This is a genomic window from Nannocystis exedens (genome assembly GCF_002343915.1).
In the GTDB taxonomy this organism is placed as follows: Bacteria; Myxococcota_A; Polyangia; order Nannocystales; family Nannocystaceae; genus Nannocystis; species Nannocystis exedens.
The window spans coordinates 8318263-8375933 of record NZ_NETK01000001.1 but is presented as its reverse complement, the minus strand read 5'-3'; the positions used below and the strand labels follow the sequence as shown (position 1 = coordinate 8375933).

Genomic DNA, 57671 nt, shown 5'->3' with positions numbered 1-57671 from the left:
CCTCGGGGAGGTGCCCCTCCCGGACGACGATCCCCTCGCGGGCTGCGTCGCGTGGGACGCGGAGCGCCGCAAGATGACGGTCACCTTCAAAGGCCACGAGGTCCCGCGGGGGCTCTGCGCCCGGCTGGTCGAGCGCATCCTCGAACGCGCGCCGGCCACGATCCAGATGATCTGCGACTTGGCCAGCCCCGGCGCCGCGTTCACGGCGGCGCTCGCCGGCAAGGCGCTGCCCTCGGTGACGAGCCTCATCTTCGACACCCACTTCCAGACCCTGACGCGCCAGCGCGAGAACGCGATCGGCGACCTCGCCCACGTCCTCGCCGCGCTCCCGAACATCGAGCGCGTCTTCGCGAGCGGCGCCCTCGCGCTCAGCCCCACCCGGCACGACAAGCTCCGCGAGCTCTACCTGCTCGGCGACCCGCTCAAGCCCGCCCTGGTGAAGGCGCTCGGGGCCTCGACCTTCCCGGCCCTCGAGACCCTCGCCCTCGACCTCTGCTCCGACGACGGCCCGGGCCCCGACCGCGCGACCGTGGCCGCCCTCCGTTCCCTCACCGCGCCGGCGCTCCGCACCGTGCACGTGAGCGACATCGAGGACGTGCGGTCCTTCCTAGCGGCCCTGGCGGCAAAGCCGCTGCCCGCCTCGTGGTCGTCTCTCTGCCTGCGCGGCACCCTCGACGACGAGGACGAGCTGCTCGCCTCGCTGGAGCGGCTCGCGCCCGCGCTCCAGCGGCTCGAGGAGCTCGGCCTGTCCATGTCCCACTCCCTGTCCCAGGACGCCGAGCCGCGGGCGCAGAAGCTCGTCCGGGCCGTGGTGGACTCGGGCAAGATGCCGGAGCTGTGCCTGCCCGAGGTCTACCTCGATTGGTGATCGGCGCGCCGGCGCCGGAACCGGTATCGACGCCGTCCCGCGGCTCGCGCTGGGCTGCGCGGAGCGTGCGGCAGCGAGGCGTTTCGCCGATCGCGCGGATGCTTGTTCGCGCTCATCCCGGCTGGTTCACGCGGCATGAACCGCCCGGGACGGCGTCGACGGCGATGGGGACGTACTCTTATTTTTTTAAAAACTTTCTGACGGGTCCGAGCCCGGCCGGAGATGGGCAGGCATGCACTCGATGCGCCGTCCCTCCACCAGTTCTCGTATCCCCACCCCCAGACATTCGCGGGCTCGACTCGGAGCTCTCGGCTGCTGTCTCTTCGCGCTCGTCGGGTGTGACGAGGGCAGCGTCACCAGCACCGGCGACGAAGAAACCGAAAGCGCTGCCGGCCCCCTCGATGCGGGCTGGGACGACACGACCGACTCCGACGTCGAGGCCGACGCGGGACTCGATACGACCGGGGCCACCGGGGACGGGCCGGGCACGGACGCGTCGGATGGCGACCACGCGCTCGATGTGCCCCACGGCGGCGACTACCGCACGCTCGATGCGACCTACGGGGCGGGTTGCGAAGAGTGCGTCTCGTGTCTTTTGGAGTGCGATTGGGCCCGAATTTCGTGCGAGGAAAACGCTGACTATTGGCGATGGATGAGCGAAAGGGACTGCTGGTACGCCTACGGCTGGGTCTGCTGGTACGTCGAGCCGGGGAACGACCAGGACGGTGCTTGCACGAATTACAACAGCTGCATGATCTCGGCGTCTCTGCAGCATTAATGGGACGACTGGAATTGTGCGAGCACCCAGGACTATTGCCGAGATTATGGTTGCATGAACACTTGCTCCTGCAGATAGGGGCCCTACGATGAGGGACAGCCCGAGCTTTCGTCGCGGCTCCACGACCAGAGCCGCCTTCGGGAGGGACGATCACGTCCGCTCGCGGGCGTGACCGTCCTGTCACCACGGCGCCGTTCACCAGCTCGTTGGGCGTCAGCAGACGGTGCTGGCGCTCACGCACGCTCGCGGGCCCATCCCGCGATCACCCGTTGCTGGCCCTCGTCGTCGAGCGTTGCGTAGGGTTCGTCGGCCTGCGCCAGCAGCGGAGCCAGGCCCTCGCGCGCCCCCGATGGTCCCGCGCGCGCACGAGGCCGAAGCTGTGCAAGCCCGAGCCGCCGATGTGACGTCCTTTGTTTTGCCGAGGCCCTCCGGTCTCCCTCGTCGGCGCCGGGCCGACCTGGCGCTACGCTCCCGGACAGACGATCGTCAACATGCCGGTGCGGGGCTCGAACTTGGTCTGGTTCGTGGCTACCTCGTCGTCGAGGAGGAACTCGCCCGAGTCGCAGTTCGGGACCTCGACGGTGAAGCGGACCATCGGGAGCTGACAGCGCCGTCGCTCGGGGTACGCGAGGTCGGAGTGCGACACCTCGAACATCCCTCGCGTCAGCATCACCTCGGGCCGCTCGGTGAAGCAGTGGCTCTCGGGCCCATCGACGCAGATCTCGATCTCCGCGGCTTCGAACGCCTCTGCGAGCGCCTCCGAATCCAGCGGCACCCCGGACTCGTCGACGAGCTCCACCGTCAGGTAGAAAAGGCGACTCATGTCGCACTCGGAGCCGCAGCCGGACGCCTGCGTCAGCGCGGCGAGGACGAGACCGAGGTATGCCCCGCACCGCCTCGCAGAGCCGTCGCGCGAGCCACGGCCCGCGGCCTCCTTCATCGACCCCTCGCCCTCGCGCGCCGCGTGGCCGGCGCGGCCGAGGCGCAGAGAGACCGGCCCGAGCGCCGGCCGGCGGCCGAAGCGGGTGGAGAAGTCGCGGAGGGACGTGAAGAAAGCGCCGTGCATGAAATCGCCTCGGTCGGTGGAGTCGCCGCAGCCGCCGGAAAAATTGCGGCGCGCGGTCCGTTCATCCCTTTAAAAGAATTTCGCCCCAGCGGTCCGATTCGGCGACCTCGCGCAGCACGCGGTTGCGCTCGACCAGGAAGTTGCGCATGTAGCGAGTGAGGACCAGGGCGTCGGCGAGTCGACCGAGCGGGCCGAGCGGGGACGTGAAGTCGAAGCGGTCGCGCATGATCGTGCCCTCGCCGTCGGCCTCGAAGAAGTGGTCGTGGTCGAAGCGGGCGAACGCGCCGCGGACCATCGAATCGCGGAAGCGACGCGGGCGCTCGAACAGCGTGATCTTGCTGGTCAGCAGCTGCGTCACCCCGAAGTGACGGGCGCGCCAGGTGACCTCGTCGCCCGGGCCCAGGAGGCCGCGGACGACCCCGGCGACCGCGCGCTCGCCGGTCTCGGCCGCGCCCGCGAGGTGGACGTCCACGCTGCGGGCCAGGTCGAAGCAGCGCTCGAGGGGCGCGCCGATGGACGTGACGAGCTCGATGATCGGCATCGGGTCTGCTCGAGAACGACTCATTCGTGCCGCGGCCGCCGGCGAGGGCAGTGCCCGGCGAGGGCGACGATCGGAGAGCTTCGGCGCAGGGGGTCCACCAGCGCGGAAGGGCATGTGTCGGGAACCGTCACGGGCGGAGTGCTCGGCTCGGACGGGATACCACGGCCATCGGCCCGTGACACCGGCTCGGCGGTAGGTCCCGGCCCGTGGATCGGGTGCAGACCCCCAAGTCGACCGTGCTCCTCTCGACCTCGACTGCTGGCGGTCGGGGGGTCTGCGGCCGTGGGGACCGGGAGGTCGCCGGCGTCGCGCCGTGGCAAACCGCCGACGCTTGCGGCCGTTCGCTGCAGCCGGGGCAGTCGGTGCCGCGCGACGAGCATGTCCCAAGCAGTATGTCCTTGGCTTCAGCTTCCGACCCTTTCGGACAGTCAGCGCAATGGCATATGCGCGTTTTCGCGCGCGCCTGCGTGTGTCTGGAGCCATCCTGAAGTGACCGGCACTCATCGAGTGCCGGTGGCCAGCGATCGGGTGATCCGTCGGCCGCTCCGACGACGCTACCGCAACCGCTCGAGAGTTGCGGAAAGCTGTATTCTTTCTCCCGCTCGCGCTAGCTTTCATAGTGGAGTTGCGATGATGCGTTTGGTGTTGCCGCTCGGCGGCTGTCTCCTCCTCGCTGCATGTCCGTCCGATCCTGTTGCCGACCCGACCGACGGCGGCACCACGACGACGGCGAGCACGACCACCCCCTCGCCCGGCACCGACACGACCGGGGACGTTCCCGGCACCAGCGGGGAGACGCCCACCACGGCCGGTGAAGAGCCCACCACGACCGGCACCTCGACGAGCAGCGGCGGCGAGGAAGAGGTCTTCGAGCCTGCCCCGGGCGGTCTGCGGCGGCTGCAGCGGCACCACTACGTCGGCTCGATCCGCTACCTGTTCGGCGACGCGGCCGCGGGGGCAGCCGCCCCGCCGGAGGACTACTCGCTGCACGGCTTCGACGCGATCGGTGCGGCCGAGCTGTCGCTGCAGGAGAGTGCGATCGAGCAGCTCGAGGCGTCCGCGCGGGCGATCGCCGTCGCCGCGGTCGCCGATCGCAGCACCCTCGGCGGCCACGTCCCGTGCGTCCTCGAGGGCGATCCGGGCGATAGCTGTTACGACGCCGTCGCGGCCGACCTCGGGCGCCTCGCCTGGCGCCGCCCGCTGACCGCGGAGGAGGTCGCCCCGCTGGTCGCCATCGCCAAGGAGGCGCGCGCCTGGGGCGGCGGCGACTTCGCGACCGGCCTGCAATACGAGCTGATGGCGCTGCTGCAGTCGCCCTACTTCATTTACCTCGTCGAGGTCGGCGAGCCCGACCCCGACGATCCGGCCGTGCGCCGGCTGACCCCGACCGAGCTCGCCGCGCGGATGTCGTTCTTCTTGCTCGGGCGGACCCCTGACGCCGCGCTGCTGGCCACCGCCGAGGCCGGCGAGCTCGTCACCGACGACGACGTGCGCGCCGTCGCCGAGGCGATGCTCGCCCGCCCCGAGGCGCGCGCGACCCTGTCGACCTTCTACTCCGAGCTGTTCCAGCTGCGCGACCTGGCGACGCTGAACAAGAACAACGAGCTGTTCCCGCAGTTCACCACCGAGCTCGCCTACGCGATGACGTACGAGACGCTGCGGCTGATCGACGACATCGTGTGGCAGCAGGACGCCGACTTCCGGACCCTGCTCGACGCCGACTACACCTTCGTCAATCCGGCGCTGGCCTCCCTCTACGGCCTGCCGCCGCCGCCGGGGCAGGGCTTTGCGAAGGTCGCGCTGTCGGCCGAGCAGGGCCGCGCCGGTCTCTTGGGACAGGCGAGCTTCCTCGCCCGCTTCGCCCACCCGGCCGAGACCTCGCCGACGCGGCGGGGCCAGTTCATCCGCGCCAAGCTGCTGTGCGAGGCCGTCCCGCCGCCGCCGCCCGGCGTCGACGCCAGCCTGCCGCCCGAGGACCCGGACAAGCCGCAGACGATGAAGCAGAAGCTGCTCCAGCACATGGAGGACCCGAGCTGCAACGGCTGCCACAGCCTGCTCGACCCCCTCGGCTTCGCGCTCGAGAACTACGACCCGATCGGCGCCTTCCGGACGCTCGACGACGGCCTCGTGATCGACCCGAGCGCCAGCACGGCCGACCTCGGTCCCTTCGCGTCCGCCCGCGACCTCGCCGCGCTGCTCTTCGACGACCCACGCGTCACCGCCTGCGTGATCAAGAACTTCGTCCGCGGCTCGCTCGGCCACATCGAGCGCCTCGGCGAGATCGGCGTGCTCGACGACCTCGAGGCCGACTTCGTCGCCAACGACCACCGCCTGCAGCACCTGCTCGTCGAGCTGACCGCCAGCCCCGTGTTCCGCGCCGTCGGTGCCCCCAAGTGAGGCTCTCATGTTCAACCGTCGCACCATCCCCCGTCGCACCTTCCTCCGCGGCCTCCTCGGCGGCTCCACGGCCGTCGTCGGCCTCCCCCTGCTCGAGGCGATGCTCGACAGCCACGGCGAGGCGCTCGCCGACGGCGCCCCGCTGCCGACCCGGTTCGTCACCTGGTTCTTCGGCAACGGCGTGATCCTCCCGCGCTTCGAGCCGACCGCGACCGGCCCGAACTACCCGCTGAGCGAGCAGCTCGAGCCGCTCGCTGGCGTGCGCGACTACGTCACCGTCCTGACCGGCCTGCGCAACCGCTGCGAGCAGACCGTCACCCACCACGAGGGCATGACGGTCTTCAACGGCTACACGATGACCGAGCTCGCCGGCCTGTTCTCCAAGGCCGGCGGCCCGACGATCGACCAGCTGATCGCGGCGAAGATCGGCCAGGACACCCCGATCGCCTCGATCCACCTCGGCGTCTCCAAGCACCTCAGCGTGATGGACTCCGGCACCACGATGCACGCCCTCTCGCACAAGGGCCCCAACGAGCCGCAGTACCCGCAGTTCAACCCGCAGCAGGCGTGGACCGACCTGTTCGGCGCGTTCGCCCCGACCGCCGACGACCGCGTGCTGCGGACCAGCATCCTCGACGCCGTCCGCGACCAGACCGCCGCGCTGCGCACCAAGCTCGGCAAGCTCGACAACGAGCGCCTCGACGCCCACCTCGACGGCGTGAGCGCGCTCGAGAAGAAGATCGAGGCCACCGCGCCGCTGTGCGCCCTGCCCGAGAAGCCGACCGAGACCAACACCGACATCAACGGCGTCGAGCCGATCACGGCCGTCAACGCCGTCATGAGCGACCTGCTCGTGTACGCCTTCCAGTGCGACATCACCCGCGTCGCCAGCATGCTGTTCCACGGCGGCGCCGCCGAGACCGTCTTCTCGGAGATCGGCCTCTGGAGCGGCCACCACAACAACTCCCACAACCCGAACTCCGAGGAGCTGCACACCGGCATCGTCCACATCATGGGGCGCTTCGCGGACATGCTGGAGAAGTTCAAGGCCTCGATCGACATCGACGGCAAGAACTTGCTCGACACCTCGATCATCTACTGCAGCAGCGACTGCGCCGAGGGCTGGACCCACTCGATCCAGCGCCAGCCGATCATCCTCGCCGGCCACGGCCGCAACAAGCTCGTGTACCCCGGCATCCACGTGCAGGCCGCCCCCTACCCGATGAGCGACGGCAACACCTCCGACGTCCTGCTGACCTGCCTCCAGGCGTTCGACAAGACCGCGACCTCGATCGGCGCCGGCGCCCCGATGTCGACCACGCCGATGGAAGCGATCAAGGGCACGATGTTCTGACGCCCGGGCGCGAGGACGACAGCCGCCGCGAGCGGCCGATCCGCGCGATCACTCCGCGTACGCGCACCGAGAGCTCGTCACCCCGCCGGGCGGCCCGTGCCCGCTCGGCCTGGCTGGCGAGCTTTTTTCAGGCGCGCTGAACCCGGCCGCTGCGGGCGCGGGCTCAGTTGCACGTGCCGCAGGCAAGCGTCTCGACCTCGGCGACGCACAGCTCGTCCCACGACACGTTGCAGCAGAAGGAATCCTGCGCACACACACACTCGGCGATCGCCGCGTCCTCGCACGACGGCGTCACGTGCGGCTCGCAGCAGGCCCCCTCGCCCTGCCCGCCGCACATCCCACAGCCGAACGCCTCGACCGCGGCCACGCACTGGTCGTCCCACGCCGTCGTGCAGCACGCGTCGTTCTGCGCGCACACACACTCGGCGATCGCCGCGTCCTCGCACGACGGCGTCGCGTGGGCCTCGCAGCACGCGCCCTCGCCCGGCCCCGCGCACATCCCACAGCCGAACGCCTCGACCGCGGCCACGCACGCCTCGTCCCACGCCGTCGTGCAGCACGCGTCGTTCTGCGCGCACACACACTCGGCGATCGCCGCGTCCTCGCACGACGGCGTCGCGTGGGCCTCGCAGCACGCGCCCTCGCCCGGCCCCTCGCACATCCCACAGCCGAACGCCTCGACCGCGGCCACGCACGCCTCGTCCCAGATCCCCGCGCAGCAGAACGCGTCCTGCGCGCACACGCACTCGGCGATCGCCGCGTCCTCGCACGACGGCGTGTCGTGCGGCTCGCAGCAGGCCCCCTCGCCCTGACCGCCGCACATCCCGCAGCCGAGCGGCTCGACCAGCGCCGCGCAGGCGTCGCTCCACTGCTCCTGACAGCAGCTCGGCGCGACGTCGCAGACGCACGCCTGCACCTCGGCGTCGACGCACCCCGGGCCCTCGCCCGGCAGGCAACAGTCGCCGGGCTCGGCCTGGCAAACGCCGCAGCCGAGCAGCTCGACCTTCTCGACGCAGGTGATGTCCCACTGCTGGGCGCAGCAGAACGGATCTTGCGCGCACACGCAGGTCTCGACCTCCGGCTCGCTGCAGCCGGGCCCGTTTTGGGCCATGCAGCAGGCCCCTTGCTCGACCTCGCAGATCCCACAACCGGCCTGGTCGACGAGCGCCACGCACGCCTCGGTCCACGCGTCGGCGCAGCACTCCGGCGCCAGGGTGCACACGCAGCTCTCGACCCCGGCGTCGACGCATCCGCCGCTCCGGTGCGCCTCGCAGCACTCGCCCTTCGGCGGCTCCTCGCAGACGCCGCAGCCGAGCGTGTCGATCGCCGCGACGCACTCGGCCCCCCACACGCCCGAGCAACAGTCCGGCTGTTGCGCGCACACGCAGGTCTCGATCGCGTCGTCGGTACAGCCGGGCCCGACACCGACCTCGCAGCACTCGGCCTCGGGCGGCGGCGGGCACGAGCCGCACCCGAGCGCGGTGACCAGCGCGACGCACTCGCTCGTCCACGGCCCCTCACAACACGAAGCATCGACCGTGCACACGCACGCCGAGATCGCCGGGTCGGCGCACAGCGTCGGCTCGCAGCAGACCGCCGGCGGCTCGCCGGTGGTCGACTCGCCGGTCGACCCCGAGCTCGTCTCACCGGTCGTCTCCGTCGTCGACGCGGTCGTCGCCGTCGTCGCCGGATCGGTCGTCGACGTCGTCGACCCGAGCGTCGTCGTCGGAGCGGTCGAGGTCGGCTCGCCGGTGCTCGTGCCGGGGTCCGAGGTCGTCGTCGTCGTGCCGGGCTCGGTCGTCGCCGAACCTGACGAACTGCTCGACGGACTCAGGCTGTCGGTCGACGCGACATCGTCGGAGCAGGCGAACAACAGCGGCGAGGACGCGACGAGCGCGAGGGTGAGCGAGGCGAGGCTGCGCAAGCGAACGGCTCCTTAAGGCGGAGGCGCCGCTCGTTTGCACCGCAACACCACGACGGACAAGACGGCACCTTGAACAACCTATACACGAGGAACGCCCCGCCGTTCCGCACCTCGATCCACTTTCGCATCTCCGTACTCGCCCCGGCGCAGAAGCCGAGCCCCGGGACCCACATGGACTCACATGCCGATCCCAGGCGCTCCGCGACTCGGCCCGTCGGCACGGCGTCCGGTTCAAACTGCCGTGCGGCCGCCGGCCGTCGGTTCGGCCGGCCACGTCCGTTGCTCGGGTATCGGCCGTCGACGCCGGAGCGCGAGCGGCGAGGCCCGTCGCACCACCCGCTCGCGGTCGAGGAGCGGCCTCCCCCGCCGCGGCTCGCAGGCATTAAAAAAGATGTCCTTTCAGACATGTCCTCATGTCCGAGAAACAAGCTCCTCGATGGGCGCCACGCCGGGTTGAAGCCGTACATTGCGGGGAGTGCGAATGCTCCGCGGATCCCCCGAGCCGCGCTTCCGCTCGAGGACATGTCCCGCAGGACATCTCGTTTGTGGACGCACGAGCGGCCGTGCGCCGGGCTGGAGCGTGCACTGTGGGAGCGTGGATGTCGGCGCCCGCGCTTCGTATCGGAGACATGTCCCGCAGGACATCTCTTCGTGGGACGCACGAGCGAGCCCGTGAGCGCCGGGCTGGACCCGCGCATTTCGTGCAGGAAGTGCGACGGCTCGCGGATCGGTCGCGCCCGCGGACGGCCGGCGCTTGCGGCGCTCGACGAGCCGGCAGTCGAGCCCTGGTCGTCGCTTGTCCGCCGTGTACGGGGCGTTGATCGGCACGCTGTTTCGCATACGGAATCGGCGCTGCCGACATTGCGTCCATCTGAATCGGCATCGGCCAGTGCGTGTCTGCGGTCGTCTGCCGGCGTCCACGGCCTGGTGCCCGGAACCTTGAAAAACAGCAGGGGCGACCTCGCGATTCGCGGCACAACGGGTGCCCCCGCGAGGCCACGACGTGCCGTCCACGGCCTCCCGCGTCCCCCGTCCCGGCTCGCTCGCGCCTCCGACACGACCCCTCGATCGCCGGAGCCCGCTGTTCCGGACGCGCTCACGGCCGCAGACGCCGCCTGCCCCTGTTGCGCCGAGGGCGAAGGGTGATAAATAGCTTTTGGCTTTCGCCGGAATCGGAGTTCGTCCATGAGCCGATACAACATCGCGGTCCTCGTCGGCAGCCTGCGCCGGGATTCTCACAATCGCAGGCTGGCGACCGCCATCGCCCGGCTCGCTCCCGGCGAGTTCACCTTCAAGCAGCTCGAGATCGGCGACTTGCCGCTCTACAACCAGGACGACGACGCCGATCAGCCTGCCCCGGCGAAGCGGCTCAAGGCGGAGATTCAGGCCGCGAGCGGCCTCTTGTTCGTCACCCCGGAGTACAACCGCTCGATCCCCGGCGTGCTGAAGAACGCGATCGACCACGCCTCCCGGCCGTACGGGCAGAGCGCCTTCGCCGGCAAGCCGGCCGGGGTGCTCGGCGTTTCGGTCGGGGCCATCGGCACGGCCGTCGCCCAGCAGCACCTCCGCGGGATCCTCGCCTACCTCGACATGCCGACCCTCGGCCAGCCGGAGGCGTTCATCCAGGCCAAAGAGGGCCTGTTCGACGAATCCGGCGACATCGGCCCGGACAGCCGCAAGTTCTTGCAGGGGTGGATGGACAGGTACGTCGCCTGGATCCGCCGGCACGCGGCGTGAGTCCTTCGCCACGGCGCGCCGGCGCGCCCTACAGACGATCGCCGGCGAGCGCTTCTCGTCGACGCAATCCCCCGAGCTCCGTGGCCTGGAGGAGACCGCGGCGTCCCCGTCCGAATCGTCGGAGCGCGCCGCTGCGCTGAAAGCGGGGCGTCGACGCCCGTCATGGCTCCGCTGCCCTGAAGGACGACGGCCTCGATGCGCGAGCGTCCCACAGGACGTCGACGCCCGTCATGGCTCCGCAGTCCTGAAGGACGACGGCTCGACGCGCGAGCGGTTCACGCGTCGAGCCACGCCCTGCTGCGCCCGCGTCGACCGCAGGGGCCGGGCTTCGCTTTTCCGGGGCGCTTCACGAGCCGCGCGTCGCGGGCGTCGGCGTGGCGGTCAGCGGGAGCCGCGGGAGCCGGACGTCGCACGCGGTCGTCGCCGACGTGTCGGGCAGGCAGACCGTCTTGCCGAGCAGGGTAAACCAGGTCGGCTTCGGCTGGGGCGGGGGCGTCCGCAGATCGGGCAGGCGGACGTGGCACGTCGTGCCCTCCTCGACCGCCCCGAAGCACAGGTTGAAGCCCATCAGCGGCACGACGGACCCCTTCTGGGCCGGCGCGGGCGGCTGCGTCGATTCACTCGCACGAGCCTCGCTGGGGAGCACGAGAAGACTTCCAGCGAGCGCGACTGTGGCCAGTTGCTTCAGCATAGAATCCTCCGAACGGGTGATGTCCGATGATTGCAGACGGCGACCGGCGGGGGACCTCGGGGCCCGCCCCGTCCGCGCGCCGGCTCTCGGTCGGGGCAGTTAATCACGCCACTCGCCCTGTCAAGCGCCCCCTCGGCCGCGCGCGACGGGGCCGCGGGCCCGCCGGCGCGAGCTCCGCAAGCCGTGGGCGTCCGCGCGCCTCCGGCGGCAATGCATGGACTTGACCGCCGGACGAATGGGCGTAGTGTACGGGCGCGGCGCGCACGGCCTGCGGCCGACCGCCGCCATTCAAGACATCGATCAATCTCGACACAAAGGTATCGCGCCATGTCAAGACGACGGGTTCGACTTTTGCGATGGGTATGGGTCGGTCTGCCAGCGCTCGCCCTCGCCTGCGGCAGCGCGCGGGGGACCGTGCAGTCCGACGACGCCCCGGCGTCGGCGGAGCAGGCCGACGAAGAGGCGACCGGCGCGTGCGCCCAGGTGCCGGCGCTGAACACGACGCCGCCGATCACCGGGGTCACCGACCTCGAGCACGCCTTCGAGCGCGCCGCCGAGGCGATCGCCCCCTCGGTCGTCTCGATCGCCTCGGTGCGGAAGTTCAAGCGGCCGCAGCTGCAGGTCGTCCCGTTCGGGGGCCTCGACGGGCTGTTCGCGCCGCACCGGTTCGCGCCTCCGCCCGCGGAGCTCAAGCAGAGGGGGCTCGGCAGCGGGGTGATCGTCAGCGGGGAGGGGTACATCCTCACCAACAACCATGTCATCGAGGGGGCCGACGAGCTCGAGGTCGAGCTCCACGACGACCGCAAGCTCCCCGCCGAGGTCGTCGGCGCCGACCCGCACACCGACATCGCCGTGATCCGGGTCCGCGCCGACGGGCTCAAGCCGGCCAGCTTCGGCGACTCGGACGCGCTCAAGGTCGGCCAGTGGGTGCTCGCCGCCGGCAACCCGTTCGGCCTGTCCCGGACGATCAGCGCCGGCATCGTCAGCGCGGTCGGCCGGACCTCCATGGGCATCACCGACTACGAGCAGTTCATCCAGACCGACGCCGCGATCAACCCCGGCAACTCCGGCGGGCCGCTGATCGACCTGCAGGGGCGCGTCATCGGCATCAACACCGCCATCGCCTCGCGCACCGGCGGCAGCGACGGCGTCGGCTTCGCCGTCCCCGTCAACATGGCCAAGCAGGTGATGGAGCAGCTCATCACCGGCGGCAAGGTCGTGCGCGGCTGGCTGGGCCTGATGATCGGGCCGCTGACGCCGGAGATGGCCGAGTCGTTCGGCTACACCGGCAAGGGCGGCATCCTCGTCGAGGACGTCGCGGCGGACGGGCCGGCGAAGCAGGCCGGCCTGAAGCACGGCGACATCATCCTCGAGCGCGACGGCCAGCCGGTCACCGACGTCGCCCGCTTCCGCAACGGCATCGCCCAGGCCGCGCCGGGGACCCGCATCGAGCTGAAGATCTGGCGCGATCGGAGAGCGCAGACGATCGCCGCGACCCTCGGCTCGTTGCCCGACCCGGGCACGCCCGCCGCGGGCGCGCCGTGGTCCGGCTTCGGCCTCCGGCTCGGCGACCTCGGCGACGCGCTGCGCCGCCGCTTCGACCTCGAGGCCGAGCGCGGCGCCGTGATCGTCGAGGTCGAGCCGGGCTCGGCGGCCGAGGCCGCGGGCCTACGACCGGGCGACGTGATCGAGCAGGTCGGCGACGCCGACGTGAAGACGGCCGCCGAGGCCCGTGACAAGCTGGCGGCGACCGACCGCGACGCCGCCGTGCGGCTCCGCGTCCGCCGCGGCGATCACGGCCAGTTCTTCATGCTCCGCCGGCGCGACCGATGAGCCCTGACGCAGGCCGCGCCGCCCTCGCGCTCCCCCGCCGCCATTCGCCGGCGAGCCGCGCTCGACGCTCGTTCGCCGGGCGCCGACCTCACTCGCGCTTGCCCTTCGGCCGCTGCACCGGCACCAGCCGCTCGCCCACGCACGACCCGCGCAGCCGCGGCAGGAACAGCCCCGGCCCGCCGCGCAGCAGCGCCTGCGCGACCGCCTCGGCCTCGTCCGCGCGGTGTTCGGCGCACAGCGCCAGCACGCGCAGCACCTCGCGCTCGTCCGCCAGCAGGCCGTGCGCGAAGCGGCGGCCGTGCTCGTCCAGGCGGGCGAGCGCCGCCGCCGTCGCCCCGCGCTGCAGCGCCGCCTGGGCCGCCTCGAGCAGGCGTCGCTCGGCAGCAAGGTCGGGACCCGTTTCGCCGCTCGTCTCGGCCTCGCTGCTGTTCGCCGTCCCGCCGCTCGCCGCCCCGCCCGCGCTGCGCCGCCCCGCCTGCTTCGCCGGCGGCGGCCCTGTCGGCGCGCTCGCCTCGACCGTCGTGGGCGCCTCCGGAATCGCGACCTCGACCGCCGGGGCCGGCTCGCGCGGCGCCTCCCTCTGCTCCACCGCCGCCTCCGCGGGCGCGCTCGGTCCGGGCCGCGTCAGCCAGCGGCCGCCGGCGAGCGCCGCCCCGACCACCACCACCGCCGCGATCGCCTTGAGGCTCGTCGCCGCCGCGGCCTTGCCCGCGAGCGCCTGCGTCGCGTTCGCCAGCGCCGCCGGATCGGGCACCTCGGCCCCGCCGTCGTCGGGCCCCGCGGGCGGCGGCGCCTGCAGGCGCTGCCACACGCGCGCGAGCGCCTGCTCGTCGGGCGCGGCGCGGCGAGCCCCGCGGATCAAGCGCTGGATGTCCTCTTGTTCCTGGCTCATCGAACATCCCTCCCGAGCAGCCGCCGACGCGCGTGCGCTCTGGCGAACGCCCGCTTCGCCTCGCGCAGCCGCGAATACACGGTGTTGACGTTGACCTCGAGGATCGCCGCGATCTGGGGCGCCGACAGCTCCTCGACCTCGTGGAGCACGAACACCTCGCGCTTGTCCTCGTCGAGCTCGGCCAGCAGCGCGTCGAGCATGCGGAGCGCCTCGGCGTCGAGCAGCGCCTGGTCGGGCCCGCGGTCGCGGCTCGGCCAGTCCTCGGCTGGCGGCTCGAAGCTGTGGCGGCGCGCCCGGTCGCGGAACTTGCGGGCGATCCGGACCGCGATCGCGTACAGCCAGGTCCGGATCGCCGCGCGGTGCTCGAACTCCGGCAGCCGCCGCTGCACCACGATGAACAGCTCGTGCAGCGCGTCCTCCACCGCCGCCGGCTGGACCCCCAGGCGGCCCAGCGCGCGCCACAGCTCGCGCGCGTGCGCGCGGTACAGCGCCGCCACGGCCTCGCGGTTCGGCGCACCCGGGGCGGGCGGCGCGGCGGACAGCGGGCGGGCGGCGGGCATCGACGCTTCGTCCTGCGGGCGCGGCCGATCCGTCAATTTTTCTCGCGGCCGAGGTGGACCTCGAGCCCGACCGCCGCCCGGAAGCCGGCGGCGCCGATCACGAACAGCTCCGGCAGCGGGTCGACCGCGAACGACTCGCGGGTGATCGGCACCACCAGCGCCGCGCTGCCCCACAGCGCCATCCGCCGCGTGAACCGCCAGACCGCCGCGGGCTCCAGCTCCGCCGCCGCCCACAGCGTCCGCACCGTGCGCGCGCCCGCGAACCCCGAGCCGCGCGCCACCAGCACCCCGAGCTCGATCCCGGCGCACAGCGGCAGCTCGACGCGCCCCGCTCCGGTCGGCCCCCCGCGGCGCAGGCGCGGCGTCGGGCACACCCGCAGCCCCGCCGCCCCGACCTGCGCGCGCGCGCCCACGCCCGCCGGCTCCGCGTACTCGCGCCGCCGCCCCGGCCACCAGTTCGCCGTCAGCTCGAGCCGTACGCCCGGCAGGCGCAGCGCGTAGCCGCCCAGCAGGCCCGCGCCGACGCCCGGCAGCGCGCCGGCCTCGAGGCCCACGGCGAGCCGCAGCGCGTGTCCGACCGCCACGCGCGGCCGCGGAGGCGTGAGCGGTCCGGCGGATGCCGGCGGCGGCTCGATCTCGCCCACCCCCGGCGCGTTTTCGCCCGCCGGCTCCGCCGCCGGCTCGGGGATCGGCCCGCGCGCCTGGCCTGACGCCGACCCCGGCTCCGGCGGCGCCGGCACCTGCCCTGGCTCCGCCGGCCCTGGCACCTGCCCCGGCTCCGGCGGCGCCGGCACCTGCCCCGACTCCGGCTCGGGTCCGGCCTCGGCTTCCGCTCCCGCCCCGGCCAGCCCCGGCTCGATGGCGATCGCCAGCGCCAGCGCCCCCGAGCGCGCCAGCTCCTCGCAGTGGCGGCCGCGCAGCGTCTTCTCGCCGCGGGTCCCGTCGCGCGCGATCACCAGGCGCAGGCGCCAGCCCGCCCCCTCGCGCTCGAGCGCGCCCTGGGTGGTCAGCCCGGGGTAGCCGGCCGGATCGGCCGCGGCCCCCAGATGTCCCGAGAGCCAGGCGCGAAATTCATCGAGCTGCGGGCACCCGGGCGGGGCGCTCCACGTCAGCGCCAGCCGCGACGGCGCCTCCGCTGCGGCCGGGCTCGCCATCACCGGCGCCGCCGACAACGCGGCCACCAGCGCCGCGCAGGCGCCTGGGCCGAGACGATGCGGGCGAGCGAGGAACACCGGCCCGCGCTTCTTATCGTCCACGCGGAGGCCTGTCCATCACTCGCTGCCGACGACCGGCGAGCACCCCCGCCCGCGAGTGGCCCGCGTGCCCCCTTACAGGCCGCACGCGCAGTCGCACAGCGCCGGGCTGTCCTCGTCGGCCCAGCACTGAAAGTAACCGAGCGGCTCGAACTGGCACGGCACGTCGTCGAGGAGCTCGAGCTCCACGCTCGGCGCCACGTCGTCGCTCACGCGGCCCCAGTACGGGCTCTTCACCGCGTCGCCCGGGTCGCACTCGGCGGGCGGGTTCAGGTCGAAGCAACCGCCGTCGTGGCGCAGGTGCACCGGGATGCAGCGACCGACCGGCGGCTCGGCGTTGCACACCGGCTCGGCCGCCACCTCGTGCGTCGTCTCCACCCACAGGCAGCCGTTGAGGCCGGGGTCGCCCTGGAATTGATTGCAGCTCGCCTCGTCGGTGAGCGACTCGCAGTGGGTGGACAGGGCGCCGCAGCCCAGGTCTTCGACGTTGACCGCGAAGCCGTAGCAATCGAGCGCCAGGCCCTGGGTCTCGCAGTCGCACGGGCCCCAATCCGCGGGGAGGTTGCCCGGATCGAAGGGGAACGCCACCGGCACGCCGTCGGGGGTGCAGTGGAGCGCCGGCGACTGGCTGCCGCCGGTGAAGCTGGCGCAGAAGCCGTACTCGCCCTCGCCCCAGCGGCAGCCGTTCTCGTCGGCCTCGATCGCGCCGCCGCCGACGAACTCGCAGCCGGCCGCCTCGCACGAGGCCAGATCCGTATATTGCGTGCAGGGGTCGTTGCCCTCCGTGGTCGGCGGCTCGCCCGTGGTGGTGGTGCTGCTGCCGGACGGGTCGCCGGTGCTGCCGGACGGATCGCCGGTCGGATCGCTGGCCGTCTCGCCGCTCGGGTCGCCGGCCGTCTCGCCGCTCGGGTCGCCGGCCGTCTCGCCGCTCGGGTCGCCGGCGCCGGCGGTCCATTCACCGAGGGAGTGCTTCTCGCCGCAAGCCGGCGAGAGCGCGAGGAACATCAAACTCAGGGGATAAGCGATAAGCGGACGCAAGGTACACCTCGTGGTCGGAAGGTAGGAGCGCGGCGACGCGGTCACTGCCGGTCGCCGCTGTCCTTGAGTCCTGCCGCCCGCGTCGATCCATCGAATTTTTTTCGGCCGCCTGCTTTTTTTACGAGCGATCGCGCCCGTCGTCGCGCTCGCCGCCGGCCCGGCTCAGCGCGGCACCAGCCACGCGTCGAACGGCGCGTAGTAGCTGCCGCCTTCGACCTCGTTGTCGGCGCGGAACAGGTCGAAGTCCGCCGGCAGGTCCGGGTAATCGGGGCTGGAGAAGCCGCGGATCTCCCACAGCGAGTAGCGGTTGAACGTCTGGCCGAAGTCGAACGGCAGCACGCCCGCCGGGATCACCGGGTCGATGAACCGCAGCCACACGCGCAGGCAGTTGGGGTCCTCCGGGTCGTTCTCGTCGCCGTCCGCGCAGCTCTCGTGCAGCTGCGTCACCGCGACGTCGCGGTCGCCGGTGAAGGTCACGTGATCGAAGATCGCCGGCTTCTCCTGGATGAACACGTAGGCCAGGATCCGGATGTCGTCGACGAGGCCGCCCTGCATGCGGGCCGTGTCGTCGAGCGGGATCGCCTTGACCCCGATCGACGACAGCCCGTTGTCGACGGCGACGACGTCGCCGAGCAGGAACGGGTTCTGGTAGGCGCCCCACAGCACGCCGTAGGCGCCGTTCGACCAGAACGCGTTCCTCGCGTAGGGCGCCTGCGTCAGCTCGGTGTTGTGCCAGATCATCGCCCCGTGGCCGCGGTTGTGGTGGGCGACGTTGTCGTCGAACACGAAGTTCGCCGGGCGCCCCGAGCCACCCTCCTGCCAGCCGAAGCCCGAGATGTCCTCGCCGGAGCCGTTGTAGCCGACGCCGACGGCGACCGAGTCGCGCGCGCCCGAGCCCTCGCCGCCCGACACGGCGACGCCGACCATGCGGTGGTCGACGCGGATGCAGCCGTCGACGCGCTCGGGGACGCCGACGCGCGCCGCGAGCACGTGATCGAGGAGCACGTCGGCCGGCGCCTTCTCGCGGTCGTCGCAGAAGGTGCCGCACGCCCCGTTGTCGTAGAACAGCCCGAAGCCCATGCCCTGGGTGTCGTAGCCGACGACGTCGGCGATCTCGATGCCGTTCGACTGCTCGACCATGACGAAGTGGAGCTCGCCGCCCCAGATCGCCGCGTGGCGCACGAACGACCCGGCGGACGCGTCCTTTTGCTGGTGGAACCAGATCGGCGCGCGGCGGAGCGGCAAGGCGTGCCCCTCGGTCTGGCCGGTGCAGGGGACGATCGGCCCGAGCCAGCGCAGCTCGACGCTGTCGATCTCCACGTGCCCCTGCTCGGCCACCAGGATGTGCGCGTGGGCGCTGTCGTCGGCGGAGCGGATGACGACGTTGCGCGACAGGTTCGCCGCCTCGCCGCGCCGCATGCAGTCGGCGCAGCCGTCGTGCGGGTACGTCAGCGCCTCGGCGAGGGTGATGTCGTCGCCGCTGACCGCGGCGATCGTGCCCTCGTCGAAGTGCTCGACGATCGCCTCGCCGTCGGCGAGCGGCGCGCTCGGGGTCAGCAGCACGCGATCGCCGGCCTTCCAGCCCTCGGCGCCGTCGACGGTGAAGCTCGCGTCCCCGGCCCCCGCGCCGTCGATCAGCTTGCCCCACGAGCGCTTGGGCGCGCCCGCGGCCCGCAGCACGCCGGCGCCCATCACCCACAGGCCGACGTCGCCGTCGACCACCGCCATCGGCGTGTCGACCGAGTGCATGCCGTCCCCGCCCATCGCGCTGGGCGTGCCGACGTAGTCCGCGTCGTGCATGCCGGTGAAGATGATCTCGGCGGTGACGCCGTCGGGGATCCGATCGTCGGGCGTGCCGTAGTCGAGGGTCCCCTCGACGACCAGGTTGCCGTGCAGGGTGAGGGTCGTCGAGGCCTCGCGCGACGCGAACAGCACCCCGCCGGCCTCGATGCGGATCGTACGAGCCTCCGCGGGGCAGTCGACGACGACCGTCCGCCCCTTCGGGATCACCACGTCGGTCTCCGCGTCGGGCACGGCGCCGCCCCAGGTCTCCGCGGCGCAGAACGAGCACGAGCCGCCGTCCTCGCAGGCCGTGGGCGTGACGGGATCGCCGGTGGGCTGGTCGGTGTCGGTGCCGACTTCGGTGCCGGCGGTGCCGCCGTTCGTCTCCGTATCGCCGGTGCCGCCGCCGCTGTCGGTCTCACCCGAGCCACCACCACCTCCGCAGGCCGCCGCGAGCGACAGCGCGATGCCCAGCGACACAATCGTACGAGCCATGATTCCTCCGATCGCTCCATCTAAGGACAAGCCGCGAGGTCGGCCGCGACCTCGCTCGGGGCGAGCGCGCGCAGCTCGGCGCGCTCGTCGGGCGTGAGCCCGTCGCAGCCGTCGCGCCAGGCGTTCCCCAGCACCACGTGGTGCTCGGACGTGAGCGAGCCGCCGCCGGCGAGGAAGGCCGCCTCGCGCGTCAGGAAGCGACGCATGAGGGCGGCGCGGACCGGGCCGGCGACGCGACGGAGCGGCACGGCGAGCAGCCGCACCGGCCCGCGATCGGTGCCGAAGTCGTCGGCGAGCGCCCCCTGCGACTCCTCGAGGCTGCCGACCAGGTGGAGGTACGTCAGCGTCCACGGCCCTGCGCCCGCCGAATCCGCCACCGTCAGGACGTCGCGCCAGTTGAGCGGGCGATCGCCGGTGGTCTGGCCGCGCCCAGGGTTCACCGCCGCCTGCGCCATCCACCACGAGAACGCCTGGTCCATCGCGTCGGGCAGCCCGTTGACGAACGCCGCCTCGAAGAACGCGAAGCCGACCTCGTACGGGAACGCCGGTCCGCCGTCGGGAAAGCCGTGGTCCGCCCCCTCGAAGCCGCCGTGGCGCCGCTGCCAGTCCCACAGCTTCACCGCCGCGTAGCGGAGCAGCTCGACGCGCCCCGCGTGATCGCCCGTGGTGATGAGGATCTCCTTGCCGAGGTGCACCGCGGCGGTCGCGAACGCGCGCGCCGCCTCGAGGCTGCCGTCGCTGGCGAGCGCGGCCTCGGCGACCGCGAGCGCACCGTCGCCGCGGGTGAACCAGGTGGCGTCGATCTTGCGCGGCAACCACCGCGACCACGACGGCAACTCCACGGGCAGCGCGACGGTCGAGGTGTCGAACGACGCCGCGATGTCCCACGCGGGCGCGTCCGGAAAACCATCCGGGAAGAGCGCCGCGCCCAGCGCGTCGTCGGCGGGGAGCACCGCATCGTATCCCGCCCCGGCCGCGCCGACGTGCGCCGGCCCGGGCTGGAACGGCGGGTCGAACACGCGACCGACCGCGGCGACGGGCAGCGAACGGATGTAGCTGGCGATGTCCGCCGCCTCCTCGGCCGAAAACAGGTGGTGCTCGGCGCGCGCGATCAGGCTGTGGTTGGAGAACGCGAAGTAAGCCAGGTCCGCGCCGTCGTCGGCGTGGCAGCGGGCGCACGGCGGCCCGCCGTCGCGGCTCTCCGCGGTGAAGAACCGCTCGCCGCGAGCGATCGCGTTCGCGTCGGCGGACGGCGCGGTCCAGGTCGCCGGGTCGTCCGCGGGGAGGCCGGTGGCGAGGCGCTGACCGCCGACGACGAGCGCCACGTCGAGCACGCGAAAGCCGGAGACGTCGCGGATCTCCCGGTCGTAGCGGAACACGACGCGATTTTCGCCCGCGCGCAGCGTCCCGTCGGGGAGCGCGAGCGAGGCCGTCGCGTGCCCCCCCGAAGGGCGGACGAGCCGAAGCGCGGGCGCCCCGAGGTCGATCGGCTCGGCGTCGCCGACGACGACGAACGCGGCGCCCGCCTCGAGCACGTTGTGCACCGTCAGCGCCAGCTCGGCCGCGGGCGCGTCGGCGAGGTCCTGCGGGACATCGATGCGGACCGCGACCGCCGTGCCCGCCGGGCCGAGGATCTCGATCGGCAGGGCCGCCGCCTCCGGCGTGTCGTCGCCACCCGTATCGCTGTCGCCGCTGCCGGCGGTGTCGTCCCCGCCCGTGGTGTCGTCACCGCCGGCGGGGTCGCCCATGCACCCGAGCGCCAGCATCAGCAGCGCGAGCGTGAGAGGAGAGAACCGGCCCACGATCCGCATTGTATCCGCGGTGATGCTCGCCTCAATACGGACATCACCTGGTCCCCGGTAGCGACATCGTCGGTGATCGTCGTATGGCTCCCCGGGCTTTGAGGCGGGCAGGAGACATCGGGCGCTGCGCCGAGGCAGGGATTGCGGGTCCACAGATGAAGCATCGCGCCAGAGCATCGATGGCTGCGGGCGCGAACACGAACGCGGGGGCCGCCGGCCGCATCGCCACACCACATTCGTGCCCACCGGCCTGCCCTACTTTCGCAACTCTGGTTTCGATGGTGTCACCGACCTGCGCACGTCCTGACTCGTCGGCGCTGCCTCGTGCTCGCGCGCGCCGCGGCGCTATCGCTCGCGCAGGAGCACCCCCGCCGCCATCGACGAGAACCACAGCGGCACGTAGGGCGCGAAGAATTGCCGGACGCCCCGGCGGCCCGACCGATCCGAACAGCCCGGTCCCGCGGGCGATGAACCACGCCATCATCAGCACCGTCGAGCGGTCGTCGAGGTGATGGCCGCGCCCCCGGGCGTAGCGCGCCTGCACCCACACGAAGCCGAACAGCCCGCAGACGACGCCCGACATCCCGCCGAACCGCGTCGGCCTCGCTCGCAAATTCCGTCAGCTCGCGCATCGGCCGGGCGACCCAGCAGCCCCGCCGCCGGCAATCGCACCGACGTCGACCACACGGCCGCTCCTGAGCCCTCCGGGCAGCGCCCGCTCGCGCGACGCGAACCGACGACCGGCCGTTGTCGCCCGCGTCGCGGCCATGCAAAGATGTTCCCATGCGCGCCTGGCTCCCGCCCCTGCTCCTCCTGGCATGCGCCCCCGAGCTGGCGCCCGGCGACACCGATTCGCAGACCACCGGCACGAGCACCGGCACCGGCGAGCCGACGACGAGCACGACGACCGCTCCGACCACGGGAGCCGTCGACATGATGATTGAGGCCGCCTGTCTCGAGGACATCCATCCCGGCGACTTGTGGCCCGAGATTGAGCCGGCGGTGACCTGCGGCGGGCTCGAGCTGTGTCCCGGCGACGACCCGATCGTGTTCGAGCTCGACGGCCCCGGAATTTGGGACGACCTCTCGACGCCGACCTCCGTCGAGACCGACCTCGAGCGCGCCCGCTGCCTCGCCACCGCGTTGCGCGACCGCACCCCCGGGCAATTCATGTTCCTGCCCGTCCGCGGCCGCGAGGTCCTGCACCTGTTCGGCCTCGAGATCGTCGGCGAGCTCGTCGTGATCCGCAGCGAGCGCGCGAGTTGCGAGCTGATATATCCCGAGCCGAAGTCGTGCCACGTGAAAGAGCGCCTGCGGGTGCTCCGTCCGCCCGAGTACTTCGCCGACTGCGTCGACGGCGACGCGCTCGCCCTCTGGCGATGCCTCCTCGACGCGGTCGAACCCGAGCCCGCCTGCGCCCCCGGGCCGCTGTCGTGCCCCACGTAGCGTTTGCGGGTCATCCCAGGCGGCCGAATCCGACCTGTCGCTGCTGCACCAGGCGCCGAAGCTCAGCGGCGAGCTGTTCGGGCCCGGCCTGCCGACCGGCGACATCGTGCATTCGAGCGTCAAGCAGGACTTCACGGTGAAGGGCTCCTCGCACGCCTTCATCTGCCAGCGCTCGCTCGCCCAGCCCGACGTGTGCCCGAACTTCCCGAACCAGGACTGCTGCGACTTCACCCTCGTCGCCACCGTCGACGTCTCCGCCGGCGGCAACGGCTCGTGATGGAGTCGATCCCCGACAGCGTCCGCGTCAAGGACCCCCAGACCGTGGACGCTGAGGTCGTCGCCGCCGCCGTCGCCCCCCCACCAGCGAGTGAAAGGTCACCGGCAAGCTCCCGTTCACGCTCATGGCCGAGATGGTCTCCAGCGCCGACGGCGGGGTCGTCGTCGGCCGCGTGCTCCCGGTCTCCGACGCTTCGTCTTCACCGACCTCGTCGGCGAGGCCCGCTCGGACGCGTTCTACCTCGACGCACCCACCGACGCCGACGACGCTCGGGGCCGCCGGCGGCCCCGTCGAAGCCGTGCGCGGCCGCGTCGCCAGGGTCGGGTTTAACTGCGATCGGAGCTCCGTTTTCTCCGTCCGACAGGAGCGCGCCGCCCTCCCTCCTTCGGCGCGGGCCGCAGCGCGCGAAGCGTCAACCGGACGACCTCGTCGGCGAACGCTCGATCGAGCGGCCGTGTCCGGAGCAGCCACCGGTGGAAGACCGGACCGAACAGAAGCTCGGCGGCGACGTCGAGGTCGACGCCTCTCCGGATCTGCTTGACGCGCTGGGCGCTCTCGAGCCGCCGGACCGTCGCCTTCATCTGCGGCCCCAGAAGCACCTCGACGAGCTGCTTCGCAAGCTCCGTGTCGCTCTGGATCTCCGCCGTCATCCCGCGGAGCGCGGCATCGAAGCTCGGCTCGAGCAGCTCCTCCACGGTCGCGCGCAGGACTGTCTTCAAATCGCGCTCGACGTCGCCGCTGTCCGGGAGCTCCGTCGAGCTGCCGCCCGCGCCGCCTCCCGACAGGAACGCCTCGAAGACGACCGCGCCTTTCGAGGGCCACCAGCGATAGATCGTCTGCTTGCCGACACCGGCCTTCCCGGCGATGCCTTCGACGGTGAGGCGCGCGTAGCCCACCTCGAGGACGAGGGCGCGGGCGGCCTCGAGGATCGCCCGACGCGCCGTGGCGCTGCGCCGGGAGGGAGTGCCGGGGGAACGGGACGCCATGGTCTCGGGCAGGCTACCGCAAGACGAGACGGCTCGTCTCGTCTTCCTTGACACGGGCCGCGCCGGGTGCGACACATGGGCGAGACGAGACGAACCGTCTCGTCTCGCAAGCGAGCGGCTGCGGACGGCTGCTTCAAGAGAGGTACCCATGGCGAATGCTCCCTGCTCCCCTCGAGTCTGGTTCATCACCGGTGCCGGTCGTGGCCTCGGGCGTGCCTTCGTCGAAGGCGCGCTGGCGGCGGGTGAGCGCGTGGTGGCGACATTGCGCCGGCCGGAGGTGTTGCGGCCCCTCGTCGAGGCGCACCCCGCATTGCTGCGGACGCTGGCCCTCGACGTGCGCGATCGGTCGGCGGTCTTCACGGTCGTCGAGCAGGCCCATGCCGCCTTCGGCCGCCTGGACGTCGTGATCAACAACGCCGGCTACGGACTCGTCGGAGCTGTCGAGGAGGTGAGCGAGGCCGAGGCCCGCGAGCAGATGGACACGAACTTCTTCGGCGCGCTCTGGGTCACGCAGGCCGTGCTCCCCGTGCTGCGCGCGCAGCGTTCCGGGCACATCGTCCAGATCTCTTCCGTCGGTGGCGTGGGGACGATGCCCGCGTTCGGCCTCTACAACGCGAGCAAGTGGGCGCTCGAGGCGTTCAGCGAGGCGCTCGCCGCGGAGGTCGCCGACCTCGGCATCCGTGTGACGATCGCCGAGCTCGGAGGGTTCGCCACCGACTGGGCGTGGGGCAGCATGCGCTTCGCGAGCGGGCTGCCGGCCTACGATCCGCTGCGTGAGCGGACGTTCGGCACCACGCGGCTCCCGTGGGACATGAGCCAGCAGCCGTCGGACACGAGCGCGGATCCGCGTGAGGCCGCGGCAGCGTTGGCGAGACACCTGACGGACGAGGGCACGCGCCCGCTCCGCCTCATCGTCGGCGCCGATGCGCCCGAGCACGTGTCGATGGCGCTGGCGAAGCGACGGGACGACTACCGCAAGAACCCCGGCTTCGCCTGGCCGGCGTGACGACACGTCCCGCCGTCGGCCGCCGCCTCCGCAGCGATGCACGCGCGCCGCCGCCAGGAGCCTGCGCACGCATGGTCGATGGCCCCTCGGACCTGTCCGAAGGGCCATGAGAGACTGCGCGGCGGGGGCCGTCGCTACGCCTTCTGCCGCTGCTCGAGCTCGGCGCGGAGGCGGTCCTCCTGCGCGCGCAGCTCGGGGGTGAACTCCGCGCCGAAGTCCTCCGCCTCGAAGATCGGGCGGATCTCGAGCTCCGACTCCTCGTTCGGCATCGGGTCGGGGCAGCGGCGGGCCCACTCGACCGCCTCGTCCATCGACCGGACCTGCCAGATCCAGTAGCCCGCGATCAGCTCCTTCGTCTCCGCGAACGGGCCGTCGACGACGGTGCGCTTGCTCCCCGAGAACTGGATCCGCTTGCCCTTCGTGCTCGGGTGCAGGCCGTCGCCCGCGAGCATGACGCCCGCCTTGACCAGCTCCTCGTTGAACTTGCCCATCTCGGCCATCTCTTGCTCGGTCGGCATGACGCCCGCTTCGCTGTTCTTCGTGGCCTTCACGATCACCATGACCTTCATCGTCGTGTCCTTTCGCGGCGGCGCCGCGCCGGCGCCGGTGGTTGCTTCATCCAGGCGACGAACGGCGCCGGGCCCGATCGACACGGGGCCGAACATTTTTTTCGGAGCTCGCAGCTCCAGAAAAATCGCTGCAAAAACAAAGCGTTCAGGAGGCGGCCCCCGGGCCCGCCCGGCAGTCCCCCGGCTCGCTCGCGCTCGCCGGGGCCGCCCCGACCTCCGGGTCGTGCCCGGGGGGGCGGGAGGCTGCTCGTAGCGAGACTCCTTGGAGAGGCGCGCCTTTGCCGTCGGCTCGGCGAGGGCGCGGGCCTGCTTCATCTCGTGCTCGCGCTCGGCGCCGCAAGGCGCGAGTGCTTCTGCAGGCCGAGGACGAAGAGGACGTCGTTGTCGTCGGCCCGCGCGGCGACGGCCTGCGGCGCTCGCGGTCACGGAGAGCTCGCGGCCGGGTTACTTCCGTGGCCGGTCGGGACAGTGGGGCGCCCTGCTGCGAAGTGCCGCATCGGGGTCGAGCAAGCCAAGCCGGATCGAGCTCGTTCGCCATGAACTCGAGAGCCGCATCCGCGAGCACGCGAACGCGATCGACAAGCTGACCGCCGAAGCGTCGCAACGGGCACTCCCCCGCGCGCCTCACGGACAGAACTTGCTCAGCGCCGGGCAGTAGTCGGCCATTACCTCGCCGGCGATGTCCCAGCCGTCGGCCTTCAAGGCGATCGTGAACGAGATGTGGGCGTCGGGCATGACCGGTGTCGCCTCCGGCTCGCACCAAAGGGTGTCCTCGGAGCCGCTGTCGTACTGGAGGATCGTGATCTCGCCCGCGATGCTCGCCGACTGGCCGTCGAAGTGCGCCGTCACCTCTGCAGGGCCGGTGCCGATGAAGTCGTCCGGCCACATGTCCATGGAGCTGCTGATCATCACCTCCACATGATCGACCCCATCCAGCGCGAACAATGGCGCCTCCACGCCGGATGCCTCGGAGAACAGGTACAGGAACCGCGCGCCGCCGCATTCGCCGCCCGAGATGCCGTAGACGGCCCACGGCAGCGTTCTCGTGCCGACCGGCGTCTGGGCCTGCACGCTCGACGTCGGTTCGTCCGGAGCGACGCAGCACGGTGCCGCGTCTCCGGTCGTGCTGCCCTCGGTGGCCGTCGATTCCCCGCTCGAGGTGTCGCCCGTCGTCGAGGTCGCCGGCGTCGGGTCGGTGGTCGACGACGCCGCGCTTGTGCCGTCGGTCGTCGTGGCTCCCTCGGTGGCCGGCGCACCGGTGGTCGGCACCTCGGTGGTGGCCGCCGTGCTCGTCGACGGGATCGGCGTGTCCGTCGACGAAGGGGTCGTGCTCGACGGATCGGGGTCCATCGCGGTCGAGCCGCCCTCCGGCGCCTCTGGCCCGCACGCCGCTATCATCAACCAACAAATCGCGAGTCGCTGCATCCGCTGCAACATAGCATTCGAGCCGGCCGGGCTGATGGGCTCGCGCGCAGCGCTCGGCGCAGGCCTCGTGCCTTGCTTCACGCGAAAGGCCCGCGAGACCCGGCCTCGCTCGACGGATTCATGCCGGCCTGGCCATGCCTGCGAGCTGCCCCCGCTGGTTCGTGGAGCGAGCATGACGGGCGCCTCGGGGCGCGACGGTGCCACGAATGGAGCGCGGAGGCGGTGCATGCCCCGCGTGCCGGCGTCGTGAGGGTCGAAATCGCTCTTGACGTTCGCGCTCAGGAGCGTACGCAGGAGGCGTGATCGAGGTCGAGCGTCTTGGAGCATGTCCATCAAGACATGCCCCCAAGACCATGCAAGCTCTGTCAATCGCGGCGCGCGCCCGGCCCGCTGCCGCCTGCTGCTCCGCGCCGTCGGCTCGCGCGTGCCGCGAACGTCCGCCCTACCCGGGCCGTCCGCGGGCGCGGAGGCGCCGGCGCGGCAGGGCTGCCAGCAGCAGCAGGAGCCACGTGGGCCGCCCGTCGTCCTCGGCCCTGCAGCCGCAGCCGCCGTCGCCGGTCGCCGGCGCGCCGCTGTCGCTCGCCCCGTCGCTCGTGCTCGTGCTCGTCACCGACGTGCTGCCGTCGCTCGCCCCGTCGCTCGAGCTCGCGCCCGTGGTGCCGGTCGGCGGATCGGCGGTCGCCCCGGTGTCGCTGGCCTCGCCGGTCGTCGGCGCGCACGCCGGGTCGCCCTCGCCGTCGCAGTCGTTGTCGATGCAATCGTCGGGGCGCTCGATCGCCCCGGGGTGTCTCGCCGGGTCCGCGTCATCACAATCCCCCGCGCACAGGCGGACCCCGTCGCCGTCGCCGTCGACCTCCTCGGCGGGCAGCGCCGCGTCGCAGTCGTTGTCGCGTCCGTCGCACACCTCGCTCGCGCCGGGGTGGCTGGCCGGGTCGTCGTCGTCGCAGTCGTCGCCGCCGCAGGCGGCCGCGAAGTGCCCGTCGGCGTCGTCGTCGACGCACGTGCAGTGGAGCCCCGCGGCCGCGAGCCCGTCGATGAACCCCCAGCCGGCGTCGTTGTCGGGCGCGTTCGGCTGCGTCGCGGTCGCGCGCAGCAGCGCCGCCATCCCGGCCGGATCGAGGTCGGGGTAGGCCTCCAGCAGCAGCGCGCCGATGCCGGCGGCCAGCGGCGTCGACAGGCTCGTGCCCTGCGACATCTCGTAGGCGACGAGGCTGTCGGACCGGGCCATCCACACGTCCTGACCCGGCGCCACCACGTCGGGCTTGATCCGGTCGTCGGCCGTCGGCCCGCGCGAGGAGAACGGGGTGACGACGCCGTCGAAGTCGGTCGCGCCGACGGCGATCACGCCGTCGACGTCCGCCGGTGCGTCGAGCGTCTTCGGGTCCGGCCCTCCGTTGCCGATCGCCGCGAACATGATGAGCCCGTTGGCGACCGCCACTTGGGCGGCCTGCGAGACGACCGCGGTCTTGCCGTCGAGCTGCTGCGGCTCGTACCAGTCCGAGTAACCGAGCGACGCGGTGAAGATGTCGGCGCCCATGCCCTCGATCCACTCGAGGCCGGCGACGTAAAAGTCCTCCTCGTACGCCTCCTCGACGTCGATGCGCTCGGTCTTGGCCAGCAGCACCGACACCCCGGGCGCCACGCCGGAGAACACCTCGCCGTCGTCGGCGACGATCAGCGACAGCACGCCGGTGCCGTGGTGATGCTGCCCGGGCGTGTCGCCCTCCTGGTCGGCGACGACGTCGTCGCCCTGCACGAAGTCGCGGGCCGCGATCACCTGCACCCCGGCGAACGCCTGGTGCTCGAGCAAGAACCCGGTGTCCTGCACCCCGACGACCACGCCCGCGCCGGTCAGGCCGCACGCGTGCAGCTCCGGGACGTGCAGCGCCGAGAGGTGCGGCCACGACAGGCCCTTGGCCCACGACGTCGGCGCTTCGCCCTTCACGGGCAGGTGCTCGTGCCGCCGCGTCGGCGCCACCGGCCGCACGCCGGCGACGAACGGCAGGCGGGCGATCGCGGCCCGCTGGACGGCGTCGGCGTCGACGCTCACCGCATTGAGCCAGCGCGAAGTGACGCGAACCCGGGCCCCGGTGGCCGCGACCGATTGCACATAGTCGGGCGCCGGGGGGACGTCGCGGACATCGACCCCTCGATCGCCGCGGACCCGCGCGCGCCGCCGCAGGGTTCGCGGCGCGAGCTCCCGCTCCTGTCGCTCGAGGGCCGCCTCGAGCTCGGCCCCCGCGACCTGCTTGTCGCGGAAAAACACCCACGTCGGTGGCTCCACCAGGCCGGTGGCGACGGCTAGCGCGGCGATCTGCAGCATCTCGGCGTCCTCTCCTTCGCGCCGGCATTGTCGCCGCGGCGCCTCGCCTGCGCAGCCCGCCGCCTGCGCGAGCGGGTGAGGCAGGTCTCGATGCACGGCGCGACGGATCCGTGCGCAGCCGGCCGCGAGGTCGTCCGCGCGGCTCCATCGTCGACTTCGAGGGTCAGGCGGTGCCCGTCGTGCTCAAGGCCGAACGCGAGGAGCCTCGGCACCGTCGCCCAGCCCGGACGCAAAAAATCGCCAGGGTGAGCGAATTGAAATCGCCGGCTCCGCGACATCGCAGGGCGCCCCCCGGAGAACGACCATGCTGAACGTCCGCATCATGCGGTCCCGCGCATCCACGCGCGGCCTGCGAATTCTACGTGCCTCCTTGAGCTTGACGGCGCTCCTGGCGTTCGGGTGCGACGACGACCCGAACACGCCGCCCCCGACGAGTGCCGGTGACGGCGGCTCGACCAGCGGCTCCACGTCGTCGACCGGCGGCTCGACCTCTTCCCCCACCGCTTCCACGGACCCGACCACCACAGCCCCGACGAACTCGAGCTCGACGGACGCCGGCGAGACGACCGACACGACGAGCACGAGCGACGATTCGACCGCGACGGGCGCCGGCGAGACGGCCGACACGACGAGCACGAGCGACGATTCGACCGCGACGGGCGCCGGCGAGACGACCGACACGACCACCACAGCCGCGACGTTCACCGGCACGACGAGCACGACCGCGGATTCATCCACCGGCGACCCCGGCAGCAGCAGCCTCCCGGAGGCCTGCGAGGGCCTCTGCGAGAAGACCGTCGACGAATGCGGCATCGGTTTTCCCGCCGGCTGCACCAACAGCTGCATCGCCAACTTCGCCGAGGACCAGGGCGCCTGCGCCCAGGCCGCGATCGTATACCTCGACTGTGTCGCCGGGCTCGATTGCGACGGGGTCTCCGACGCCCTGATCTACGACGAATACGGCCCCTGCCTCGGCGCGGCCATGGCTTACACCGCAGCGTGCAATTAGCCTGGAGCTCGCCGGATCGTCGCTGCCGGCCCGGCTGCTCGCTCAAGCAGCCTCGGCGCAGCGAGCACGGCCCGCCCGCTCACGCGCCGAGCCGCTCGCTTGCCGGGTGGGCAGCGGGTGCCACCTTCGAGCCATGAACACCCACCAGGGGAACCGCCGGACGCCCCAGGCGCAAGACGTCGACAAGCACCCCGAGGAGCTTCGGGGGGACCTGAACCCGGACGCCCTCGCCGGACAGAACATCGGGACCGAGGGCGAGCATCCCGAGCGAGCGGGTCTTTCGCTCTACGACATCAAGGCGGCGCACACGCGCTTCGCCGAGTTCTCCGCCGACGAGCTGAAGCGGATCCGCATCGTCCCGCCCGGCTCTCGCCTGCTCCAGCGCGCCACCTACATCGACCTCGAAGACCCCCAGCGGCGCGAGTTCACGGCGACGGGCGAGATGGAGGCCGGTGACGGCCGCTTGATCGTCGCCAAGTCCGACACCGACCACGAGCTGTGGAACCGGCTGCGTCGCGTCCCCGACCCCTACCGAACCGGGACCCAGGGCTGATGGCGGCCGCCTCGCCCAGGCCGCGGCGCGACGGGCTCATCCATCGATAAACAGACGATTCGCGGCGCCGCCCCGGCGAGCGCGACTCGCCGCGCGCGCCGACCCCATGCGATGATTTCCTGCCCCTCGGGCCATGTCTCACGAATCCAGGACGAGCCCGGCGTCGCTGCGAACGGCGGACGCTGGCAGAGGGCGCCGCCAGGCATGCGGCGCGCCCTGTGCTAACAGCACCGGCGGAGGTGCGTCGCCATCGTCGTCGAGCTCGCTCTCATCCTGCTGCTCGTCCTCGCCAACGGCGTGTTCGCGGCCGCCGAGATCGCCGTCGTCTCGTTGCGACCGTCGCGCTTGCGGCAGCTCGTCGACGAACAGCGGCGCGGCGCCCAGGCGGTGTCCGACTTGCGGGCGGAGCCGGAGCGGTTCCTCGCCACGGTTCAGGTCGGGCTCACCCTCGTGGGCACCACCGCCGCGGCCGTCGGCGGCGCCAACCTCGCACGGCAGCTCGAGCCCGCCTTGCGCCGGATCCCGGGCGTCGAGGGCAGCGCCCCCGAGCTCGCCCTCGCCACGGTCGTGATCGGCGTCTCCTACCTGAGCCTCGTGCTCGGCGAGCTCGTGCCCAAGTCGCTCGCGCTGCGCTGGGGCGAGGGGTACGCGCTTTTGATCGCGCGGCCGCTGCACCTGCTGTCCCGGGCCGCCAGGCCCGTCGTCTGGCTGCTGACCGCCAGCTCGAACCTCATCCTGCGCCCCTTCTCCGACCGGACCGACTTCATGGAGACGCGGATCTCCAAGGAAGAGCTGCAGCAGATGGTCGAGGAGGCGGCCGAGGCCGGCGAGGTCGACGAGGGCGCCGGCGAGCTGGCCTCGCGCGCGCTCACCTTCGACCGCTTGCCGCTCGGGACTGTGATGATCCCGCGGAATCGCATCGACGCGGTGGCCCTGCGCGCTCCGGCGGACGAGCAGCGCCGGACGATCCTCGCGGCCCGCCGCTCGCGCACGCTCGTCTACGACAGCGAGCCGGACGACATCGTCGGCTACGTCAGCGCCAAGGACATCCTCGCGCGCGCGTGGGGAGAAGATCGAAGCGTCGACCTCGCGTCGCTGCTGCGCCCCGTCAAGCTGTTCCCGGAGACGGTGCCGGCGATCGAGGTGCTCCAGTTCATGCGCCGCGAGAATGCGAGGTTGGCGCTCGCGGTCGACGAGCACGGCGCCGTCTCGGGGATGGTCACCTTCGAGGATCTCATGGAGGAGCTCGTCGGCGACGTCTTCAGCGAGCACGAGGAGGCGCGCGAGCCCATCGTCCGGCGAGAGGACGGGTCGGCGGTGATCCAGGGCCACACCCCGATCCGCGACGTCAATCGCGAGCTCTCGCTCGGCCTCGGCGAGCCCGAGGGCGTCTCGACGATCGGCGGCCTCTGTTGTCACCTCGCCCGCGGGTTGCCGAACCCCGGCGCCCGCCTGGCCGCGAACGACGGCAGCGCCCTGGTCGTCCTCGACACGACCGCCCGGGCCGTCGCCCAGGTCGAGCTGATCCCGCCCGCCCCGCGTCGCGCCAATCCGTCACAATAGCGAAAGGACGTTCCGGCGGCACCTGCCTCGCCGGCCCGCTCGCTGCATCGCCGGGCCAATGGTGTCGCGGACGCGCAGCGAGCCCGGCCACGATCGTCTGTTCCGAAGCCAGTCCGTGGCGATACGGGCCACGAGTGATACTTTGTGGCCTTCGAGGCTTTTCATGACCACCTATCGCATCACTGCCAGCATCGCCCTCGCGTTCGCCCTCGCGTGCGGCGCGGAAAAGGGCGACAGCGACTCCACCACCGGCGAAAGCCCCGGCACCGACGGCTCCGCGAGCAGCGAGGGCGAGTCCGGGTCGAGCACCAGCGGCAAGGCCTCCGAGCCGACCTCGAGCGGAGGCCCGCTCACCACGACCGGCGGCAACAGCGAGGAGACCGCGACGTCCGACGACACGATCACTGCCGGAGAGACGCCGCCCGCGGGCCCGTGCGAGGCGTTCTGTGAGCACAGCATCGCCTGCGAGCAGGGCGAGCCGACGCCGCTGGAGGTGTGCCTGTCGACCTGCGCGGAGGAGCTGGACGCCGTCGAGGGCGAGTGTCACGCGGCCTCGGTGGCGGCGCTCGCATGCCTCACGGGCCTGACCTGCGAGCAGCTCGAGAGCGTCGATGAAGGCGATCCCGGCCCGTGCGAGGCCGCGCTCGCCCTGCAGGAGGAGTGCTTCGCCGGTTGTTCGTTCGGCGGCGGCGGCGACATCGAGGGCACCTTCTGCGAGTGGATCCTCGACTGTCCGCTCGAACCCAACCTCAAGATGGTGTGCGACGCCGAATCGTGCCAGTGCTTCGAGGACGACCAGCCGGTCGGCGAGTGCGAGGCCGAGGGCATCTGCCTGTCGATCGACATGCTCGCCGCCAAGGCGAACGCCTGCTGCGGGATCCCCGAGATGGGGTGAGGCGGGCGCCGGGCGCCGTCGTGAAGCTCGCGGCCCGGGCCCCCCACGCCATCGCCCCTCGCCCGTCCGCCGCGAGCCGCGAGCGAGCGCGGCCGCGGCGAGCCTTTCGCGTCACACTCGCCGACCCGCGACTGGCTTCATGCTTGCCTGGCCACTTCACGGCGCCGCTCGAGCGTGCGGCAGGAGCGAGGGTGCATGAGCGACCAGGAGATCCGCGCCGACCCGTACACCTTCCCGTGGCGACGGCTGCGCGACGAGGCGATCGCGACCGAGCTGCGCGACACGCTGGCGCACGATCGACGCACCGCGGCGCTGCGGCTCGACGTGCGCGTGCGCGGCGGCGTGGCCCACGTCGCCGGCGAGGTCGCGTCGGAGGCCCAGCGCGGGCTGCTGCGCGGGCTCCTGCGCCGGCAAGCGGGCCTCCTGGCGGTGTGGGACCGGCTCGCCGTCGCCGGCCGGCCGCTCGAGCTGCTCGACATCGGCTGCGGCGACACCAAGCAGGTGCCGGAGGCGATCGGGCTCGACAGCGAGGCCGGGCCGCAGGTCGACTGCGTCGCCGACCTCGAGCGACCCCTGCCGTTCCCCGACGACCGCTTCGACCACGTGTTCGCCGTGCACGTGCTCGAGCACATCCGCGACCTGCTGGGGCTGATGCGCGAGCTCCACCGGATCTTGCGCCCGACCGGCGTGCTGCACGTGCTGTCGCCGCACTGGCGGTTCGTCAACGGCGTCGCCGACCCGACCCACTGCCGGTTCATGGACGTCCAGACGATGAAGTACTTCTGCGGCGCGAAGCCGGGCGTCTCGCCGTGGCGCCCGCTGTCGACCGGATCGGCCGAGGACAACATCTTCGCCGACATGCAGCCGGTCAAGGACGCCCCGCCGGCCAGCCGCGACGAGCTGGCCCGGTGGTTCACGTGAGACCGCCGCCCCGCTCCCGTCCTCGACGGGCACGACGTTTGATCGTGCCCGTCTCGCGCGCCGCTCACCCCGCGAAGCCTCGCACCGCCGCGACCTCGCGCCACTGCGCCAGCTCGGCCGCCACCGCGGCGTTCTTGGCCTCGACGCGGGCGAACGCGTCGGCGCCGATCGGCACGCGCACCGGCGGGCGCTCCGCCGCCACCACCTTCAGGATCACCTGCGCGAGCTGCTTCGGGTCGCCGGGCTGCGCGCCGTCGTGGCCGTCGGCGAACGCTCGCACCGCGCCGACCGTCGCCGCGTAGTCGGCGATCTCGCGCCGCACCCGGCCGAGCGAGCCGCCGGCGAGGAACTCGGTGCGGAAGAAGCCCGGCTCGATCACGGTCGCGTGGATCCCGAGCGGCGCGACCTCCTGCGCCAGCGCCTCGGTGATCGCCTCGACCGCGAACTTGGTCGCGCAGTACAGGCCCCAGCCCTGGCTCGACGCGTAGCCGCCGAGCGACGACATGTTGAGCACGTGCCCGGAGCGCTGGCGTCGCATGTGCGGCAGCACGGCGCGCGTCACCGCCAGCAGCCCGAACACGTTGGTGCGGAACAGCGCCTCGACCTCGTCGGCCGCGCCCTCTTCGATCGCCCCCAGCAGGCCATAGCCGGCGTTGTTGACCAGCACGTCGATGCGACCGAAGCGCTCGACCGCCAACGACACCGCCGCCTGCACCTGCGCCTCGTCGCGCACGTCGAGCTGCACGAACATCCGCCGCGGGTGCTCGCCCGCCGCCGCGACCGCCCGCTGCGGGTCACGCACCGCCGCCACCACGATGTCGCCGGCCGCCAGCGCCGCCTCGGCGATCTCCTGCCCAAGTCCCCGCGAAGCCCCAGTGATGAACCAAACTTGCGTCATGTCCTGCTCCTGTCGCGGCCGGCGTCCGCCCCGTGCGGGCGCCTCGATGGCCGCCTTGCGCAGAGAAATGTGGACCGTTCCCGCGTGAAGAAAAATGGGCTAGTCATTCCAGGACTATGAACCAGCGCTTCACAATCAAGCCGGCCGACCTGCCGGCGATCGCCGCCTTCGAGTGTGTCGCCCGCCACTGCAGCTTCACCCGCGCGGCCGACGAGCTCGGGGTCTCGACCTCGGCGCTGTCGCAGACCGTGCGCAAGCTGGAGCGCCACCTCGGCGTCCTGCTCCTGCGCCGCACCACCCGCAGCGTCGGCCCGACCGACGCCGGCGCGCGCTTCCTCGCCGGCGTCGGTCCCGGGCTCGCGCAGCTCGCCGAGGCGTGCGCGTCGCTCGAGGGCGAGGGCGACGCCCCGCGCGGGCTCGTCCGGGTCGCGCTGTCGCGGGTCACCTACGCCCTGTTCATCGCCCCGCACCTGGCCCGCTTCGCCCGCGAATACCCCCACATCCGGCTCGAGTTCGGCCTCAGCGACGGCCTCAGCGAGGTCGTCGGCGAGGGCTTCGACGTCGGCGTGCGGCTCGACGAGGCCATCCCGCGCGACATGATCACCGCCCCGGTCGGCGGCCCGCAGCGGCTCGTCGTCGTCGGCGCCCCCGACTACTTCGCCCATCACCCGCGGCCGACCGCCCCGCGCGACCTGCTCGACCACGACTGCATCCGCCTGCGCTTCGTCACCAGCGGGCGGCTCCAGCGCTGGTGGCTCGGCGACGGCGAGGACGAGGTCGAGCTCGACGTCGACGGCCGCGTGGTCTTGAACGACATGCTGGCGATCGTCGACGCCGCGGTCGCGGGCCTCGGCCTGGCCCAGGTGTTCGCCGGTCTGGTCCGCGCGCCGCTGGCGAACAAGCAGCTCGTCCGCGTGCTGCAGAGCCACAGCGCCGAGTTCCCCGGCTTCTCCTTCTACTACCCGAACCGCGCCCACATGCCGGTCAAGCTGCGCTGCTTCCTCGACTTCTTCCGCGCCGCCAACCGCCCCCGCGGCTGACGCGACGTGGATGCGGCGATCGGAGGGACGCCGCCGCCGCTGGCGACGAACTCGCCCGCCGATCTCACCTGTCTGCGAGGACAGACGACGCTCCGTTGAGCGTGGCGCCAGGTCAGGCAGCCCCGGCGCTGCCGGGGCCGCCGACCTGTCCGTGAGGACAGACCTTGCTCAGTCCATCATCGACAGGGGCACGCCGACCGGCAGCGAGTAGTGGACGTGGACGACGCGCCAGTCGGCGCCGTGCTTCTCGAGCACCGCGGTGAGGCGCACGCGGGCGAACCGGATCGGCCGGCCGCTGCGCCGCAGCTTCAGCTCCGAGTCGACGAGCCCGGTGAGGAAGGCCGAGCGGCCGCCGGGGGCGATGCGGACGAACTCCTCATAAAGCCCCACCGTCGCGTCGATCATGGCCTCGAACTCGCGGGCGTACTGCTCGCGGATCGCCGCGAAGCCGCGGAACGTGCCGTCGTAGCTGTCGAACAGCAGCGTCTCGGCGTCGCGGGCGAAGAAGGCGTCGACGACGTCGCTGCCCGCGTCCGCGTTGCACGACAGGTCCATGAAGCGCCGCATCAGCTCGCAGATCGCTCGCTCCTCGTCCGCGAGCTCCCGCGCGCGGTCGTCGGGGCGCACGGTGTCGAGGCACTGCGCGAGGCGGTCGGCCAGCGCTCGCACCGCGGACGCGTCGGAGAACATGGTGAAGTGATCGCCCGGCACCTCGCACACCTCCACCGGGCCGCCCAGCGGGAACGGCAGCTCGCCGCCCGCCAGCCCCTCGCGGGCCCGGAAGTGCGTGATCGGGGCGCGCACCGCCCCCGGCTGATGCGCGCGCAGGAGCCGGACGTGGCGCTCGGACATGTCCCAGAACTCCGCGGTCGTCTCCACCACGTTCGCCGAGCGACGCAGCACGTCGGCGACGCGCCAGCGCGACCCGGCGCGCGCCCCCTGGAGCCTGGCGTTGCGAACCATCGCGCCGGCGAGCGACCACCGCCCCACCATCGCGCCGAGCGGGCTGGTCCACTTGCGCGCCGGCGCGTCGAACAGCACGAGGTGCGTGACCCGCTCGCCCGCGGCCTCGAGCTGCCGCGCCATCTCCTGCGCGACGATGGCCCCGAACGACCAGCCGCCGACCCGATACGGACCCGCGGGCTGGACGCGACGGATCGCCGCCACATGGTCGGCCGCCAGCGCCGAGAGCGAGGCCGGCGCCGCGTCGCCCGTGCTCGCTTGCAGCGCGTAGAACGGCTGCTCGTCGCCGAGGCGGCCGGCCAGCGGCGCGTAGCCGGCCGCGCTGCCGCCGATGCCATGCACGCAGAAGAACGGCGGCTTGTCTCCGCGCGTCTGCAGGGGCACGAGCGCCGGCGGCAGGTGAGCCTCGAAGGAAGGCGCATCGATCCTCGTCGTCGCATGCACCACGTGCGGCGAGCGAGCCGCCAGCGACGCATCATGCCTCGTCGTCGCCTGCACCACGTGCGGCGAGCGAGCCGCCAGCGACGCATCATGCCTCGTCGTCGCCTGCACCACGTGCGGCGAGCGAGCCGCCAGCGACGCATCATGCCTCGTCGTCGCCTGCACCACGTGCGGCGAGCGAGCTGCCAGCGACGCATCATCCTGCGCCGTCGCATGTTCGGCGCGGAGCGAGCGAGCCACGAGCGACGCATCGTCCCTCGTCGTCGCAGCCAGGGCGCGCGGCAGGCGAGCCGCGAGCGACACGACTTCGGACCGCGAAGTCCCACGCTCGGCGCCCGACAGGCGAGCTTCGGACCCCGAGGCCTCTGTCCTCGTCGCGGCCCGCCCGCCCGTCGCGGGCAGCCGCGGCGCGACGAGGCGCGTGAGGCCGGCGATCGTCGGCGCCTGGGCGAACTCCGAGCTGCGGACCTCGGCCCCGAGCCCCACGCGGACCTCGGCGAGCAGCTGCACCGCCAGCAGCGAGTCGCCGCCGAGCGCGAAGAAGCTCGCGTCGGGCGCCACGTCGCGGGTCCCGAGCAGCCGGTGGAAGATCTTCGCGATCACCGCTTCCGCCGCCTGCACCGCCGCCCCATTCGTGTCGGGCCGCGCCGCGACCTGGGGTCGATTCGCCGGCGCGACGCGCGACGCCTCGCTCGGCCGCAGGGACGCCTGTACCGCCGCCCGCTGGGCGACCACGAGCGCGTGATCGTGCCGCCCCCGTCCTGCGCGCGGCAACAGCTCCGTCACCGCGAAGCCGGCGCGCCGCGTGAAGTCGGCCCAGTCCTCGGCGCGGTGCAGCAGGGACTCGCGGCCGCGCTCCATCACGTCCCAGAAGCCGGGCGCGAGGCCCCACACCAGCGTCTCCCACAGCTCGACCCGGGTCGCCTCGACGAGCACGAGCAGCCCCCGCGGCGCCAGCAACTCGTGGAGCCGCGCGACGGTGGCCGCGGTGTCGCGCGCGGTGTGGACCGCGTTGAACCCGAGGATCAGGTCGAACGACCCCGGCGCGAAGCCCTGGCTCGCGGGCTCGCGATCGAGGTCGTAGCGGCCGGTGCGGACGAACGCGGCCCCGCGCTCCGCCGCGCGCGCCTCGGCCCGGGCGAGGAACGACCGGCCGATGTCCGTAAACGAGTAGTCGACGCGGCGCCCGCGAGCGACGCAGCCGACGAGCTCGTCGATCAGCGGCCACGTCAAGATCCCGTGCCCCGCGCCGACCTCGAGGATGCGCGTCGGCTCGCTCCGGCTGTTCACCAGCGACACGGCGACCGATCGCGCCAGGCGCAGGCACAGCTCGTCCGACGAGATCGGCGCGCTCGCCCGCATGCACTCGCGATAGAACGCGTCGCTGCCGTCGGGATAGAGCACCCCGATCGACTCGACCTCGCCGCGGAACGCCGCGTGGTAGTGGCCGACCGCGTGGGCCACGAAGCGCACCAGCCCGGCGAACTCGGGATGACGGCGGAGGAACCCGGCCTCCGCCTCCGCGGCCGACGGCAGCTCGCGCCAGATCACCGCGCCGGCGTCGACCTCGCAGAGCCCGCGCGCGTGCGAGGTCGCGAGCAGGAACGCGAACATGCGCTCGAACCTCGGCAGCACGCCGAGCCGGTCCTGCAGCGCCGCCACCCGCACGCGCTCGCCGGGGCGCGCGCCGCCGTGCTCGACGAAGTAGCGGCCCACCAGCGCGAGCGCGACGGCCTCGAGCCCCTCGCGCACCCCCGGCCGCTCGTCGAGCGTGCGCACGCCGAGCTCCCGCTCGAGCCGCGACGCCTGCAGTTCGAGGGCGTCCCTCTCGCCGGCGAGCGAAAACACCTCGGCGCGCGCCGGCGCCTGAATCATCGTACTCTGGTCGATCATGTGAACTCGTCTCTCGAACGGATAGGTCGGAAGGGGTACCCGACGCGCGGAGCGACGGGCGTGGACGGCCGGCCAGTCGAGGGCCACGCCGTGGGCCCACAGCCGGCCGACGCCGGCCAGCAGGTGCGCGTCGTCGGCGATCTCCGGCTCGCTCGCGTGGCGCAGCGTCGTCACCGTGACGGTCGACTCGCCTGCCAGCGGATGACGCCGCAAGAACCCGCGCATCGATCGGCCCGGCCCGACCTCGACGAACACGCGCGCCGGGTCGGCGAGCAACGTGCCGAGCGCGCCCGTCAACGTGACCGTGCCGCACAGGTGATCCGCCCAGTAAGCGGGGTCGACCGCCGCGGCGTCCGTCAACCACTCGCCGGTCACGCACGACAGCACCGGCAAGCTCGGCGGCCGCCGCTGGACCGCGGCCACCCGGGCCAGGAAGGCCTCGCGGATCGGCGCCATCATCGGCGAGTGGTAGGCCTGGGTCACAGGCAGCCGCGTCGCCTCGAAGCCGCGCGCGAGCAGGCGCGCCTCGACCGCGGCGACGGCCTCGACGGGCCCCGAGATCACGGTGCACCCCGGCGCCTCGGTCGCCACCGAGACGCTCGCCGGCAAGATCGGCGCGACGTCGGCCCGCTCGGCGAGGATCGACACCATCGTCCCCGGCCCGCAGCCCTCCATCAACCGCGCCCGCGCGTCGACGAGGGCGAGCGCGTCGGCGAGCGAGAACACCCCGGCGACGCAGGCGGCGACGTACTCGCCGAGGCTGTGCCCGAGCAGCGCCGCGGGCGCGACGCCCCACCCCCGCAGCAGCGACGCGAGCGCGTAGCCGACGACGAACGTGCCGAGCTGCCCCAGCCGCGGCTCGGCGAACGCCGCCTGGCGGCTCGCGTCGCGCGTGAGCAGGTACGGCCCGAGGTCGACGCCGGCGCCGTCGCGCAGCAGCGCGAGGCAGCGGTCCACGACCTCGCGGTAGCGCGGCTCGCTGCGATAAAGGTCGAGCCCCATGCCCACGGTCTGCGCGCCGTGCCCCGGGAACAGGAACACCACCGGCCGCCCGCCCGCGGCCGAGCCGTCGATCCACGCGCGCCGGTCGGCGAGCGCCGCGGACGCGTCCTCGCGCGCGCCGACGACGACCGCCCGCCGCAGCGGCAGCTCGGCGCGACCGGTCGCCAGCGTGAACGCGACGTCGTCGACCGACGCTCGCGGCTCACGGCGCAGGTGCTCGGCGAGCCGACGCGTCATCGCGTCGAGCGCCGCGGGGGTGCGGGCCGACAGGCACAGCAGCGCGGCGGTGTCGCGCGCCGCGGGCTGCGCCGCCGTCACCGGCGCCTCTTCGACGACCACGTGCGCGTTGTTGCCGCCCATCCCGAGCGACGTGACCCCCGCGCGGAGCGGCCGTCCGCGCCGCACGAGCGGGCGCGGCTCGCCGTGGACGACGAACGGCGACGCGTCGATCTCGAGCAGCGGGTTCGGCCCGCGAAACTCGGGCAGCCCCGGCGCCACCCGGTGCTCCAGCGCCAGCGTCGCCTTGATCAGCCCCACCACGCCGGCGGCCGAGTCGAGGTGGCCGAGGTTCGCCTTGACCGACCCGAGGCTCACCGGCTCGGCGGTCCGCGTCGCACCGAACACCCGCCGCAGCGCGCTGACCTCGGTGGCGTCGCCGAGCGCCGTGCCGGTGCCGTGCGCCTCGACCAGGTCGACCTCCGTCGGCGCGACGCCGGCGGCGCGGTACGCCTCGGTCAGCACCGCGACCTGCCCCGCTTCGGCCGGCGCGCTGAACCCGACCGACGCGCCCCCGTCGTTGTTGACCGCGGAGCCGAGGATCACCCCGGCGATCGCGTCGCCGGCCGCGATCGCGTCCTCGAGCCGGCGCAGCACCACCACGCCCACCCCGCTGGCCTTGACCGTCCCGTCGGCGTCGAGCGAAAACGGCCGGCAGCGCCCGGTGGGCGAGAAGATTCCGCCCGGGAGCGCCATGTAGCCCCGCTCCGACGGCGCCACGGTGCTGATCGACACCCCGCCGGCCAGCGCCATCTCGCAGTCGCCGGCGAGCAGGCTGCGGCACGCCATGTGGACCGCCACCAGCGAGGTGGCGCAGGCCGCATGCACGGTGACCGCGGGGCCGCGGAGGCCGAGCTTGAAGGCCGTCCGGCTGGTCAGGTGCTCCGGCAAGTTGAACAGCTCCGCCCGGTCCGCGAGCGCGGCGTCGGGGTCCTCGCGCAGCGCGTCGCCGATCGGCCCGAGCCAGTGCCGCGGCACACCCACGCCGGCGAACACGCCGATCCGTCCGGCGAAGCGCCGCGGGTCGTGGCCCGCGTCCTCGAGCGAGGCCCACGCCGCCTCGAGGAACACGCGGTGCTGCGGGTCCATGAGCCGGGCGTCGGCGGGCGTCATGCCGAAGAACTCGGCGTCGAACGCGTTGGCGCCGTCGAGCCGCCCCTCGGCGGCGACGAAGTGGGGGTGTTCGCCGCGCGCGCCGACCTCGCCCGGCGCGAACGGCTCGATCACGTCGCGGCCGTCGGCGACGATCCGCCACAAGTCGGCGAGCGTCTCGACCCCCGGCCCGCGCACGAACCTGCCGACGATCGCGATCGCGTTCGACCGCGCGGCCGGGGCCGGCGGAGCGCTGCGCGCCGACGAACCAATCGCTCGCGGCGCGTCGTCGACCCCGAGCGAACGCAGGTGCCCCGCGATCGCCTGCACCGTCGGCAGCGCGAGCAGCTGCACGGCCGACACGGTCCGGCCGAAGCGCTCGCGGAGGCCCGTCTGCACGCGCACGAGCCCGAGCGAGTTGCCGCCGAGCTCGAAGAACGGCACGTCGACCGGCACCGCCGCCAGCCCGAGGATCTCGCCCCACAGCCCGGCGATGACGGGCTCGAGCCGCTCGTCCCGCGGCGCGCGCGCGGCGGCCTCGACCCGCGGCGCCGGCGCGGCGCTCGGCGACGGCAACGCCATCAAGTCGAGCTTGCCGCTGGTGTTGAGCGGCAGCCGCTCGAGCTCGACGAACGCCGCCGGCACCATGAACTCGGGCAGGCGCTCGCGCAGGCGCGCCCGCAGCCGCGACGGATCGATCGGCGCGCCCTGCCCGACGACGTACGCGACGAGCCGCATCTCGCCCTGGTCGACCCGCGCCACCACCACCGCCTGCGCGACCCCCGGGCTGCCGACGAGCACCGACTCGATCTCGCCGAGCTCGATCCGGTTGCCGCGCAGCTTCACCTGGCGATCGAGGCGCGACAGGAACTCGATCTGCCCGTCGGATCGCAGCCGCACCAGGTCGCCCGAGCGGTAGATCCGGGCGCCGGCGTCCGCCGCGAACGGATCCGGCAAGAACCGCTCCTGCGTCAGCTCCGGGCGCCGCAGGTAGCCGCGGCCGACGCCTGCGCCGCCGATCACGAGCTCGCCCGCGACGCCGATCGGGCACGGCCGCAGCGCCTCGTCGACCACGTGAGCGCGCATGCCCGCGATGGGTCGGCCGATCGGCGGCCGCGAGCCGTCGGCTCGCACCCGCGTGGCCGTGGTGATCACCGTGGTCTCGGTCGGCCCGTACGCGTTCCACACGGTCCGTCCCGGGGCCCAGCGCTCGACGAGCTCGCGCGACAGCACGTCGCCGCCGAACAGCACGTGGCGCAGCCGCGGCAGCGCCGAGGCCGGCTGCGCCACCGGCAGCGCGCCGAACAGCGCCGGCGCCCCGAACGCGAGCGAGATGCCCTGACCCGCGAGGAACTCGACCATCTCGGCCCCCGGGATGCGCGCCTCCGCGGGCGCGATGACCAGCGTGGCGCCGGTGGTGAGCGCGAGCAGGAGCTCCAGGACCGAGGCGTCGAACGCGGGCGAGTTGAGCTGCGCGACCCGGTCCCCCGGGCCGGCGCCGAACAGGCTCACGAAGCCGTCGCAGAAGTTCGCCAGGTTGTCGTGGCCGACGAGCGCCCCCTTCGGCGTGCCCGTCGAGCCCGAGGTGTAGATGACGTAGGCCAGCCGGCCGCGCGAATCACTCGACGCGACCGCAGCTCGCGGCGGGTCTGCGACCAGGCGCTCGCAGGCGAGGACATGCCCGTCGAACCGCGTCAGCGCCGAGGAGGCGTCCTCGATCGTGATCACGCGCCGCACGCCGGCGTCGGCCAGCGTCGTGCCGATCCGCTCCGCCGGATGCCGGGGGTCGAGCGGCACGTAGGCCGCGCCTGCGCGCCAGATGCCGAACACGGCGGCCACCCACTCGGCGTTCGGCCGGCCGTAGAGGCCGACGAGCTCGTCGGGCTCGACCCCGAGCGACGCGAGGTGGCCCGCGATCCGCTCGGCCCGCGCCGCGAGCTCGCCGTACGTGAGCCGCGCCGCTCCCGACACGACCGCGAGCGCGTCCGGCGACTCGCGGGCGAGGTCTCGCAGGCGCTCGGGCACGCCCGGCCCGTTCGGCGCGGGCGGCCCGGCGGCGAAGCGCGCCAGCTCGTCCTTCTCGCGCGCGCCGAGGATCTCCACGGCGCCGACCCGCACCGACGGCTCGCGCGCGACGCCCTCGAGCACGGTCACGTACCGCTCGAGCCAGCGCGCGACCGTCACCTCGTCGAACAGGTCGCTCGCGTACTCGGCGTGGAAGGCGAAGGTGTCGCCGCGCTCCTCGACGTGGACGGCGAGGTCGAAGCGCGCCGTGCCGGGGTCGAGCGGGCCGACCTCGAAGCCCGCGGCGGTCGCCAGCGCCGGCATCGGCACGTCGGCCGAGAAGGCCACCTGGAACAGCGGGTTCCTGCCGTCGATCCTGCTCGCGCCGAGCTCGCCCACGAGGCGAGCGAACGGCAATGATGGATGCGCCTGCGCGTCGAGCAGCGTCGCCCGGGCCCGCCCGAGCAGCTCGCGGAACGGCTCGTCGCGCGCGAGCTCCTGGCGGACCACCAGCGGATTCATGAAGCAGCCCAGGGCCCCGCCCCGCTGGACGCGACCGGCGGCGATGACCCCGAGCACGACCTCGCGCGCGCCGCACAGGCGGTGCAGCAGCAGCTCGAACGCGGCGAGCAGCGTCGTGAAGGGCGTCACCCCCGCCTGCCGGCTGAGCGCGCGGACCTCGTGCGCGAGCGCGGCCGGGACGACGCGGCTGACCTTGCCCCCGCGGAAGCTCGGTACGAGCGGGCGCGAGCGATCGGTCGGGACCTCCAGCTCGGGCAGGTCCGCCAGCTGCGCGCGCCAGAACGGCAAATCATCGGCGGCCTCCCCCGCGCCGCTCCGAACGCGAGGCGGCGGCGGCAGGGCCACGCCGGCCCGCAGCGCGCGGTAGATCGCGTCGAGCTGCGTCACCAGCTCCGCGCACGCGACCCCGTCGAGGATGATGTGATGGAACAGGATGAAGATCGTCGGCGCCTCGTCGGCCGCCGAGAACACCAGCACGCGCCACAGCGGGCCGCGCTCGAGGTCGAAGCCGTCGCGCAGGCGGATCGCCGCGGCGGACCGCGCGTGCGCCTCGCGCTGCGACGCCTCGAGATGGGTCAGATCGTGCGCCGTCAGCTCGACGCTCGACTCGGCGGCGATCCGGCGCCGCGGACCGTCGGCGGCCATGACGAAGGTGGTCCGCAGGATGGGATGACGCCGCGCCAGCTCGTCGAGCGCTTCCCGCCACAGCGCGTCGTCGAACGGCCCGCGCCAGCGCCACAGCAGGCTCTCGGCGTAGAGCGCCAGACCGGGCGCCCGCTGGGCCATCACGAAGAACGCCTGCTCCGCCGCCGACAGCTCGTCCGTGGCCGCCGGCGCCGTCGCGCCGTCCGCCGGCGACGCCGCGGGTCGCGCCTGCGCCTCGACGAATTCCGCCAGGTCCTCGAGTCGCGTGTGCTCGAGGACCTGGCGCAGCGACAGCGCGACCCCGAGGGCGTCGGCGATCCTCGCCGCCACCTCCGCGGCCGCGAGCGAGGCCCCGCCGAGCGCGACGAAGTCGTCGCCGAGCCCGACCTGCTCCACACCGAGGACCTCGCGCCACAGCGCGGCGATCGTCCGCGCCGTCTCGCCGGTCGGCGGCCGGTGCTCGCCCGCCTCGCGCTCCGGCAGCGGCAGCGCGGCGACGTCGAGCTTGCCGTTGATCGTCAGCGGCCACGCGCGCAGCACCACGAACGCCGCCGGGATCATGGGGTCGGGCAGCACCGTCCGGAGCCGGCGCCGCGCCGCCGCGCGATCGAGCTCGTGCCCGTCGTGCAGCACGCAATAGGCGACCAGGCGCGCCGCGTCCCCGGCCCCGACCAGCCGCACCACCGCCTCGCGCACCCCCTCGACCTCGCCGAGGCGCGCCGCGATCTCGCCGGTCTCGATCCGGAACCCGCGCAGCTTGACCTGCGCGTCGCCGCGGCCGAGGTACTCGAGGTCGCCGTCCGCGAGGCGCCGCGCCCGATCGCCCGAGCGGTAGACTCGCCGCCCGTTCCACTCGAAGAAGCGCTCGCGGGTCAGCTCGGGCCGGTTGAGGTAGCCGCGCGCCACGCCGGGGCCGGCGACGAAGATCTCCCCGGGCTCGCCGTCGGCGACGGGCGCGAGGTGTTCGTCGAGGAGCAGCAGCTCGAGGTCGGGGATCGGCGCGCCGATGCAGCTCGGCGTGTCCGCGGCGACGTCGCCGGCGAGCACCGGGCGATAGGTGACGTGGACCGTGGTCTCGGTGATCCCGTACATGTTGACGAGCCGCGGCGTCTGGTCGCCGTGGCGCGCGACCCACGGCCGCAGCGCGCGATAGTCGAGCGCCTCGCCGCCGAAGATGATGGTGCGGAGCGCGAGCGGCCCGCCCTCGGCGAGCAGCGCCGGCGACAGCGCGCGGAAGGCCGACGGCGTCTGATTGAGCACCGTGACCCCCTCCTCCGCCAGGAGCCGGGCCATCTGCCGCGGCGAGCGCGACACCTCGAACGGCACGATCACCACGGTGCCGCCGTACAGCAGCGCGCCCCACAGCTCCCAGACCGAGAAGTCGAACGCGAGCGAGTGAAAGAGCGCCCACACGTCCGCGGCGCCGAACCCGAACCACGCGTTCGTGGCCGCGAACAGGCGCGCCGCGTTGCGATGCGTGACCATCACGCCCTTCGGCGCGCCGGTCGACCCCGACGTGTAGATCACGTAGGCCAGGCTCTCCGGCGTCGCCACGAGCGGGAGGCGCTCGGGCGACTCGGCCGCGAGCCCGAGGTCGGCGTCGTCGAGCCAGACGACCGCCGGCCCGTCGGGGACGGCAGCGCCGCGCCAGAGCGAGCGCTCGGTGACGACCACGACCGCGCCCGAGTCGCGGATCGTGAAGGCGCAGCGCTCGGCCGGGTGCTCCGGGTCGAGCGGCACGTAGGCGCCGCCGGCCTTGACCACCGCCACGATCGCCACGACCGCCGCGAGCGAGCGCTCGAGGTGCACCGCGACGCACGACTCGTCGCGCACCCCGAGCGCGCGCAGGCGTCGCGCGAGCTGGTTCGCCCGCCGATCGAGCTCGCCGTACGTCAGCGAAGCGCCGCGAAATCGGCAAGCGACCTGCTCGGCGTCGCGGTCGACCTGCGCCTCGAAACCAGCAGCCAAAGTGAGGAGTGTACGGACCGAATCGAAGACCATGGACGGAGACCGGCGAAAGGAAAACCTCGCGCAAGACCAGACGCGAGCGGGGCATCGTCAAGGTGAACCTCGGCGGCGAATCAATTGGCGCCCCGCGATGCGGACATCCCCTGCAGCGACTGTCCGCAGAACGTCCACCCGGACATCGCCCACCTACGCCGAATTCCGTCCGAAAGATACGCAAGCTCTCTCGCCCCGCCGCCGACGCCACCGCACGCGGCCCCCTCGCCTCGCCCCGACCGATCCGGGAGTTCGGCGACAGCCCACCAGGATACGCCGGAGCTCGCATCGTGCGTCCCCGGCTCCTGTGCCGTGATTTCCGTCGGTGTCCGAGCCCATGCTCGGGGAGCGCCGACGTCGCGCCGCCGAGCTCCGGGTCGTCCCCGCGATGTCGGCGCCTCGGCTGCCTTCGCCGGCCCTGCTCACCACGTCGACGGCGCTGGGATTTCGCTGGCGTGCGGCGCCACCGCGAACCACGCGCCGCGATGTCGAGGCTCTCGACTGCGACCTGTCCCCGGGGACATATCATCGTCCACCGCGGGGCCCGCCTCGCGGCCCTCGCCGACCACGCTCACCGCGACGACCGCCGCCTCGAACCACGCGCCGCGATCTCGTCCCTCTCGATCACCACCTGTCTCCGGGGACACATCCTCGTCCACCGCGGGGCCGCCTCGCGGCCCTCGCCGACCACGCTCACCGCGACGACCGCCGCCTCGAACCACGCGCCGCGATCTCGTCCCTCTCGATCGCCACCTGTCTCCGGGGACACATCCTCGTCCACCGCGGGGCCCGCCTCGCGGCCCTCGCCGACCGTGCTCGCCGCGACGACCGCGCCGCGACGTTCGGGTGCGTGCGACGCCGCCACGAAACCCGCGCCCCGACGTCTTCGCTGACGCCCGCCAGCGGCCGGTGGGTCGAGGCCGACTGCTCCGCCGGCGGCAGGCCCGGGTCCGAAGGCTGCGTCGACACGAGGCGCACCGAGCAGGGCCGTCGAGCGCTTCGCCGGCGACGAGAAAACTCCCGCGCGCCGGTGCTGCCGTCCCGAGCGCGTTCACCCGCGGAGGAGGTTCGCGCCCGGGCCGTCGCGGACGGACCCTCAACCGGGCTGGAGGAGGCGTACCTCGATGTCGATGTCCCAGCCGCTGGTCTCGTTATTGGTCAGCCGGTAGAGCGTCCCGTAGTCGATGCGGCGGATGATGTAGCTCGTCGTCATCGTCGCGCCGCCGCGCTCCCCCTGCGTGACCTTGACCTCGATCTGGCTCGGGCCGCGGAGGACCACGAAGTCGCCGCGGTGAGCCAGCCTCACCGCGCCGTCCTCGAGCAGATCGAGCCCCTGGCTGTCGTCGATGAAGTACACGAGCGAGGCCTGGTCGCGCGCCGCTTCGCCGGACTCGTCCACCAGGAACGCCTCGTCGAGGTCGACCACCGTCTCGGGCTCGGCGGCCGCAGCGAACCCGGCGAGCAGCGCCGTCTGGAGGGCGGTCGTGGCAGCATGGAAGATCCACATGAGCATCATCTCCTTGCAGGAATCGAGGACGCCGCAAATTCGGCGGCCTCCGCAAGGGTGAGCGGCCTCGCGGGGCCGTCCAGCGAGCGACCGCAAAAAGATCGCCCGACCGCCCGCTGCGAGTCGTCCGCACGCCCGCCGCAGCGAGCTCGGCCTGCGGCGCGAATCATGGCAGCGCGATTGCACGGACCGCGAGCCGACCGCGCCCGCGGCGAATGACCGCAGGACGGCGGGCCTCACAGCAAGTACACCGCGGGTTGATCCGCTGAAGCTCCGCGAGGGGCACGGGCGAGCCGCGTGCGAGCCGCTGCTCGGGCCCACCGGCGCCGGCCAGGAGCAGGCCGCCGCGCGTGCGAACGACCGGGTGGGGAGCAAACGCCGCGTGTCGTGACCGCGTCGACGGGGCACGCAGCATCGCCACTCGCGCAAGCCGTGAGGATCATCGGCACCGGCGCCCTCCGCTGCGGCGGCGAGACGTGACCACCGGAGCGGCCGGAGGCGCGCTCGGGATCGGCGGATCATCCGGGGTTGGGCTCGACGCACACCTTGCCCGGGCCGTCGTAGATCATCTCGCACACCATGCCGGCGGGGCACGGGTGAGCGGCGCAGGGGATCCAGCACTCCATGCTCGGGGGCCCGGGCTGCCTCCCGTGCACATCGACGCACCGTTCGGGCGGCTTGCATGTGGTGTCTCCGCACGACTCGCCGGCGGCGTCGGGCGGCGGCGAGTCCGGCTTCTTGGTCGACGAGCAGCCGATGCACCCGGCGAGGAGCAGCGCGAGCATGGATGACTTCACGATGCCGTCCGCGATAGCACGGACGGCATGTCTCGCCCTCGCGATTTCACCCGCTCGTGCCCGCGCGGCTCGGCGGCGCGCCGACGGCCAATGGCGACTTCGGAGCATCGCCCGCCGCACTGTCGGCACATGGTGTCGACCGAGGCGCACTCCCCGGCCTCGGAGCGCGAACCGTCCCGCTCCTCAAATCCGCCATTCGCGCCATCTCCAGCCTCGTCACGCCAGCCGAGGCCGTCGGGTGGTTCGAACACTGCCTCGTCAGCACGCATCAAGTCGTATGAAACATGCTGTCAGTCCGCGGCGCGGCCGGCGAGGACCATCCCGTAGAAGCCCGCGACCCGGCCCTGGTGTCCGCCGGGCCGGGCGAACCAGCGGCGCTGCATGTCCTCCGGCAGCAGGCACGCCAGCGCCCGCAGCCCGCGCTCGGCGAGGAACGCGTCGACCCGCGCCTCGTCGATGCCGAACGTGAATGGTTCGCCGCGCGACGCCACGAACGCCCGCCCCTCCGCGAGCCCGTAGGCCGGCGCGCTGTCGGTCACCGCGCGCTCGAACAGGAAGTCGAACACGATCACGCTGCCGGGCCCGGCGCCCTCGCCGACGAATCGCAGCACCGCGTCGACCGCAGGCGCCGAGATATAGAAGGTCACGCCCTCCCACAGAAATACCGTCCGCGCCGCCGGGTCGAAGCCTCCCGCCCGCAGCGCGTCCGCCAGCGACGTGCGGTTCAGGTCGACGGCCAGGTAGCGCAGGTGCGGCGCGGGGCCGAGGCGAGCCGCGCGGCGCCGCTTCTCCGCCTGGGTCGCGGGCGTGTCGACCTCGAAGAACGTCGCCCCCTGGCGCGCCGCCAGCTCGGCGAAGCGGTGGGCGCGGGTGTCGAAGCCGGCGCCGAGGATCACCACCTGACGCGCGCCGGCGGCCAGCTGCTCGCGCACGACCTCGTCGAAGAAGTGCGACCGCGCGGCCAGGAACTCGAAGGTGCCCGGCATGCGCCGCTCGTAGATCCGCCGCACCGCGCCGCGGACCAGGCGGCTCTTCAGCACCACCCGCATCCAGCCGTCGAGGAGGCGCTCGGCCAGCACGTCGGGCCCGCGGAACGCGGGGTCGCGGGCGTGGGCGGCCCGGGCGAAGGCTGCCAGGAGCGCGGTGCGGCTGAAGCGGTCGGACATCGCCGGCATTGTACGACGAATGGAAGAAACCTGCCTCGCGGCGCGGGTTCTCGCGCCATTGTCGGCACCTCCGGACCACGGGGCCAGAGCGAAAAATAACCCGGGATCTGCAAGGGCTATTTTTCTATTTAAATGAATGACAACTGGCCGTCGGTCACTCCTTCGAGGTCGCGGATGGAGCCGGCGTCGTCGAGGGATTCCCCTCAGGCGCGCGATCGATCCCTCGCGGTCCGCCTCCAGAAAACCGCCTTGGGCCATTTGCGCGCTGCGCTGTCCTCCAGGAGGAATTCACCCCTCGCAGCGGCCTTCGGCCAGGAGCACGGGTGGCCGGCCTCTGCCGCGAATCGTAGCCCCCACGCGCGATCGTTTACGCCTCTCGCGCCGAGGTTTCACGCGAGGGCGGGACGTTCCTCTCGAGCGATTGCAGGGACTGGTCGAGGCAATCGGCCCTCCCTGGTCATATCCTCCATGACCCTTTCATCACCGGAAGGGTTTCGGAGAAATCATGCGCAAATACCTTAGGCATTTCACCCATCTCACTCTGACCCTCAGCGCCCTCATGGCCTGTGATTCCGGCGACATCACCCCGCGGAAGGGCGAGCCGACGCTCGTCTGCGGCGGCTTCGCGGGCCTCGAATGCCCGGGCGACCTCGTCTGCGTCGACGACCCCAACGACGATTGCAACCCGTACAAGGACGGCGCCGACTGCATCGGGTACTGCGAAGATCCCGGTCCGACCGCCTGCGGCGGCTTCCCGGGCACGCCCTGCCCCGAAGGCCAGGTCTGCGTCGACGATCCCAACGACGACTGCGATCCTCAGAACGGCGGCTCCGACTGCATCGGCATCTGCGAGGACGCTCCCGCCACCTGCGGCGGCTTCCCGGGCACGCCCTGCCCCGAAGGCCAGGTCTGCGTCGACGACCCCAACGACGACTGCGATCCTCAGAACGGCGGCTCCGACTGCATCGGCATCTGCGAGGACGCCCCGCCTGCTCCCGCCACCTGCGGCGGCTTCCCGGGCACGCCCTGCCCCGAAGGCCAGGTCTGCGTCGACGATCCCAACGACGACTGCGATCCTCAGAACGGCGGCTCCGACTGCATCGGCATCTGCGAGGACGCTCCCGCCACCTGCGGCGGCTTCCCGGGCACGCCCTGCCCCGAAGGCCAGGTCTGCGTCGACGATCCCAACGACGACTGCGATCCTCAGAACGGCGGCTCCGACTGCATCGGCATCTGCGAGGACGCTCCCGCCACCTGCGGCGGCTTCCCGGGCACGCCCTGCCCCGAAGGCCAGGTCTGCGTCGACGATCCCAACGACGACTGCGATCCTCAGAACGGCGGCTCCGACTGCATCGGCATCTGCGAGGACGCCCCGCCGTTCTGCGGCGGCTTCGCCGGCCTCGCCTGCCCCGAAGGCCAGGAGTGCGTCGACATCCCCGACGACGACTGCGACCCGCAGAACGGCGGCGCCGACTGCCTCGGCGTCTGCCAGGAGCAGGCCGGCGACGGCGGCCGCCAGTACGTCAGCTACGATCCGGAAGAGTGCAAGTGGTTGAAGTTCCCGTGCCCGGAGGGCATGGTCCACTTCTTCGACGACACCGGCTGCGGCTGCGAGCCGGCGTGACCTGAACCGGCGGTGCGCGGCGCCGGTCGCCGCGCATCGCCGCGTCCACGGGCGGCCCCACGCTCGAGCTCGCCGCGCGAATCATCGCCCCGTCGAGCCCGGCAAACGGCAGAGTCCGCCGTGCTCACATCCTTGCGGCGGGCTCGACTACGCGTCCCGGTGCGCCGACTCCGACGCGACCGACGGCGGAGCGCGCCGCGGCTGGCGCAGGCGGTCGGCGAGGTGCTCGATCCCCGCCACCGTCGCGCGGAAGGCGCGGGCGAGCGGCCGGTGCGTCGCGGCTTCCAGCGCGCGCTCCGGGTGCTCGGCGAACCAGGCCAGCGCTTGCTCGGCTTCGGCGAGCAGGGCCGTCCGCTTCTCGAGCCACCCCACGCACCAATCGGCGAGCGCCACGGCGCCGTCGCGGCGGGCAACCTTCTCGAACAGGAGCATCAGATCGACCCCGTGGCGCATGCCGAGCAGCGTCCCGCGGTACGAGCGTTCGAGGCTGAGGAACATGTCCGCGAATTGATTGCGGACCACCGAGAACGCCGCGCCCACGGCCCGGCCGCCGGTGCTGACGGGCAGCTTGTACTGTTCGGCAAGCCCCGGCAATTCGGCCAGCGCCGAGTCTGCGTGGTCTGCGACCGCGCGCAGGCAGTGGGCGGGGGGTACGTCCCCGAGGCGCTCGGCCTCGAGGCGAGGGTGACGCTGGGCCGATTGCTCGGTCTGGAACAGCTCGCGGGCGAGGTTGGCGAGCCAGGTGTGAACCTCGTCCGCCGGCTCCTCGGTGTTTCGTTCGTCTTGCATGCCGGGACTATGAATGAGATGCGCCGACCGGCAATCGACGTCCTGCCGCGAGTGCGGCGCGGGCCGCGGTCGCGCGCCACCGTTCGCCGGCCGGCCCTCACTTCCCGGGCGACGCCGGCGAGCCCCGGCGCACGCGCTCGGCCAGCTCCTCCGCCTGCAGCTCGCCGTCGATCGTCATGCCGGCCACCGCACCCTCGGCCGCGGCCACGATGGCGAACATCACGTCGCGTGAGGCGTCGCCGGCGAGGTACAGCCCGGGCACGCGTGTCGACTGCCGCCGCCGGGTCTCGGCCCCGTGCTTGTCGTCGACCGGCAGCGCCAGCTTCTCCGCCAGGTCGGAGCGCTGGCGCTGCGGCAGCTTGAGGAACAGCGCCCGCCGCGGCTCGGCCTCCCCGCCCGCCAGCACGACGCGCTCCAGGGTGCCCTCGTGGCCCTCCAGGCGCTCGATCGGCTCCTCGCGCACCCGCACCCCCGCGGCCGCCAGCCGCTCGGTTTCGTCGCCCGCCAGCGGCCGGCCGCCGTTCGTGAACAGCATTACGTCCTGCGACCAGCGCAGCAGCGACAGCGCCAGCGCCGCTCCCTCGGCGCCGCAGGCCGCGAGCGGGGCGCCGCGGAACTCCCAGCCGTCGCAATAAGGGCAGACGAACACGCTGCGGCCCCACAGCGGACCGAGGCCGGCGATCGGCGGCAGCAGGTCGACCAGGCCGGTGGCGAGCAGCAGCTTGCGGCAGCGGGCGCGCCGGCCGTCGGCGAGGCTGACCAGGAAGCCCGGCGACTCGCGCACGGCGTCGGTCACGGGGACCGCCGCGAACTCGACCTTGTACGGCCGCAGCTGCTCGCGACCGAGCCGCAGCAGCTCGTCCGGCGGCGTCCCCTCGCGGGTCAAAAAGCCGTGGACCGCCCGCGAGCTGTCGTTGCGATGGTCCCCGCGGTCGCACACCAGCACGCTGCGGTCGCTGCGCCCGAGCACGAGCGCCGCGCTGAGCCCGGCGGGCCCGCCGCCGACGATGATCACGTCGTACATGCCATCACTCCACGCTGCGAGCAGCCGCGACGACTCTTTTGCAGACCGTGCTCATGCGAAGCGACCTCTGGGCTTTTTCTCGCCCTCATCGCCACGGTGCGTCCGCCGGCCGACCCCGATCGCTGCGAAGATGCGCCGAACCGTTGCACCCGCAAGCACCTGCGCCGGCGCTCGACGAAAACCCCGGAAGCGGCCCCGGTGCGCGCGAGTGCGCAGATCGCAACCAAGGGTCCTTCCCTGTCGAGGCGCCGCCCGGCCGCGGCCCACGCCCCCGAGCATGGCGCCGACCCGACGCACCCCGCAGCGAGTTCGTCCCAGGGGTCCGACGCCCTGCAGGGCGGCGAGGTCATCCGCGGCGGTCCGTCCGCGCGAGGCAGACCCCGCCACGCCCCCGGCGGCCGATCCCCGGCCGGCGCATCGCCTCGCCGTCGCCCCCAAGAATGGTCCAGCGAGCACGTCGCCGGTGTCCGCCTCGGGGCCGGCGCGTCGCCTCGCCATCGCCCCGACGGCGTGTCCAACGGCACGCCGCCGCGGGCCCCGCGGCCTTTTTAATCGGGTAGAGGTTCCCGCGCATGAGCGCCGACGAAGACCTTTCCCCGCCGACCGGCTTCGCCGCGCTCGACCTGCCCGAACCGCTGCTGCGAGCGCTGCGCGACGTCGGCTACGAGACGCCGTCGCCGATCCAGTCGCAGACCATCCCGCACCTGCTCGCCGGGCGCGACCTCCTCGGCCAGGCCCAGACCGGCACCGGCAAGACCGCCGCCTTCGCCTTGCCGATCCTCGCCCGCCTCGATCGCAGCCGGCCGGTCCTGCAGGCGCTCGTGCTCACGCCCACGCGCGAGCTGGCGATCCAGGTCGCCGAGGCGCTGCAGCGCTACGCCGCCCACCTGCCCGGCTTTCGCGTCCTGCCGATCTACGGCGGCCAGAGCTACGGCCCGCAGCTGAACGCGCTCGCGCGCGGCGTTCACGTCGTGGTGGGCACGCCCGGGCGGATCATCGACCACCTCGGCCGCGGCGCGCTCGACCTCTCGCAATTGCGGCACGTCGTGCTCGACGAGGCCGACGAGATGCTGCGCATGGGCTTCATCGACGACGTCGAGACCATCCTGCGCGCCACCCCGGCCGCGCGGCAGACCGCGCTGTTCTCGGCCACCCTGCCGCCGCCGATCCGGCGGATCGCCCAGACCTATCTGCGCGAGCCGGTCGAGGTCACGATCGCCGGCAAGAGCCGCACCGCCGACAACATCCGCCAGCGCTACTGGATCGTCAGCGGTGTGCACAAGCTCGACGCGCTGACGCGGATCCTCGAGGCCGAGCCGTTCGAGGCGATGATCGTGTTCGCCCGCACCAAGGTCGCGACCGACGATCTGGCCGAGCGCCTGCAGGCCCGCGGCTTCGCGGCCGCCGCGATCAACGGCGACATCCCGCAGGCCCAGCGCGAGAAGACGATCGCCATGCTGCGCGACGGCGCGATCGACATCCTCGTCGCCACCGACGTCGCCGCCCGCGGCCTCGACGTCGACCGGATCAGCCACGTCATGAACTACGACGTGCCGACCGACCCGGAGAGCTACGTCCACCGGATCGGCCGCACCGGCCGCGCCGGCCGCAGCGGCGAGGCGATCCTGTTCGTCGCCCCGCGCGAGCGGGGCCTCCTGCGGATGATCGAGCGCGCCACCCGGCAGCCGATCACGCCGATGGAGCTGCCGACCAGCAAGATGGTCAGCGACGTCCGGCTCGCCCGCTTCAAGCAGCAGATCCGCGACAGCATCGCCGCCGGCGGCCTCGAGCCGTTCCAGAGCGCGATCGAGGAGCTCGAGCGCGAGGACAACATCCCGGCGCTCGAGATCGCCGCCGCCCTGGCCAAGCTGGTGCGCAAGGGCGTGCCGTTCCTGCTGGCCCCGGAGCGTCCCGAGCCCGAGGAGCGCCCTGCCCCCCGCAGCCCCGAGCCCGGCATGGCGGCCTACCGCGTCGAGGTCGGCCACATCCACGGCCTCAAGCCCGGCAACCTGGTCGGCGCGATCGCCAACGAGGCGCGGCTGACGAGCAAGCAGATCGGCCGCATCGACATTCAAAAGGACCACACCTTCGTCGAGCTGCCCGCCGAGCTGCCGGACGAGCTGCTGCAGCATCTGAAAAAGGTGTGGGTCGCCGGCGGGCAGCTGCGGATCACCCGCGACGGCGAGCCGCCCGACGACGCCGGCAAGCGCCCGGTCAAGCGCAACCTGCTGCGTCGGCGCCTGTTCGGCAAGCCGCGCAAGCCGTGAGCGTCGCCGGGCGCTGCGCGCGAGCGCGCGCTGCGAGGCCGTCCGCCCTACATGTCTCTTCGGACATGCCGCCGGGGCATCCGCGCCCGGGCCCGTGGCCGCCGGCGCAGCCGCACCCGGGGAAGGAGCGCGAGGCTCGGCCGCCTACCGCTCCCCCTGCTCGGACTCCGGGAGGGCAGGCGCTCCCGACTTCTCGCCGGATGCGAGTCGCCTCGCTCCGGACGAGCCCCGCCACAGGGTCGCGGCGATGAGCGCGACCCCGCCGACCGCGGCCGCACCAAGGAGTGCGAAACTTACCTGCAAGAGCAGCAACACGGTCAGGGCCCCGGCGACGGCCGCCATCGAGATCACGAGGCCGCGGCCGGCTCGCGCGCCGGCGGTGGCGGGGAGCGGCACCTCGGCGCTCTCCTCCACGGAACGCAGCCGCGCCTGCTCGCGCACGTACCGTTCCATCAGCCCCATCATCAGAACGGACATTGTTAGGGTGATCACGATGCTGACCCAGGGCTCGAGCCCCAGCCGCATCCGAAGCATGTAAGCAAGAGAAAGCCAGGGATCGACAGGATGATGAATGGCAGGATGAGGCGTTGGGCCTCCCAATCGTTCCAGAACCAGAGCGTCGGCAAGATCCCCGATCGCTGCGGCCGATCGAGCAGCGATCTCTGTGCAGATACCTTGAGAGCGCGTGCCATCATCCTCTCCGAGAGCACTCAGACCCCGTCTCCTGCGCAGTCTGCGGGAAGACAGGGCCATGCAGCGTAGCAAACCGCGACTGCCATGTCCTGTCTCATTCGGTCGCCCAGCGAGCCACGAGCCGCCGTAGCCGCCGCGACGGGTGGACAGCAGCATGGCGAGAGTGGCCGGGGCTGGCGACCGCCGGCCGGCATCGCCATGCATGTCTCTTCGGACATGTGCCCCCCGCGCCCGCTCGGCGTATACTTTTCTGAACAGCCGGGCGACGCGATTTTCTCCTGCCCGCCTCGTCATTCCCGCGAAATCTGCCCCACCGACCGACCTTTCGGCACGATGCGCGACTGCGCGCAGACAGATTTCCCTTGCATATTTCTATTTTAATGGAATCATCTTCACTCGATGCAGGGCGTGGTCCACGGGCTTCATGCAGGTGCAGGTTCGGCGGCGCGGGTGCGCTGTCCCGGGCGCGGCGCGTGTCGAGCGTGTCGGGCCGACCGCTGTCGACGCTGTCGTCGCGGCGTCTGATCTCGTCGCACCGCGCCCGTGCACCGACGGCGGATCGTCGCCGTGTCGGACCGCGCGCGTGCCACCGAGCCACGCAATCGAAACCCCCGAGGCCGGTGCCGTTCGCGGAGGACCTTTCATGTTGACACTGATCATTCTCGGCTGGCTCGCCTCCACGCGGCGGCGGGCCCTGGCGGCCGGCACCTGAAAAATGGCATCACTGCAGCGCGGCTGCGAGGAGCGGGTTTTTATGGGCGACACTGACGTGAAGCGGAAGATCCGGGTCGGCATCATCGGCGCCAGCCCGAACGGGAGCTGGGCGGTCCAGTCCCACTTGCCGGCTCTGGCCGGCTTGCCGGCCTTCCGGCTCGAGGCCGTGGCGACCACCCGGCAGGCCAGCGCCGACGAGGCGGCGCGGCGGTTCGGCGCGGCGCATGCCTTCGACCGCGCCAGCAAGCTGATCGAGCACCCCGACGTCGACCTCGTGGTCGTCTCGGTGCGGGCGCCGGAGCACGCGCCGCTGGTGCGCGCCGCGCTGG

The 57671-nt window shown here is 72.7% G+C and carries 41 protein-coding genes (2 of these 41 only partly in view); 19 read left to right on the top strand and 22 right to left on the bottom strand.

The features are described from left to right. Both NAEX_RS32955 and NAEX_RS54015 read left to right on the top strand, forming a co-directional pair. On the top strand, positions 1–868 hold the 3' portion of the coding sequence (locus tag NAEX_RS32955; RefSeq protein WP_096331448.1) for a hypothetical protein. It extends 197 nt beyond the left edge of the window; the window shows 868 of its 1065 coding nt (coding positions 198–1065); its start codon lies beyond the left edge, outside the window; the stop codon is at positions 866–868. A 652-nt stretch (positions 869–1520) separates the two neighbouring features. Beyond that, the gene (locus NAEX_RS54015; RefSeq protein ID WP_256254106.1) at positions 1521–1646 is read left to right on the top strand and encodes a hypothetical protein; all 126 of its coding nucleotides are present in this window, start codon (positions 1521–1523) and stop codon (positions 1644–1646) included. Positions 1647–2109: 463 nt separating this feature from the next. On the opposite strand, the gene NAEX_RS32945 is transcribed toward NAEX_RS54015, so the two are convergent. Both NAEX_RS32945 and NAEX_RS32940 read right to left on the bottom strand, forming a co-directional pair. Beyond that, the gene (locus tag NAEX_RS32945) at positions 2110–2712 is read right to left on the bottom strand and encodes a hypothetical protein (RefSeq protein ID WP_096331446.1); all 603 of its coding nucleotides are present in this window, start codon (positions 2710–2712) and stop codon (positions 2110–2112) included. 61 nt (positions 2713–2773) lie between these two features. Then, positions 2774–3253 carry an SRPBCC family protein gene (locus NAEX_RS32940; RefSeq protein ID WP_096331445.1) on the bottom strand — a complete coding sequence of 160 codons (480 nt, stop codon included), beginning with the start codon at positions 3251–3253 and terminating at the stop codon, positions 2774–2776. Between the two features lie 630 nt (positions 3254–3883). Here NAEX_RS32940 and NAEX_RS32935 point away from each other — a divergent pair. Both NAEX_RS32935 and NAEX_RS32930 read left to right on the top strand, forming a co-directional pair. Further along, the gene (locus NAEX_RS32935; RefSeq protein WP_170136190.1) at positions 3884–5650 is read left to right on the top strand and encodes a DUF1592 domain-containing protein; all 1767 of its coding nucleotides are present in this window, start codon (positions 3884–3886) and stop codon (positions 5648–5650) included. 7 nt (positions 5651–5657) lie between these two features. Beyond that, complete coding sequence (locus tag NAEX_RS32930) at positions 5658–7004, top strand: DUF1552 domain-containing protein (protein WP_096331443.1); 1347 nt, start codon at positions 5658–5660, stop codon at positions 7002–7004. A 163-nt stretch (positions 7005–7167) separates the two neighbouring features. Here the strand turns inward: NAEX_RS32930 and NAEX_RS32925 are convergent, their stop codons facing one another. Continuing rightward, the gene (locus tag NAEX_RS32925) at positions 7168–8928 is read right to left on the bottom strand and encodes a hypothetical protein (protein ID WP_170136189.1); all 1761 of its coding nucleotides are present in this window, start codon (positions 8926–8928) and stop codon (positions 7168–7170) included. Between the two features lie 1185 nt (positions 8929–10113). Between NAEX_RS32925 and NAEX_RS32915 the strand changes: the two genes are divergently transcribed. After that, on the top strand, positions 10114–10665 hold the full coding sequence (locus tag NAEX_RS32915; RefSeq protein ID WP_096331440.1) for an NADPH-dependent FMN reductase: 552 nt from the start codon (positions 10114–10116) through the stop codon (positions 10663–10665). Positions 10666–11011: 346 nt separating this feature from the next. On the opposite strand, the gene NAEX_RS32910 is transcribed toward NAEX_RS32915, so the two are convergent. Continuing rightward, positions 11012–11311 (bottom strand): hypothetical protein, encoded by a 300-nt coding sequence (locus tag NAEX_RS32910; RefSeq protein ID WP_143141219.1) that lies wholly within the window; start codon positions 11309–11311, stop codon positions 11012–11014. Positions 11312–11770: 459 nt separating this feature from the next. Between NAEX_RS32910 and NAEX_RS32905 the strand changes: the two genes are divergently transcribed. Further along, the gene (locus NAEX_RS32905; RefSeq protein WP_170136188.1) at positions 11771–13189 is read left to right on the top strand and encodes a Do family serine endopeptidase; all 1419 of its coding nucleotides are present in this window, start codon (positions 11771–11773) and stop codon (positions 13187–13189) included. A gap of 88 nt (positions 13190–13277) precedes the next feature. Here NAEX_RS32905 and NAEX_RS32900 read toward each other — a convergent pair whose 3' ends face one another. The 6 genes from NAEX_RS32900 to NAEX_RS32875 all read right to left on the bottom strand — a co-directional run bounded on the left by NAEX_RS32900 (position 13278) and on the right by NAEX_RS32875 (position 21011). Continuing rightward, positions 13278–14081, bottom strand: coding sequence for a hypothetical protein (locus NAEX_RS32900; protein WP_096331437.1), 804 nt, complete (start codon positions 14079–14081; stop codon positions 13278–13280). Continuing rightward, positions 14078–14641 (bottom strand): RNA polymerase sigma factor, encoded by a 564-nt coding sequence (locus NAEX_RS32895; protein ID WP_143141218.1) that lies wholly within the window; start codon positions 14639–14641, stop codon positions 14078–14080. The genes NAEX_RS32900 and NAEX_RS32895 overlap by 4 nt, the downstream gene beginning before the upstream one ends. A gap of 32 nt (positions 14642–14673) precedes the next feature. After that, entirely contained in the window at positions 14674–15897 is a 1224-nt protein-coding gene (locus NAEX_RS32890; RefSeq protein ID WP_096331435.1) for a hypothetical protein, read from the bottom strand. 72 nt (positions 15898–15969) lie between these two features. Next, on the bottom strand, positions 15970–16899 hold the full coding sequence (locus NAEX_RS32885) for a hypothetical protein (RefSeq protein WP_096331434.1): 930 nt from the start codon (positions 16897–16899) through the stop codon (positions 15970–15972). A 195-nt stretch (positions 16900–17094) separates the two neighbouring features. Continuing rightward, positions 17095–19209, bottom strand: coding sequence for a G8 domain-containing protein (locus tag NAEX_RS32880; protein ID WP_096331433.1), 2115 nt, complete (start codon positions 19207–19209; stop codon positions 17095–17097). 20 nt (positions 19210–19229) lie between these two features. Further along, positions 19230–21011 carry a hypothetical protein gene (locus NAEX_RS32875; protein WP_143141217.1) on the bottom strand — a complete coding sequence of 594 codons (1782 nt, stop codon included), beginning with the start codon at positions 21009–21011 and terminating at the stop codon, positions 19230–19232. A 783-nt stretch (positions 21012–21794) separates the two neighbouring features. Here NAEX_RS32875 and NAEX_RS32870 point away from each other — a divergent pair. Further along, positions 21795–22457, top strand: coding sequence for a hypothetical protein (locus tag NAEX_RS32870; protein ID WP_096331431.1), 663 nt, complete (start codon positions 21795–21797; stop codon positions 22455–22457). Positions 22458–22563: 106 nt separating this feature from the next. Further along, positions 22564–22734, top strand: a complete 171-nt coding sequence (locus tag NAEX_RS51075) for a hypothetical protein (RefSeq protein WP_170136187.1) — start codon at positions 22564–22566, stop codon at positions 22732–22734. A gap of 326 nt (positions 22735–23060) precedes the next feature. Here the strand turns inward: NAEX_RS51075 and NAEX_RS32865 are convergent, their stop codons facing one another. Further along, on the bottom strand, positions 23061–23720 hold the full coding sequence (locus tag NAEX_RS32865) for a TetR/AcrR family transcriptional regulator (RefSeq protein ID WP_096331430.1): 660 nt from the start codon (positions 23718–23720) through the stop codon (positions 23061–23063). Between NAEX_RS32865 and NAEX_RS32860 the strand changes: the two genes are divergently transcribed. Further along, the gene (locus NAEX_RS32860) at positions 23719–24726 is read left to right on the top strand and encodes an SDR family NAD(P)-dependent oxidoreductase (protein ID WP_245913848.1); all 1008 of its coding nucleotides are present in this window, start codon (positions 23719–23721) and stop codon (positions 24724–24726) included. The genes NAEX_RS32865 and NAEX_RS32860 overlap by 2 nt on opposite strands. A gap of 134 nt (positions 24727–24860) precedes the next feature. Here the strand turns inward: NAEX_RS32860 and NAEX_RS32855 are convergent, their stop codons facing one another. Both NAEX_RS32855 and NAEX_RS48645 read right to left on the bottom strand, forming a co-directional pair. Continuing rightward, a complete protein-coding gene (locus NAEX_RS32855; RefSeq protein ID WP_096333802.1) occupies positions 24861–25295 on the bottom strand; it encodes a YciI family protein in 435 nt (144 codons plus the stop codon). 624 nt (positions 25296–25919) lie between these two features. Next, a complete protein-coding gene (locus NAEX_RS48645) occupies positions 25920–26366 on the bottom strand; it encodes a hypothetical protein (RefSeq protein WP_143141216.1) in 447 nt (148 codons plus the stop codon). Between NAEX_RS48645 and NAEX_RS48640 the strand changes: the two genes are divergently transcribed. Next, positions 26341–26970 carry a hypothetical protein gene (locus NAEX_RS48640; RefSeq protein ID WP_143141215.1) on the top strand — a complete coding sequence of 210 codons (630 nt, stop codon included), beginning with the start codon at positions 26341–26343 and terminating at the stop codon, positions 26968–26970. The genes NAEX_RS48645 and NAEX_RS48640 overlap by 26 nt on opposite strands. A gap of 192 nt (positions 26971–27162) precedes the next feature. Here NAEX_RS48640 and NAEX_RS32845 read toward each other — a convergent pair whose 3' ends face one another. Then, a complete protein-coding gene (locus tag NAEX_RS32845; protein WP_143141214.1) occupies positions 27163–29043 on the bottom strand; it encodes a S8 family serine peptidase in 1881 nt (626 codons plus the stop codon). A 376-nt stretch (positions 29044–29419) separates the two neighbouring features. Between NAEX_RS32845 and NAEX_RS32840 the strand changes: the two genes are divergently transcribed. The 5 genes from NAEX_RS32840 (at position 29420) to NAEX_RS32820 (ending at position 33984) form a co-directional block, all read left to right on the top strand. Beyond that, on the top strand, positions 29420–30052 hold the full coding sequence (locus tag NAEX_RS32840; protein WP_096331426.1) for a hypothetical protein: 633 nt from the start codon (positions 29420–29422) through the stop codon (positions 30050–30052). Between the two features lie 133 nt (positions 30053–30185). After that, entirely contained in the window at positions 30186–30605 is a 420-nt protein-coding gene (locus tag NAEX_RS32835) for a hypothetical protein (RefSeq protein WP_096331425.1), read from the top strand. A gap of 249 nt (positions 30606–30854) precedes the next feature. Beyond that, positions 30855–32168, top strand: coding sequence for a hemolysin family protein (locus NAEX_RS32830; protein WP_338042621.1), 1314 nt, complete (start codon positions 30855–30857; stop codon positions 32166–32168). A 163-nt stretch (positions 32169–32331) separates the two neighbouring features. Beyond that, positions 32332–33063 carry a hypothetical protein gene (locus NAEX_RS32825; protein WP_096331423.1) on the top strand — a complete coding sequence of 244 codons (732 nt, stop codon included), beginning with the start codon at positions 32332–32334 and terminating at the stop codon, positions 33061–33063. A gap of 195 nt (positions 33064–33258) precedes the next feature. Further along, positions 33259–33984 carry a class I SAM-dependent methyltransferase gene (locus NAEX_RS32820; protein ID WP_096331422.1) on the top strand — a complete coding sequence of 242 codons (726 nt, stop codon included), beginning with the start codon at positions 33259–33261 and terminating at the stop codon, positions 33982–33984. A gap of 64 nt (positions 33985–34048) precedes the next feature. Here NAEX_RS32820 and NAEX_RS32815 read toward each other — a convergent pair whose 3' ends face one another. Continuing rightward, the gene (locus NAEX_RS32815) at positions 34049–34882 is read right to left on the bottom strand and encodes an oxidoreductase (RefSeq protein WP_096331421.1); all 834 of its coding nucleotides are present in this window, start codon (positions 34880–34882) and stop codon (positions 34049–34051) included. 116 nt (positions 34883–34998) lie between these two features. Here NAEX_RS32815 and NAEX_RS32810 point away from each other — a divergent pair, with 116 nt between their 5' ends. Further along, a complete protein-coding gene (locus tag NAEX_RS32810; protein WP_096331420.1) occupies positions 34999–35922 on the top strand; it encodes a LysR family transcriptional regulator in 924 nt (307 codons plus the stop codon). A 168-nt stretch (positions 35923–36090) separates the two neighbouring features. Here NAEX_RS32810 and NAEX_RS32805 read toward each other — a convergent pair whose 3' ends face one another. The 4 genes from NAEX_RS32805 to NAEX_RS32785 form a co-directional block, all read right to left on the bottom strand. Then, on the bottom strand, positions 36091–46728 hold the full coding sequence (locus NAEX_RS32805) for a non-ribosomal peptide synthetase/type I polyketide synthase (RefSeq protein ID WP_170136186.1): 10638 nt from the start codon (positions 46726–46728) through the stop codon (positions 36091–36093). 1129 nt (positions 46729–47857) lie between these two features. Next, entirely contained in the window at positions 47858–48268 is a 411-nt protein-coding gene (locus NAEX_RS32795; RefSeq protein ID WP_143141213.1) for a hypothetical protein, read from the bottom strand. 518 nt (positions 48269–48786) lie between these two features. After that, positions 48787–49065: a hypothetical protein gene (locus NAEX_RS32790; protein ID WP_143141212.1), complete on the bottom strand. Its 279-nt coding sequence runs from the start codon at positions 49063–49065 to the stop codon at positions 48787–48789. A gap of 290 nt (positions 49066–49355) precedes the next feature. Further along, positions 49356–50231, bottom strand: coding sequence for a class I SAM-dependent methyltransferase (locus NAEX_RS32785; RefSeq protein WP_170136185.1), 876 nt, complete (start codon positions 50229–50231; stop codon positions 49356–49358). 559 nt (positions 50232–50790) lie between these two features. Between NAEX_RS32785 and NAEX_RS32780 the strand changes: the two genes are divergently transcribed. After that, positions 50791–51855, top strand: a complete 1065-nt coding sequence (locus tag NAEX_RS32780; RefSeq protein ID WP_096331414.1) for a hypothetical protein — start codon at positions 50791–50793, stop codon at positions 51853–51855. Between the two features lie 147 nt (positions 51856–52002). On the opposite strand, the gene NAEX_RS32775 is transcribed toward NAEX_RS32780, so the two are convergent. Beyond that, a complete protein-coding gene (locus NAEX_RS32775; RefSeq protein ID WP_096331413.1) occupies positions 52003–52644 on the bottom strand; it encodes a hypothetical protein in 642 nt (213 codons plus the stop codon). 97 nt (positions 52645–52741) lie between these two features. Next, positions 52742–53668: an NAD(P)/FAD-dependent oxidoreductase gene (locus tag NAEX_RS32770; protein ID WP_096331412.1), complete on the bottom strand. Its 927-nt coding sequence runs from the start codon at positions 53666–53668 to the stop codon at positions 52742–52744. Between the two features lie 572 nt (positions 53669–54240). Here NAEX_RS32770 and NAEX_RS32765 point away from each other — a divergent pair. Then, a complete protein-coding gene (locus tag NAEX_RS32765; RefSeq protein ID WP_096331411.1) occupies positions 54241–55935 on the top strand; it encodes a DEAD/DEAH box helicase in 1695 nt (564 codons plus the stop codon). 144 nt (positions 55936–56079) lie between these two features. On the opposite strand, the gene NAEX_RS32760 is transcribed toward NAEX_RS32765, so the two are convergent. Next, on the bottom strand, positions 56080–56460 hold the full coding sequence (locus tag NAEX_RS32760; RefSeq protein WP_096331410.1) for a hypothetical protein: 381 nt from the start codon (positions 56458–56460) through the stop codon (positions 56080–56082). Positions 56461–57397: 937 nt separating this feature from the next. On the opposite strand from NAEX_RS32760, the gene NAEX_RS32755 reads away from it, so the two are divergent. Further along, a protein-coding gene (locus NAEX_RS32755; protein WP_245913846.1) for a Gfo/Idh/MocA family protein crosses the window boundary here: on the top strand, positions 57398–57671 show its start. The gene runs 812 nt beyond the window's last position; only the first 274 of its 1086 coding nucleotides appear in the window; its start codon is at positions 57398–57400; its stop codon lies off the right edge, out of view.

What these genes read in the sequence shown, in the direction of transcription:
- NAEX_RS32935 (WP_170136190.1), top strand. Translation starts at nt 3,884, where the DNA reads ATGATGCGTTTGGTGTTGCCGCTCGGCGGCTGTCTCCTCCTCGCTGCA.
- NAEX_RS32885 (WP_096331434.1), bottom strand. Translation starts at nt 16,899, where the DNA reads ATGTTCCTCGCGCTCTCGCCGGCTTGCGGCGAGAAGCACTCCCTCGGT.
- NAEX_RS32825 (WP_096331423.1), top strand. Translation starts at nt 32,332, where the DNA reads ATGACCACCTATCGCATCACTGCCAGCATCGCCCTCGCGTTCGCCCTC.
- NAEX_RS32795 (WP_143141213.1), bottom strand. Translation starts at nt 48,268, where the DNA reads ATGTGGATCTTCCATGCTGCCACGACCGCCCTCCAGACGGCGCTGCTC.
- NAEX_RS32895 (WP_143141218.1), bottom strand. Translation starts at nt 14,641, where the DNA reads ATGCCCGCCGCCCGCCCGCTGTCCGCCGCGCCGCCCGCCCCGGGTGCG.
- NAEX_RS32785 (WP_170136185.1), bottom strand. Translation starts at nt 50,231, where the DNA reads ATGTCCGACCGCTTCAGCCGCACCGCGCTCCTGGCAGCCTTCGCCCGG.
- NAEX_RS32810 (WP_096331420.1), top strand. Translation starts at nt 34,999, where the DNA reads ATGAACCAGCGCTTCACAATCAAGCCGGCCGACCTGCCGGCGATCGCC.
- NAEX_RS32940 (WP_096331445.1), bottom strand. Translation starts at nt 3,253, where the DNA reads ATGCCGATCATCGAGCTCGTCACGTCCATCGGCGCGCCCCTCGAGCGC.
- NAEX_RS32845 (WP_143141214.1), bottom strand. Translation starts at nt 29,043, where the DNA reads ATGCTGCAGATCGCCGCGCTAGCCGTCGCCACCGGCCTGGTGGAGCCA.
- NAEX_RS32765 (WP_096331411.1), top strand. Translation starts at nt 54,241, where the DNA reads ATGAGCGCCGACGAAGACCTTTCCCCGCCGACCGGCTTCGCCGCGCTC.
- NAEX_RS32835 (WP_096331425.1), top strand. Translation starts at nt 30,186, where the DNA reads ATGAACACCCACCAGGGGAACCGCCGGACGCCCCAGGCGCAAGACGTC.
- NAEX_RS32815 (WP_096331421.1), bottom strand. Translation starts at nt 34,882, where the DNA reads ATGACGCAAGTTTGGTTCATCACTGGGGCTTCGCGGGGACTTGGGCAG.
- NAEX_RS32930 (WP_096331443.1), top strand. Translation starts at nt 5,658, where the DNA reads ATGTTCAACCGTCGCACCATCCCCCGTCGCACCTTCCTCCGCGGCCTC.
- NAEX_RS32855 (WP_096333802.1), bottom strand. Translation starts at nt 25,295, where the DNA reads ATGAAGGTCATGGTGATCGTGAAGGCCACGAAGAACAGCGAAGCGGGC.
- NAEX_RS32870 (WP_096331431.1), top strand. Translation starts at nt 21,795, where the DNA reads ATGCGCGCCTGGCTCCCGCCCCTGCTCCTCCTGGCATGCGCCCCCGAG.
- NAEX_RS32780 (WP_096331414.1), top strand. Translation starts at nt 50,791, where the DNA reads ATGGCCTGTGATTCCGGCGACATCACCCCGCGGAAGGGCGAGCCGACG.
- NAEX_RS32945 (WP_096331446.1), bottom strand. Translation starts at nt 2,712, where the DNA reads ATGCACGGCGCTTTCTTCACGTCCCTCCGCGACTTCTCCACCCGCTTC.
- NAEX_RS32820 (WP_096331422.1), top strand. Translation starts at nt 33,259, where the DNA reads ATGAGCGACCAGGAGATCCGCGCCGACCCGTACACCTTCCCGTGGCGA.
- NAEX_RS32760 (WP_096331410.1), bottom strand. Translation starts at nt 56,460, where the DNA reads ATGCGGCTGGGGCTCGAGCCCTGGGTCAGCATCGTGATCACCCTAACA.
- NAEX_RS32915 (WP_096331440.1), top strand. Translation starts at nt 10,114, where the DNA reads ATGAGCCGATACAACATCGCGGTCCTCGTCGGCAGCCTGCGCCGGGAT.
- NAEX_RS32860 (WP_245913848.1), top strand. Translation starts at nt 23,719, where the DNA reads ATGGTCTCGGGCAGGCTACCGCAAGACGAGACGGCTCGTCTCGTCTTC.
- NAEX_RS32900 (WP_096331437.1), bottom strand. Translation starts at nt 14,081, where the DNA reads ATGAGCCAGGAACAAGAGGACATCCAGCGCTTGATCCGCGGGGCTCGC.
- NAEX_RS54015 (WP_256254106.1), top strand. Translation starts at nt 1,521, where the DNA reads ATGAGCGAAAGGGACTGCTGGTACGCCTACGGCTGGGTCTGCTGGTAC.
- NAEX_RS32770 (WP_096331412.1), bottom strand. Translation starts at nt 53,668, where the DNA reads ATGTACGACGTGATCATCGTCGGCGGCGGGCCCGCCGGGCTCAGCGCG.
- NAEX_RS32880 (WP_096331433.1), bottom strand. Translation starts at nt 19,209, where the DNA reads ATGGCTCGTACGATTGTGTCGCTGGGCATCGCGCTGTCGCTCGCGGCG.
- NAEX_RS32775 (WP_096331413.1), bottom strand. Translation starts at nt 52,644, where the DNA reads ATGCAAGACGAACGAAACACCGAGGAGCCGGCGGACGAGGTTCACACC.
- NAEX_RS32865 (WP_096331430.1), bottom strand. Translation starts at nt 23,720, where the DNA reads ATGGCGTCCCGTTCCCCCGGCACTCCCTCCCGGCGCAGCGCCACGGCG.